The organism is Flavobacterium sp. MEB061, assembly GCF_000834715.1.
Taxonomy (GTDB): Bacteria; Bacteroidota; Bacteroidia; order Flavobacteriales; family Flavobacteriaceae; genus Flavobacterium; species Flavobacterium pectinovorum.
In genome coordinates this window covers 57672-115342 of sequence record NZ_JXQR01000005.1, presented here as the reverse complement: position 1 = coordinate 115342, position 57671 = coordinate 57672, and the positions used below count along the sequence as shown (strand labels likewise).

General features: G+C 34.1%; 57 protein-coding genes (2 of these 57 cut by a window edge). 7 read left to right on the top strand and 50 right to left on the bottom strand.

Annotated features, from left to right (window positions below; genetic code table 11):
* From RT99_RS02105 to RT99_RS02075, 7 genes are all read right to left on the bottom strand, one after another.
* Nucleotides 1-34: the start of a response regulator gene (locus RT99_RS02105; protein ID WP_042563076.1), read on the bottom strand. It extends 3650 nt beyond the left edge of the window; 34 of the gene's 3684 nt are visible here — the first part of the coding sequence; its start codon is at nucleotides 32-34; the stop codon falls past the left edge of the window.
* A gap of 92 nt (nucleotides 35-126) precedes the next feature.
* Nucleotides 127-915 (bottom strand): hypothetical protein, encoded by a 789-nt coding sequence (locus tag RT99_RS02100; protein WP_042563075.1) that lies wholly within the window; start codon nucleotides 913-915, stop codon nucleotides 127-129.
* A gap of 120 nt (nucleotides 916-1035) precedes the next feature.
* The gene (locus RT99_RS02095) at nucleotides 1036-2364 is read right to left on the bottom strand and encodes an aldehyde dehydrogenase (RefSeq protein WP_042563074.1); all 1329 of its coding nucleotides are present in this window, start codon (nucleotides 2362-2364) and stop codon (nucleotides 1036-1038) included.
* A 75-nt stretch (nucleotides 2365-2439) separates the two neighbouring features.
* Nucleotides 2440-3129 (bottom strand): RluA family pseudouridine synthase, encoded by a 690-nt coding sequence (locus RT99_RS02090; RefSeq protein ID WP_042563073.1) that lies wholly within the window; start codon nucleotides 3127-3129, stop codon nucleotides 2440-2442.
* Nucleotides 3130-3291: 162 nt separating this feature from the next.
* Nucleotides 3292-4110: a 3-methyl-2-oxobutanoate hydroxymethyltransferase gene (panB, locus tag RT99_RS02085; protein WP_042563072.1), complete on the bottom strand. Its 819-nt coding sequence runs from the start codon at nucleotides 4108-4110 to the stop codon at nucleotides 3292-3294.
* A 55-nt stretch (nucleotides 4111-4165) separates the two neighbouring features.
* Complete coding sequence (locus RT99_RS02080; protein WP_042563164.1) at nucleotides 4166-5365, bottom strand: SH3 domain-containing protein; 1200 nt, start codon at nucleotides 5363-5365, stop codon at nucleotides 4166-4168.
* Between the two features lie 113 nt (nucleotides 5366-5478).
* On the bottom strand, nucleotides 5479-6906 hold the full coding sequence (locus tag RT99_RS02075; RefSeq protein ID WP_042563071.1) for an L-serine ammonia-lyase: 1428 nt from the start codon (nucleotides 6904-6906) through the stop codon (nucleotides 5479-5481).
* Between the two features lie 321 nt (nucleotides 6907-7227).
* Between RT99_RS02075 and RT99_RS02070 the strand changes: the two genes are divergently transcribed.
* Genes RT99_RS02070 through RT99_RS02060 form a run of 3 tightly spaced genes read left to right on the top strand, consistent with a single transcriptional unit; the run spans nucleotide 7228 to nucleotide 10519 of the window.
* The gene (locus RT99_RS02070; protein WP_042563070.1) at nucleotides 7228-9375 is read left to right on the top strand and encodes a cation:proton antiporter; all 2148 of its coding nucleotides are present in this window, start codon (nucleotides 7228-7230) and stop codon (nucleotides 9373-9375) included.
* A gap of 19 nt (nucleotides 9376-9394) precedes the next feature.
* The gene (locus RT99_RS02065) at nucleotides 9395-10138 is read left to right on the top strand and encodes a DUF2625 domain-containing protein (protein WP_207384876.1); all 744 of its coding nucleotides are present in this window, start codon (nucleotides 9395-9397) and stop codon (nucleotides 10136-10138) included.
* Nucleotides 10139-10156: 18 nt separating this feature from the next.
* Nucleotides 10157-10519 carry a VOC family protein gene (locus RT99_RS02060; RefSeq protein ID WP_042563069.1) on the top strand — a complete coding sequence of 121 codons (363 nt, stop codon included), beginning with the start codon at nucleotides 10157-10159 and terminating at the stop codon, nucleotides 10517-10519.
* A gap of 113 nt (nucleotides 10520-10632) precedes the next feature.
* On the opposite strand, the gene RT99_RS02055 is transcribed toward RT99_RS02060, so the two are convergent.
* From RT99_RS02055 to truA, 28 genes are all read right to left on the bottom strand, one after another.
* Complete coding sequence (locus RT99_RS02055) at nucleotides 10633-11313, bottom strand: 2'-5' RNA ligase family protein (RefSeq protein ID WP_042563068.1); 681 nt, start codon at nucleotides 11311-11313, stop codon at nucleotides 10633-10635.
* A gap of 6 nt (nucleotides 11314-11319) precedes the next feature.
* Nucleotides 11320-11688, bottom strand: a complete 369-nt coding sequence (locus RT99_RS02050; protein WP_042563067.1) for an iron chaperone — start codon at nucleotides 11686-11688, stop codon at nucleotides 11320-11322.
* 89 nt (nucleotides 11689-11777) lie between these two features.
* A complete protein-coding gene (locus RT99_RS02045; protein ID WP_042563066.1) occupies nucleotides 11778-12245 on the bottom strand; it encodes an SRPBCC family protein in 468 nt (155 codons plus the stop codon).
* Nucleotides 12246-12370: 125 nt separating this feature from the next.
* On the bottom strand, nucleotides 12371-12952 hold the full coding sequence (locus RT99_RS02040) for a TIGR00730 family Rossman fold protein (RefSeq protein ID WP_042563065.1): 582 nt from the start codon (nucleotides 12950-12952) through the stop codon (nucleotides 12371-12373).
* A gap of 4 nt (nucleotides 12953-12956) precedes the next feature.
* Nucleotides 12957-13475, bottom strand: coding sequence for a GNAT family N-acetyltransferase (locus tag RT99_RS02035; RefSeq protein WP_042563064.1), 519 nt, complete (start codon nucleotides 13473-13475; stop codon nucleotides 12957-12959).
* Nucleotides 13476-13771: 296 nt separating this feature from the next.
* Nucleotides 13772-14896, bottom strand: coding sequence for a lactonase family protein (locus RT99_RS02030; protein WP_042563063.1), 1125 nt, complete (start codon nucleotides 14894-14896; stop codon nucleotides 13772-13774).
* A 144-nt stretch (nucleotides 14897-15040) separates the two neighbouring features.
* Nucleotides 15041-16138 (bottom strand): MBL fold metallo-hydrolase, encoded by a 1098-nt coding sequence (locus tag RT99_RS02020; RefSeq protein WP_042563061.1) that lies wholly within the window; start codon nucleotides 16136-16138, stop codon nucleotides 15041-15043.
* Nucleotides 16139-16143: 5 nt separating this feature from the next.
* The gene (locus tag RT99_RS02015; RefSeq protein ID WP_042563060.1) at nucleotides 16144-16566 is read right to left on the bottom strand and encodes a DUF1801 domain-containing protein; all 423 of its coding nucleotides are present in this window, start codon (nucleotides 16564-16566) and stop codon (nucleotides 16144-16146) included.
* A gap of 6 nt (nucleotides 16567-16572) precedes the next feature.
* On the bottom strand, nucleotides 16573-17619 hold the full coding sequence (locus tag RT99_RS02010; protein ID WP_042563059.1) for a serine hydrolase: 1047 nt from the start codon (nucleotides 17617-17619) through the stop codon (nucleotides 16573-16575).
* Between the two features lie 70 nt (nucleotides 17620-17689).
* On the bottom strand, nucleotides 17690-18058 hold the full coding sequence (locus RT99_RS02005) for a nuclear transport factor 2 family protein (RefSeq protein WP_042563058.1): 369 nt from the start codon (nucleotides 18056-18058) through the stop codon (nucleotides 17690-17692).
* An 84-nt stretch (nucleotides 18059-18142) separates the two neighbouring features.
* A complete protein-coding gene (locus RT99_RS02000; protein ID WP_042563057.1) occupies nucleotides 18143-18823 on the bottom strand; it encodes an aspartate/glutamate racemase family protein in 681 nt (226 codons plus the stop codon).
* A 263-nt stretch (nucleotides 18824-19086) separates the two neighbouring features.
* On the bottom strand, nucleotides 19087-19575 hold the full coding sequence (locus RT99_RS01995; protein WP_042563056.1) for an SRPBCC domain-containing protein: 489 nt from the start codon (nucleotides 19573-19575) through the stop codon (nucleotides 19087-19089).
* A gap of 351 nt (nucleotides 19576-19926) precedes the next feature.
* A complete protein-coding gene (locus RT99_RS01990) occupies nucleotides 19927-20265 on the bottom strand; it encodes a nuclear transport factor 2 family protein (protein WP_042563055.1) in 339 nt (112 codons plus the stop codon).
* Nucleotides 20266-20380: 115 nt separating this feature from the next.
* Nucleotides 20381-20977, bottom strand: coding sequence for an NAD(P)H-dependent oxidoreductase (locus RT99_RS01985; RefSeq protein WP_042563054.1), 597 nt, complete (start codon nucleotides 20975-20977; stop codon nucleotides 20381-20383).
* A 9-nt stretch (nucleotides 20978-20986) separates the two neighbouring features.
* A complete protein-coding gene (locus RT99_RS01980) occupies nucleotides 20987-21526 on the bottom strand; it encodes a GNAT family N-acetyltransferase (protein WP_042563053.1) in 540 nt (179 codons plus the stop codon).
* Between the two features lie 102 nt (nucleotides 21527-21628).
* On the bottom strand, nucleotides 21629-22129 hold the full coding sequence (locus RT99_RS01975; protein WP_042563052.1) for an SRPBCC domain-containing protein: 501 nt from the start codon (nucleotides 22127-22129) through the stop codon (nucleotides 21629-21631).
* On the bottom strand, nucleotides 22126-22446 hold the full coding sequence (locus RT99_RS01970) for a helix-turn-helix transcriptional regulator (RefSeq protein WP_042563051.1): 321 nt from the start codon (nucleotides 22444-22446) through the stop codon (nucleotides 22126-22128). The genes RT99_RS01975 and RT99_RS01970 overlap by 4 nt, the downstream gene beginning before the upstream one ends.
* Nucleotides 22447-22616: 170 nt before the next feature.
* Nucleotides 22617-23291 carry a carbonic anhydrase gene (locus RT99_RS01965; protein ID WP_052483508.1) on the bottom strand — a complete coding sequence of 225 codons (675 nt, stop codon included), beginning with the start codon at nucleotides 23289-23291 and terminating at the stop codon, nucleotides 22617-22619.
* A 230-nt stretch (nucleotides 23292-23521) separates the two neighbouring features.
* A complete protein-coding gene (locus tag RT99_RS01960; RefSeq protein WP_042563161.1) occupies nucleotides 23522-24166 on the bottom strand; it encodes a suppressor of fused domain protein in 645 nt (214 codons plus the stop codon).
* Between the two features lie 208 nt (nucleotides 24167-24374).
* A complete protein-coding gene (locus RT99_RS01955) occupies nucleotides 24375-24884 on the bottom strand; it encodes a YgcG family protein (protein WP_042563050.1) in 510 nt (169 codons plus the stop codon).
* 122 nt (nucleotides 24885-25006) lie between these two features.
* Nucleotides 25007-25915 (bottom strand): arginase family protein, encoded by a 909-nt coding sequence (locus RT99_RS01950; RefSeq protein WP_042563049.1) that lies wholly within the window; start codon nucleotides 25913-25915, stop codon nucleotides 25007-25009.
* A 91-nt stretch (nucleotides 25916-26006) separates the two neighbouring features.
* Nucleotides 26007-26396: a DUF1801 domain-containing protein gene (locus RT99_RS01945; protein ID WP_042563048.1), complete on the bottom strand. Its 390-nt coding sequence runs from the start codon at nucleotides 26394-26396 to the stop codon at nucleotides 26007-26009.
* Nucleotides 26397-26959: 563 nt separating this feature from the next.
* A complete protein-coding gene (locus RT99_RS01940) occupies nucleotides 26960-27709 on the bottom strand; it encodes a DUF2314 domain-containing protein (protein ID WP_042563047.1) in 750 nt (249 codons plus the stop codon).
* Nucleotides 27710-27864: 155 nt separating this feature from the next.
* Nucleotides 27865-29253, bottom strand: coding sequence for a dihydrolipoyl dehydrogenase (gene lpdA, locus RT99_RS01935; RefSeq protein WP_042563046.1), 1389 nt, complete (start codon nucleotides 29251-29253; stop codon nucleotides 27865-27867).
* A gap of 409 nt (nucleotides 29254-29662) precedes the next feature.
* Nucleotides 29663-30247, bottom strand: coding sequence for an NUMOD4 domain-containing protein (locus tag RT99_RS01930; RefSeq protein ID WP_042563045.1), 585 nt, complete (start codon nucleotides 30245-30247; stop codon nucleotides 29663-29665).
* Nucleotides 30248-30687: 440 nt separating this feature from the next.
* Nucleotides 30688-30987 (bottom strand): ubiquitin-like protein, encoded by a 300-nt coding sequence (locus RT99_RS01925; protein WP_242607160.1) that lies wholly within the window; start codon nucleotides 30985-30987, stop codon nucleotides 30688-30690.
* 178 nt (nucleotides 30988-31165) lie between these two features.
* Nucleotides 31166-32920: an ABC transporter ATP-binding protein gene (locus RT99_RS01920; RefSeq protein WP_042563044.1), complete on the bottom strand. Its 1755-nt coding sequence runs from the start codon at nucleotides 32918-32920 to the stop codon at nucleotides 31166-31168.
* A gap of 88 nt (nucleotides 32921-33008) precedes the next feature.
* On the bottom strand, nucleotides 33009-33743 hold the full coding sequence (gene truA / locus RT99_RS01915) for a tRNA pseudouridine(38-40) synthase TruA (RefSeq protein ID WP_042563043.1): 735 nt from the start codon (nucleotides 33741-33743) through the stop codon (nucleotides 33009-33011).
* 440 nt (nucleotides 33744-34183) lie between these two features.
* Between truA and RT99_RS01910 the strand changes: the two genes are divergently transcribed.
* Nucleotides 34184-36097 carry an SPFH domain-containing protein gene (locus RT99_RS01910; protein WP_042563042.1) on the top strand — a complete coding sequence of 638 codons (1914 nt, stop codon included), beginning with the start codon at nucleotides 34184-34186 and terminating at the stop codon, nucleotides 36095-36097.
* Nucleotides 36098-36367: 270 nt separating this feature from the next.
* Entirely contained in the window at nucleotides 36368-36862 is a 495-nt protein-coding gene (locus RT99_RS01905; protein ID WP_042563159.1) for a metallophosphoesterase, read from the top strand.
* A 30-nt stretch (nucleotides 36863-36892) separates the two neighbouring features.
* Here RT99_RS01905 and RT99_RS01900 read toward each other — a convergent pair whose 3' ends face one another.
* The 3 genes from RT99_RS01900 to RT99_RS01890 all read right to left on the bottom strand — a co-directional run bounded on the left by RT99_RS01900 (nucleotide 36893) and on the right by RT99_RS01890 (nucleotide 39093).
* Nucleotides 36893-37828: a sensor histidine kinase gene (locus RT99_RS01900; protein ID WP_042563041.1), complete on the bottom strand. Its 936-nt coding sequence runs from the start codon at nucleotides 37826-37828 to the stop codon at nucleotides 36893-36895.
* Between the two features lie 20 nt (nucleotides 37829-37848).
* Entirely contained in the window at nucleotides 37849-38511 is a 663-nt protein-coding gene (locus tag RT99_RS01895) for a response regulator transcription factor (RefSeq protein WP_042563040.1), read from the bottom strand.
* Nucleotides 38512-38676: 165 nt separating this feature from the next.
* The gene (locus RT99_RS01890) at nucleotides 38677-39093 is read right to left on the bottom strand and encodes a DUF4293 domain-containing protein (RefSeq protein WP_042563039.1); all 417 of its coding nucleotides are present in this window, start codon (nucleotides 39091-39093) and stop codon (nucleotides 38677-38679) included.
* Nucleotides 39094-39275: 182 nt separating this feature from the next.
* Between RT99_RS01890 and rho the strand changes: the two genes are divergently transcribed.
* Complete coding sequence (rho, locus tag RT99_RS01885; protein WP_042563038.1) at nucleotides 39276-41108, top strand: transcription termination factor Rho; 1833 nt, start codon at nucleotides 39276-39278, stop codon at nucleotides 41106-41108.
* A 282-nt stretch (nucleotides 41109-41390) separates the two neighbouring features.
* Here the strand turns inward: rho and RT99_RS01880 are convergent, their stop codons facing one another.
* From RT99_RS01880 to RT99_RS01865, 4 genes are all read right to left on the bottom strand, one after another.
* The gene (locus RT99_RS01880) at nucleotides 41391-42407 is read right to left on the bottom strand and encodes a M28 family peptidase (RefSeq protein ID WP_042563037.1); all 1017 of its coding nucleotides are present in this window, start codon (nucleotides 42405-42407) and stop codon (nucleotides 41391-41393) included.
* An 8-nt stretch (nucleotides 42408-42415) separates the two neighbouring features.
* Nucleotides 42416-43381 (bottom strand): DUF3667 domain-containing protein, encoded by a 966-nt coding sequence (locus tag RT99_RS01875; protein WP_042563036.1) that lies wholly within the window; start codon nucleotides 43379-43381, stop codon nucleotides 42416-42418.
* 148 nt (nucleotides 43382-43529) lie between these two features.
* Nucleotides 43530-44303 carry a dienelactone hydrolase family protein gene (locus RT99_RS01870; protein ID WP_042563035.1) on the bottom strand — a complete coding sequence of 258 codons (774 nt, stop codon included), beginning with the start codon at nucleotides 44301-44303 and terminating at the stop codon, nucleotides 43530-43532.
* A gap of 111 nt (nucleotides 44304-44414) precedes the next feature.
* Complete coding sequence (locus tag RT99_RS01865; RefSeq protein ID WP_042563034.1) at nucleotides 44415-44867, bottom strand: Lrp/AsnC family transcriptional regulator; 453 nt, start codon at nucleotides 44865-44867, stop codon at nucleotides 44415-44417.
* A gap of 201 nt (nucleotides 44868-45068) precedes the next feature.
* On the opposite strand from RT99_RS01865, the gene rocD reads away from it, so the two are divergent.
* A complete protein-coding gene (rocD, locus tag RT99_RS01860) occupies nucleotides 45069-46322 on the top strand; it encodes an ornithine--oxo-acid transaminase (protein WP_042563033.1) in 1254 nt (417 codons plus the stop codon).
* A gap of 275 nt (nucleotides 46323-46597) precedes the next feature.
* Here rocD and RT99_RS01855 read toward each other — a convergent pair whose 3' ends face one another.
* The 8 genes from RT99_RS01855 to RT99_RS01820 form a co-directional block, all read right to left on the bottom strand.
* Entirely contained in the window at nucleotides 46598-48238 is a 1641-nt protein-coding gene (locus RT99_RS01855; RefSeq protein WP_042563032.1) for an arylsulfatase, read from the bottom strand.
* A gap of 156 nt (nucleotides 48239-48394) precedes the next feature.
* Nucleotides 48395-49657 carry a YeiH family protein gene (locus RT99_RS01850; protein ID WP_042563031.1) on the bottom strand — a complete coding sequence of 421 codons (1263 nt, stop codon included), beginning with the start codon at nucleotides 49655-49657 and terminating at the stop codon, nucleotides 48395-48397.
* A gap of 110 nt (nucleotides 49658-49767) precedes the next feature.
* A complete protein-coding gene (locus tag RT99_RS01845; protein ID WP_042563030.1) occupies nucleotides 49768-51387 on the bottom strand; it encodes a sulfatase-like hydrolase/transferase in 1620 nt (539 codons plus the stop codon).
* A gap of 139 nt (nucleotides 51388-51526) precedes the next feature.
* Nucleotides 51527-52318 (bottom strand): rhodanese-like domain-containing protein, encoded by a 792-nt coding sequence (locus tag RT99_RS01840; protein WP_242607159.1) that lies wholly within the window; start codon nucleotides 52316-52318, stop codon nucleotides 51527-51529.
* 11 nt (nucleotides 52319-52329) lie between these two features.
* Nucleotides 52330-53403 carry a sterol desaturase family protein gene (locus RT99_RS01835; RefSeq protein WP_042563029.1) on the bottom strand — a complete coding sequence of 358 codons (1074 nt, stop codon included), beginning with the start codon at nucleotides 53401-53403 and terminating at the stop codon, nucleotides 52330-52332.
* Between the two features lie 409 nt (nucleotides 53404-53812).
* Entirely contained in the window at nucleotides 53813-55747 is a 1935-nt protein-coding gene (locus RT99_RS01830) for an arylsulfatase (protein WP_042563028.1), read from the bottom strand.
* A gap of 78 nt (nucleotides 55748-55825) precedes the next feature.
* Nucleotides 55826-57394, bottom strand: coding sequence for an arylsulfatase (locus RT99_RS01825; protein WP_042563027.1), 1569 nt, complete (start codon nucleotides 57392-57394; stop codon nucleotides 55826-55828).
* Nucleotides 57395-57419: 25 nt separating this feature from the next.
* A protein-coding gene (locus tag RT99_RS01820; protein ID WP_042563026.1) for a RagB/SusD family nutrient uptake outer membrane protein crosses the window boundary here: on the bottom strand, nucleotides 57420-57671 show its end. The gene runs 1227 nt beyond the window's last position; 252 of the gene's 1479 nt are visible here — the last part of the coding sequence; its start codon lies off the right edge, out of view; it ends in the stop codon at nucleotides 57420-57422.

Genomic DNA, 57671 nt, shown 5'->3' with positions numbered 1-57671 from the left:
TCGATGAGTTAAAAAAACTATAGTTTTCTACCATAGTATTTGGGGTATGTTTTAGTTTAGTAATAGCAATTTGGAATTTTCTGAAAAGAGTAGGTCAGGCTCTTTTTGTTCTCAGAATCTTCAGTTTTATTCTGAATCAGATCCAATTGAATCAATTGAATTCTCTTCTTCTATATTTAATATAGCGCTATATAAAGCGTATTTTACCGAATAAGTGATAGGAATTGTAAAGGCTACGCCAATACAACAGCCAATTAAACCAATGGCTGAGCCAACGCCGGCAACAAAAAGCAAAAGGATTATTGTAAATGGTTGTTTGCTAACGATAATAATGCTTGATTTTATGGCGTCTATAGCGTTTAAATCTCCAAAAATAATTAGAGGTATTGCTAATGAGGTAAATATAGTGATTGCCAGTGCAATAAAAGTATCAACAAGAATAATTCCAACCATATTAAAGAGAACGGAAATGAAACCACTTACTAGTGAAATTAATAATGTTGAGATAAAAAGCTGTCCAAAATGACGTGATGTGTAATAGGTAAAAACGGTAGAAAATTTAAATTCTTCATCTCTGTCTGCACAATATGCCATTTTTAAAAAACCAGCAGTAAACGGACTAAAAAGTGCTGCAAAAAAAGCAATTACTACGCTGTAAATAGCCAGTACAGATGTTGATGTTTGCTCGTTTTGAAGGTTTTTTAAAAATTCTTCATTAAAATGCTGAACTCCATACAATGAAACCAAAAGTCCTCCGCCAAGAAAAAACGCTAAAATCGAAAATACCAAAAGTATTAATCCCGCATAAAGCGCTATTTTTTTATAGTTTTCGAAAGCATGGTTAAAAACAGTAGAAAAGTCTAAGAAATAGCCATTATTTTTAATGTCTTCAATTTGATCAAGTGTAGATTTCATTTTTTTTTAAGTAGAATTGTTTTATATTCCAGTGGTATTTAATTATTGAAACGTAAATATAATATTTTTAATCAAATGCGTACGAAAATCTACAAAATAGTACGAAGATTGTTTTAGTGGTTATATCCAGTCTAATAAGCGTTTAATGGAAGCCAGTTTATCTTTGTAAGGTGCATAACGCATTGGTAAATCGATCCAATTGCCTTTTTTGACTACTCCTTTGTGATGCGTAAAAATGTCAAAACTCAATTGACCGTGGTAAGCGCCAATTCCGCTATGGCCAACACCGCCAAAAGGCAGTCTTTTATTAGAAAAGTGAACAACCGTATCATTGATACAACCGCCTCCAAAAGAATAAGTTGCAATTAATTTTTTGGTAAAAGATTTATTTTCGCTAAAAATATAAAATGCAAGAGGTTTCTCATAACGGCTCACAACATTTTTAATTTCGGTTTCTGTTTCGTAAGTTAGAATAGGTAAAATAGGACCGAAAATTTCTTCTTTCATAACCGGACTTTCCAATCCCGGTTCTTCAATAAGTGTTGGTGCGATATAAAGCTTATTAGCATCTGTTTCTCCTCCAAAAATTATTTTTTCAGATTTCAGCATATTAGCCAGTCGAAGCCAATTTTTAGTATTTATAATTCGGGCAAAATCCGGCGATTTTTCCATTTTTTTGCCATATGCTTTTGTAATTTCTTCCATCATAAAAGTGATGAAATTGATTTTCATATTTTTTTGAATCAAAATATAATCTGGTGCAATGCAAGTTTGACCGGCATTAATAAATTTTCCCCAGACAATTCTTTTTGCAGCTAATTTTAAATCGGCAGTTTCATCAATAATACACGGGTTTTTTCCGCCTAATTCGAGCGTCACCGGTGTCAGGTTTTCTGCAGCAGCTTTGGCAACGATTTTTCCAACAGCCACGCTTCCTGTAAAGAAAATATAATCCCAGCGTTTTGCCAATAAACTGTTTGCTTCTTCAACTCCTCCCTGAACGACATCAACATGTTTTACATGAAACGTTTTTTGGATAATTTTTGCAATTATAGAAGAAGTATTTGGGGTAAGTTCCGAAGGCTTTAAAATCACTCTGTTTCCTGCTGCAACAGCAGAAATTAAAGGGCATAATGCCAGTTGAAAAGGATAATTCCATGGTGCAATTACCAACACTTTTCCGTAAGGTTCTTTGTAAATATAATCTGTTGAAGGAAAGTTAAGGAGGGAAGGAAAAACACGTTTTGGTTTTGCCCATTTATGAATATTTTTGATCGTGTCTTTTAGTTCCGAAATGACATAATTAGTCTCTGTTAAAACAGCTTCAAATTCAGGCTTTTTAAAATCATCATATAAAGCTTTTACAATTAAATCTTCGCTTTTCTGAATGTTATATAATAATTTTTTGAGCGTTTCTTTTCGGTATCCGATATCATTTTTATAGTCCATTTTACGATCAGCTTGTTTTTTTGTCTATGCAAGTTAATCGATAAAAATTAAAAAATTAAGAAAATAATCATAAAATCATAATGCATTCCAAATGGTTTCGTCGGGAGTTGGTGCAACAATCGTAATATTTTCTTTTGAGACAGGATGTACAAAAACTAATTTTCTGGCATGAAGATGAATTCCGCCATCAGGATTACTTCGGTCAAAACCGTATTTTAAATCGCCTTTTATAGGAGAACCAATTGCCGACAATTGTGCACGAATTTGGTGGTGGCGACCTGTGTGAAGATTAATTTCCAGAGCTACATAATTTTGAAGTTCTTTAAAAACAGTGTAATCCAGGCTGGCGATTTTGCTATCGGGAACTTCTTTTAAATGTGCTTTTGAAGTATTATTTTTTTCGTTTCGTTTAAGATAATGGACCAATTTGGCAGTTGTTTCCAAAGGTTTATTCTTGACAACTGCCCAATAGGTTTTTTGTGTTTCGCGATTACTGAACAATTCGTTCATCCGCGTTAAAGCTTTACTGGTTCTGGCAAAAACCACGATTCCGGTTGTAGGTCGGTCCAAACGATGAATCACCCCCAGAAAAACGTCGCCAGGTTTATTGTATTTGTCTTTAATGTATTCTTTTACAACATCAGATAGAGGTTTGTCCCCCGTTTTATCACCTTGCACAATATCGCCTACGCGTTTGTTAACCACAATAATATGATTGTCTTCGTGCAGAATTTGGAGATTACTTTTGTTGGAAACGATTTTCATTATTAGACTTATGGGATTTTTAGATTTTAGATTTCTGATTTTAGATTGAAAAGTGAATAAAGAAAACTTTTGAACCTTTGTTACTTTGAGCCTTTGTACCTAAAAAAGTAACCTTAAAAAATCTTAGCAACTTAGAATCTCAGAACCTTAGCAACTTAAAAATTAATATTGTTCATTAGAATTAGGGAAATCACTAGATTTCACATCAGCAGCATATTGACCAATTGCTTTTGTCATTTCTTCGTAAAGATTTAGGTAACGACGTAAAAATCTTGGACTAAATTCGTTGTTCATTCCCAACATATCGTGAATAACCAAAACCTGTCCGTCTACGCCGCCTCCGGCACCAATTCCGATAACAGGAATCGAAATACTTTTAGCTACTTTTTCGGCTAAATCAGCAGGGATTTTTTCCAAAACAATACCAAAACAGCCAATTTTTTCAAGCAATTTAGCATCTTCGATTAGTTTTTCTGCTTCTTCGTCTTCTTTTGCACGAACGCTGTAAGTTCCGAATTTATAAATAGATTGTGGAGTTAAACCCAAGTGTCCCATAACGGGAATTCCTGCGTTTAATATTTTTTTGATCGATTCTTTAATTTCTTTTCCTCCTTCTAATTTTACTGCGTGACCACCGCTTTCTTTCATGATTCTGATGGCAGAACGCAAGGCTTCTTTAGGGTCAGACTGGTAACTTCCAAAAGGTAAATCAACTACAACCAAAGCTCTTTCGATAGCACGAACTACAGATGAAGCATGGTAAATCATTTGGTCTAAAGTAATTGGCAAAGTCGTTTCATGACCCGCCATAACATTTGAAGCTGAATCTCCAACCAAAATCACATCAACTCCGGCAGTATCAACGATTTTTGCCATTGTATAATCGTAGGCCGTTAGCATAGAGATTTTCTCTCCGTTGCTTTTCATTTCGATTAACGACTTTGTAGTGATTCTTTTATAATCTTTTTTTGCTACTGACATTTTATTTTTTATTTTTTTTGAAGATGTAAAAGTATTGAATAATTATAGATTGAAATCAGCAATAGAAGAATATTTCAATAAAAAAGAGCTTTCCGTCTTTGAATTCTATTCTAAATTCGCTGTCTTCAAATTGCAGGGAGTACGAATGTGGTGCTTTGATAGAAGCTGTTATATAAGTGCCGTATTTTTCGATAAATGCTTTTTCAGTTATTGTGTTATCTAAAACCGAATTGGCATTCAAAATCATTTTATTGTTTTCATTGATAAAAACCTTTACGATTTCAACTTTGTTTTGTTTTTCATCAACAGAAACTTCTAAATCCGGATAATAGTAAAACAAATCACTTAAATAAACACCACATTCATCGCCTATACTGGCTGTTTTTGCAGGTTTTCCAAAGGTTTTAACTAATTCTTTTTGAGTAAGAAACAAAGATTTTGTTTTAATACCTTTCAAAATAAATTCGGCTTTTTGTGTAAATGCAATAATTTGTTCCGGTAATTTATGTTTGTCTAATGCTTTGGCAATAGCCACATTTAGTTCTGTATCAGCAATTAGTTTAGGGTCGTTCAATTGTTTAACAACCTCAGAATATCTTTGGTACGCAGGAGCTAGTTTTGAATAATCGCTGTTCCAGGCAAGTTCTACAATTCGTTCGGCAACAGTTTTTCGTTCAGCAATCGCATCAGGATTCAGTTTGTCGAATTCTTTGATTAAGGTATTAAAATCAGGTCTTTTGCCAATGAATTTTCTCAGTGTAAATTTTGCATATTCAGGGTCGAAATTCCCACCAATATTCACCCATTCGTCTTGATTTTTAGGAAGATAATTTACCGGAACAGGATCTCCGGTAAACAAAATTTCTTTAATTTTTGAAGTTTTATCCGGAAGTGCCCTTGCTTTTAAACCCGCCACCAAAACAAAAAGATGATTTCCGCCATAATATTGATCGCCGCCTGCCAAAACCGGATTTTCGTTATCAACAGTTTTAATGTCGGCAGCATTTAATCGTGTTCCCACAAATTTTTCAGGAACATAACCTTCAGATAAATTATCGGCTTTTACTTTGTACCAGCCATTTTCATTTTTAGATAATAACTGAACTTCGGCACCATATTTAAAATAACCTAAAAATTCAGCAGAAGCACTTGCCGAAGTATACAATCGGGTATCTGAATTTAAAAAATAACGTTCCTGGGCTTGTAGTAAAATAGAGCAAAATAATAATGCTGCTATAAAGTGGTATTTTTTCATGTAGTATTTTTTGTCGCCACGAATTTCACGAATTATCACGAATATCTATTTACTTAACGAAAATTAAAAAAAATAATTCGAGATAATTCGTGAAATTCGTGGCAAACTTTTATTTAGCAATCAGCCATATTAACCGCAATTGCAAGTCCGCCTTCAGAGGTTTCTTTGTATTTTGAATTCATATCTTTTGCCGTTTGCCACATCGTATTGATTACTTTATCCAATGGAACTTTTGCATTTTTAGAATCGGTTTCTAAGGCCAATTCGGCAGCATTTATCGCTTTTATGGCGCCCATTGTATTTCTTTCAATACACGGAATTTGTACTAAACCACCAATTGGGTCACAGGTTAAACCAAGATGATGTTCCATTGCAATTTCGGCAGCCATTAAAACCTGAGCAGGAGTTCCGCCCATTAATTCACAAAGTGCCGCAGCAGCCATCGCTGACGAAACGCCAATTTCGGCCTGACAACCGCCCATTGCTGCAGAAATAGTAGCTCCTTTTTTAAAGATACTCCCAATTTCTCCGGCAACCATCAAAAATTGTTTGATTTCTTTTTCGCCGGCGTTATGGTTTTCAATCACCAGATAATACATTAAAACAGCCGGAATCACACCAGCGCTTCCGTTTGTAGGCGCTGTAACCACGCGGCCAAGCGAAGCATTTACTTCATTTACGGCAAGTGCAAAACAGCTTACCCATTTTAATATCTGGCGAAATTTCACTTCGGTTTTTCTGATTTCTTCCAGCCATGATTGCGGATCAGAATAATTTGATAATCCAATTAAATTCTGATGCATATCGAAAGCTCTTCTGCGCACATTTAATCCGCCCGGAAGAATTCCTCCTGTATGACAGCCAATGTACATACATTCGAGCATAGTGTGCCAAATACGTATTAATTCCGAATGAATTTCGGTTTCAGGACGCATTGATTTTTCGTTTTCATAAACAATTTCAGAAATCATTTTGTTTTCTGAAACCGTATAATTTAAAAGTTCAACTGCATTTTGAATCGGGAACGGAAAGGCACATTTTATTTCTTCTTTTATTTTGGCATTGGTACGTTCTTCTTTCACCACAAAACCACCTCCGATAGAATAAAAAGTAGATTCATATTCAGAATCATCGGCTTTGTAGGCCGTAAATTTTAAGCCATTGGCATGAAAAGGGAGAAAATCTTTATTGAAAACAATGTCTTGAAGAAAGTAAAACGGAATCGTAATCTGGTTTCCCAAAACGATTTCATTTTTGGTTTCGATCGATTTTATGATTCCCGCAATATCTTCAATGGGAATATATTCAGGATCCTGACCGCTTAAACCAAGCATAACTGCCAAATCTGTAGCGTGGCCTTTTCCGGTTAAGGAAAGCGAACCGTATAAATCGACTTTGACTCTGGTAGTTTGTTCTAAAATAGATTCGTCTTTTAACTCTTCTAAAAAACGTTCTGCGGCGCGCCACGGACCTAATGTATGGGAACTCGACGGACCAACGCCAATTTTAAGCATATCAAAAACAGAGATACATTCTTCCATTGTTCAATTTTTATTAAGACAAAGATAATTGAATAATGCAACGAACGAGAATATTTAATTGTTAATGTTGCGGTTTTGTTAAAAAAGATATTAAATTTTAATAATTTGGCAATGAAATAAATTTAATTGCTTAATATGCAGTTTTCGTAAAGAGTTCGAGGTTTTTTTAGGTATTTTTGTAATGAAACAATCACTAAAAAATCCGGTTTTTTTAACTTTTAAACAATCGGATAAATAATAACTTCTGATATGTTTTTTCAATTTTTAGAAGCTTTTTTTACAAAAAAAATTGAAATACCACAAAGAAGATAAAATCACATTATGATAGAATTTTTCAAGCATTTATTACAAGAATTCGAATTACCGCTTAACAATCCAGTATTAATTTTTTCGTTGATACTTTTCATTATTCTGCTGTCTCCAATTTTACTAAAAAAAATAAATATTCCCGGAATTATAGGTCTTATAATTTCTGGTGTAGTCATAGGTCCTCACGGGCTTAATATTCTTGCCAAAAGCTCGGCAGTTGATTTATTTTCAACCATCGGACTTTTGTATATCATGTTTATCGCGGGTCTTGAACTTGATATGAACGAGTTTAAAGCCAATCAAAATAAGAGTTTATTATTTGGATTTTTTACTTTTATTTTCCCTTTATCTATTGGTTTTCCTGTTTGTTATTATTTACTGCAATATGATTTTAATGCCAGTTTTTTAACGGCAAGTATGTTTGCCACGCACACTTTGGTAGCATATCCAATTGTGAGTAAAATGGGAATCTCAAAAAATCAGGCAGTTGCCATAACCGTTGGAGGAACAATTTTAACTGATACTGCTGTTTTGATTATTCTTGCCGTAATTATGGGAAGCGCCCAGGGAAATCTTAATCAGGCTTTCTGGATAAAATTAGGGGTTTCGCTGGCTATCTTTTCAGCCATTATGTTTTTGGTTATTCCGAGAATTGCAAAATGGTTTTTCAAGAAATTAGAAAGTGAAAAACATGCGCATTATATATTTGTACTTTCAGTCGTTTTCTTCGCCGCCTTTTTGGCCGAAGTAGCAGGAGTAGAGCCTATTATTGGTGCTTTCGTTGCCGGTTTGGCATTAAATCCGTTAATTCCGCATTCATCTGCATTGATGAACAGAATTGAGTTTATTGGGAATTCATTGTTTATTCCGTTTTTCCTGATTTCTGTGGGAATGCTGGTTGATATAAGTGTTATTTTGAGCGGACCAACCGCTTTAATTGTTGCCGGTACGTTGAGTGTTGTGGCTATTTTTGGAAAATGGTTTGCGGCCTTTTTTACCCAAATTGTTTTTAAATACACAAAGACAGAAAGACAGCTTATTTTCGGATTGAGCAGTGCGCACGCTGCAGCAACTCTGGCGGTAATTTTGGTAGGTTTTAAAGCGAAAATTTTAGATGAAAATATATTAAACGGAACTATTATTTTAATTCTGATAACGTGTATTGTGGCTTCTTTTGCTACAGAAAAAGCAGCTAAAAAAATTGCCATTTGTGAAGAAGAAGTTTCTCATGAAGATACCAACAGAGATAAGATTCTGGAAGAGCATATTTTGATTCCGCTGGCAAAAACTTCTGCAACAGCGAGTTTGTTGGATTTTGCACTTTTAATAAAAGATAAAAAATCTGCCAATCCGGTTACTTTGCTAACGATTGTTCCGAATAATGATCAGGCCGAAAAAAATATTTTAAGATATAGAAAAGCTGTTGATAAATTTGTAATTCAGGGTTCAGCATCTGAAGTAAAAATCAATACCATTGCCAGAATCGATCATAATCCGGCGAGTGGAATTGCGAGAACTTCAAAAGAAATCATGTCGGATATTGTGATTGTAGGCTGGCCGAGAAAAACAGGTTTCCTGGATAAAATTTTTGGAGAAAACGTAGATTCAATCATTAATAACGTAGACAAAAGCTTATTTATCTGCCGATTTGAAAAACCTTTTATTGAAGAAAAAAGATTGGTATTTATTTGCCCGCCTTTTTCAGAAAGAGGAGTTGGATTTCAGCTTTTACTTCAAAAAATCTGCCGATTATCACAGGAATTAAGTATTCCGATTGTGATTTATGCCGAATATAAAACCCATCAGTCTATTTTGCAGATTGCTGCTAATTTGAAACTTAGCGCAAAATTAGGATTCAAGAGTATTTTAGATTGGGAAGATTTTGAAGCCATTTCAGATGAAATTAAACCAACTGATTTAATTGCTTTTAATTTATCAAGAAAAGGTTCCGTTTCATACCAATCTATTTTTGATAAATTACCACAGAAATTCGAAAAATCATTTGAAGAAAATAACCTGATTTTGGTTTATCCGCAAGATGATAATAAAGTAACTTCTATGGATGCTTATGAAGATTTTACCGCTACGCCATTGACAAAAGGTCTTGAAGCTATTGAGCAGATTGGTAGAGGTTTGGGAAGTATTTTGAAGAAGGGATAATTTTTTTAGGATAGAATAAATGAAAAGAAAACTGCTGTTAATTTCGTTGATATTTATAACTTTTGTGACAACTGGACAAAATAAAATGAAAAAAGCTGAAGAACTTATAGATAAAAAAGATCCAGGCTGGGTAATTGTTGAAGGCTGGATTAAAACCGCCAAAAATAAGGTTGAGATTTTACCTGTTGATGAATTAAAAGCAAAAGAAGCATTATTTCATACTCAGGTTACAACTCGTTCTCCGATGGGAGCAATTGTTTTTATGACAGGAGGTATTCTAATTGATGATGGCTGGATTAGAATTTTAGGTTCAGGAAATTCAAGATTTACTCGAACACTTCCTGATTGGAATAAAGGAAAATCATTTAATGAGTTTGGTGAAACGCCACCTTTTTTATTAATTGCAGATGATGCAATTGGTGGTTTTTATCTATTGAATGGAGGTGGATTAGGAACCGATGTAGGTAAAATTTATTATTTTTCTCCTGATAATCTCGAATATGAACAACTTGATATTACGTATTCTGAATTTTTAGAATTTTGCTTTAATAATGATTTAGATAAATTTTATGAAGGTAACAGATGGAACGGATGGAGAGAAGAAGTTTCAAAATTAAAAGGTGATGAAGTTTTTAATTTTTACCCTTTTCTTTGGACAGCAGAAGGAAGCGACATTAATAAAAGTTCGAGAAAGATAATTTCAATTCAGGAACAATATGGTTTAAATTTAGATTTACGAAAACAACTTGGTTTCGAAAAGTAATTTTTAAAAACTACAAAAATGAATCACAAAATCAAATCAATACGGCCTTTTATCGGCGCTAAAGATTTCGAAATCTCAAGAAGTTTTTATCGTGATTTAGGTTTTGAAGAAACAGTTTTAGAAAGTAATTTTTCTGTTTTTAAAAGTGAAGAAATTGCTTTTTACCTTCAGGATTATTATACAAAAGACTGGATCGAAAACACGATGATTTTTCTTGAAGTTGATGATGTCGATCGTTATTATAAAGAACTTTTAGCCTTAAATCTTCCCGAAAAATATGAAGGTGTAAAACTTACTCCAATTCGTAATTTAGATTGGGGAAGAGAATGTTTTCTGCACGATCCGTCGGGTGTTTTATGGCATTTTGGAGAGTTTAAATAAAAATTTTGCCACGAAGGCGCAAAGGCACAAAGTTTTTTTTGACAATTTGAATTAGTGAAAATTAGTGAATTGCTTCGCCTGTTCGCTGTCGCTCGGGCCGTGGCGAAAAAAACTTATAAATTAAAATCGGCCAAATGAATTGTGTTATTTTCTCTCTGATACCAATCATTATAAACTAATTCTACTTTATCAACTGTAAATTCCCCAAAATTATAATCTCGGAATTTCTCTGCAACAGCAATTAATTTCTCCGGATTTTGAAGTTTTTCCTGAAAACGCATTACAGTCGAATGCGCGGTTGAAATTGCATAACGACTATCAATACTTTGCTGCAAAGTAGATTTTTTAAAATTCTCACGAAGTTTGTTTCGTAAATTATTCAAGCTTTCATCGGCAGGAAAACCCTGAATCATTAGCGCAGAAGGCGAAGCTGTTACGCCTCGAAATTCAATTTTAATTTTGCCTAAATTAATTAAACTTTCCTGTATGACTTTGATGTAATCCTCAATTGAAATTTTATCTAAAGTAAAACCTTCATAACACGAAATAATCGACATTAGCGTAATATGAATATCAGCATCAGGATAATAATATTGTCTGGGTTCAATTGCCTTTAATTCGTTTAAAAACAACTGAATATTGGTTTTGATTTTTTCGCTTGGGCGAATGAGTAACGTAATACCAAAACGAGAATCTGAGGGATTATTGATTTGAGAATCTAATTTATAATTTCCGGCTAAAATAGCTGCTGCAGATTTTTTATAAAGTTGATCGTAATGTTCGCTTAAATCCATTGAAAGTTATTTCTTTTTCGCTTTTTCCAGATTTTCTTTCACTCTGAATTTTACAATTTTGGCAATCAAATCAAACGGCATAGGTTTATCCAAAGGAAATTGGACAGAACCTTTTCCGGACTTGTATTTCGAAAGTTCTTCTTTAAATTCTTCATGACCACTTGGCAACGCATACAAGCCAATGTGATTTTTAAAAGCGGCAAAATAAACTACAATTCCGTTTTGCTCAAAAGCCGGCATCGAATAACTGATTTTTTCTTTAGCATCCGGCGCTGCTTTCTGAATTGTCTCTCTTATTTTCTCCAGAATTTCCTGAACCTCATTTGGAAATCCGCCTATATATTCGTCGATATTTTTGGGTTTCTTCGTATCCATTTTTATATTTTGTTGTTTTAGTTTCAAGTTTCAAGTTTCAGGTTCTGCGAGAACTTGAAACTTGAAACAAAATAAACTTGAAACTTTTTTTATGCCAGACCTTTCGGGAATCTGTCTAAAACAAGATTCAATAAAATATGGTGTTCTAAGTAAGCTTTTGCTCCGGCTAAAACCAAAGTGAAACCTTCGGTAGAATTTCGAACCTGATCGATTATTTTGTCCGTATCTCCTTTAAAACCAGAATTGGTGATGCTTACAAAAGTTTCATTTTCGTTTAATGGCGTAAAAACCCATTCAACTATAGTGCTTTCATCAGGATTTCCCCATTCGACCACAATTTTTTTATTTTCCTGCAAAACATGTGTAGTAACCATTAATGAAAAGCCATACATTTCCCATGTCCATTCTGTTTTTTCATCTTGTTTCAGTTTTCCTGAACCTTTTGTAAACCAAAATTTACTGGTGATTTCGGGATCAATAAAAGCCTGAAAAACTTCTGAAACAGGTTTTCTAATCAGCATTTCGGCTTTTGCGAATTTATTATTTTCTGTTTTCATCTTTTGGAAGTTAGATGTTATGTGTGAGAAGTTATATGTTAATGAGTAAAAGTTGAAATGTAAATATAAGGCTAATTGTTTAATTTTAAAAGCAAAGCAAATAACTCATAACTCAAAAATCATAACTACAACTCTTTTTTCTCAATCCATTTTCCAACAGTTGGTGCTGTATAATTTTTCATTTGATTTAATAAATCATCAATATTATCACTTACCAAAAGCATTTTTTGATTAACATCTTTCAATAAACCTTTTTCAACCATTGTTTGGGTTAATTCAATAAGAGAATCATAAAATCCGTTGATGTTTAAAATGGCGATTGGTTTTTTGTGTAAACCTAATTGTGCCCAGGTCAGCATTTCAAAAAGTTCCTCCAGAGTTCCAAAACCACCCGGAAGCGCAATAACGCCTTCGCATAAGTCGTTCATTTTGGTTTTTCTTTCGTGCATGCTATCAACAAAAATCAATTCGGTAAGACCCAAATGTGCTATTTCTTTAGATCTTAAGAAATCAGGAAGAACACCAATTGCTTCTCCGCCGGCATTTAAAACGCCATCGGCTACAGCGCCCATCAAGCCTACGTTTGCACCACCGTAAATTAATTTAATATTTTGTTTTGCCAGAGTTTGTCCGAGTAAAACGGCTTGTTCTTTATAAATTTCTTCGGTTCCAAAACTGGATCCGCAAAAAACAGTTATGCTTTTCATTTAATTATTTTTTTAATTCGTATTCATAATGGATTACATCAACTCCATTCATATTAAAATTGACTTCGTTTATTTTTTCGGCTCCAAGCTTTAAAACGGCTTTTTGCGAACGGAAATTTTGTTCTGCAACATGAAAAATCACCGAGTTTAAATGCTCAAAAGCATAATCGATCATTAATTTTTTTAAAGCTTTGTTATAAGGCCCGCCCCAAAATTTTCGGGTAATAAAAGTAAATCCAATTCCCACACTTTGTTTTTCGGTGTTGTAATCGTAAAATCGGGTTGTTCCCATAACTTCGTTGGTTACTTTATCTAAGATTAAAAAGGCACCGTTTGAGTTTATAGCGCCATCAAAAAAAGGTTTAAAAACTTCAATTTTATATCTGTCTTTTATAGGATATTGTTCCCAGATTAAAGGATCGGAAGCTGCTTTAAAAAGTTCTTCAAAATGATTTTCCTGCAGCGGAATTAATTTTATAATGTCGTTTTCTAAAACTTCTGGTTGTAAATAGAATGTTGTCATATTTTTTATTTTTTTGCCACGAATTGCACTAATTTGCTCTAATTAAAAGTTTTTTTACAAAGTTTGTCATTTCGACGAAAGGAGAAATCACATCCTGAAATCGACAAAGATTGGCGACATATTTTGTGGAGTTTCTTACGGAGACCCTTCCTTCGTCAGGATGACAAAATGGAGATAAAATCCGCCTTAATCCGTGTTTTCGCTTGCGAATCCGTGTCATCCGCGTGCAAAATTAAGCTATTGTAAACTTTTGTCGATACAGCAGGTTAGATTGCTTAGTTCCTCGCAATGACACATCAAATCCTTTTTATTTGCACACAGGAAACGTTCTCCATTTTAACTTCTTTACCCACTTTTTTAAGTAATCCTGTTATTGAATTTCTTTTAAAAACAATCACGTTTCCTGAAATAACATTTGTGGCGATCAGAAATTTTCCGTTTTCATCAATAGCAAAAATTCTGGGATGTTTTCCTAAAGTCGATTGATAACCAATGTTTGTTAAAAGTCCATTTTCATCAATAGAAAAAATAGCAATATTGTTTTCTTTACCGCGATTTGTGGCATACAGAAATTTTCCGTCTGGCGAAATATGAATATCAGAACTTTCAAAACCTTCTTTGATTTTATCAGGATGCGTGTTGATGCGCTGTATTTTTTGTAAAGTTCCGTTTTCATATTGATAAACGCTGATTGCGCCAGCTATTTCTTCAATACAATAACCAAATTTTTGATTTGGGTGAAAAGTAAAATGTCTTGGCCCGGCTTCTAAATCTGTTTTTGTAAACGGATTTTTGGTTTCGGTTAAAGGCTTTTTTTGGGTTTCATCAAAACCGTAACAACGAATTTTATCGGCACCTAAATCAGGTAAAAAGAGATAATCAAATTGCGGAGAAAACACAGCCGAATGCACGTGCGAACGGGTTTGTCTTTCTTTATGAACGCTTCCGTCGCTATATTGAAAATTCTGCGCAAGCGAATCGATTTTTCCATTTTCTAATAATAGATGAACCGAAACACTTCCTTCTGTATAATTGGCATTTACGAGCCATTTTCCATTTTTATGAACCGAAACATAAACCGGGTTTTCTCCGCCGCTTTTTTGTTTGTTTAAAAATGTCAGCGTTTTATTTTCAGCGTTAAATTCAAAACTGCTCACATTTCCATCGTTTGGCGTTTTCGTTTCCGTACAGGCGTAAACGTACTTTCCGTTTGGAGATACCGTTAAATATGATGGATTAATAACGTTTTTTGCTGCAGTTATCTTCGTCAGTTTTCCGTTTAAAGTATCTAATTGAAATACTTGTATCGATTCTGCTTCTTTGTTTTTGTTGTATGATCCCAGAAAAACGTAGGTGTTTTGAGAAAAAACATGAATTGCTGTGAGAAAGGATATTGCGAAAAAGAGAAATTTTAGTTTCATATTCTTTAATTATAATATTTGTTATTCTGTTTAAGAAAACTCCATCTTTGTCGGGTTATTTGTCAAGATTCCTTGTTCTTCAGAATGATAAAAATTGTGACAACTTTGCGTTTCAAGGGATTAAAAATCTGCAATCTAAAATTTTTAATTAACTCCCTTCCACCATTGTTTAAATTCCTGTTTTTCATTTTTCAATTCGACTTTTTCTCCAATCATTGGTGTAATTAACGGAATTGGATTTTCTGAATTGGCATTCAATTCTGTTACTTTTATAAGAGGTTCATCCCAAGGATGCAATGCTAATGCAAATTTTGACGAATGCACCGGAAATACTCTTTTTGCGTTCAGATCTTTCATGGCTTTTATTACGTCTTCAGGCAAATTATGAATGTATTTCCATGCTGGATTATATTGACCATTGTCGATAAGTGCAATGTCAAACGGGCCAAATTGTTCTCCAATTTGCTTAAAATGAGAATCGTAACCGCTGTCGCCGCCCAAATACATTTTAAAATCTTTGGTTTCTAAAACAAAAGAAGTCCAAAGTGTATTACAACGCTTAATGCTTCTGCCAGAAAAATGTCTTGACGGCGTTGTATATAGCGTTAGATTCTGATCTAATGTTATTTTTTCATGCCAGTCTTTTTCGATGATATTTTCGACAGGAAATTTCCAAAATTCAAAATGAGAACCAACGCCAAGTGCGGTGATTATTTTTTTAATTTTCGGTTTCAATTGCATGATGGTTTTATAATCTAAATGGTCATAATGATCGTGCGTTATCAACAAATAATCAATTTCCGGAATATCATCAACGGTGTAAATATCAGTTCCCTGAAACGCTTTTGTAGTGCCGTAAATAGGCGAGGCGTTGCCGCTGAAAACAGGATCAATTAAAAATCGTTTTCCTGAAAGCTGAATGTAATATGACGAATGCCCAAACCAAACCATAATATCCTGATCTAACGAGATTTCATGTAAATTGGTTTTTACAGAAGGAATAATATCAGTCGGAATTTTTCGGTCTACTTTTTTAAAGAAGAATTGCTTTAAAATATCAAAATAACCATAACCTTCGGCAAGTTCAGGCGTAAAAGAGTTATTTTCAAATTTTCCGTTTTTATATTGAGGTGACTTTTGTATTAGAGCCAGTCTTTCACCGGAAGGTCTTTTTCCAAACCTTGGATGTAATAAAAAATACATAACAACGGAAAGTAAAATAATTAGTAGCGTAATGACCATGATTTTTAATTTGAGGGGTATAATGTATTTAAGTTTTTAACCGAAAGTGAAATCATTTTTTTTAGAATTTCAGGATCAATATCTGCTAGTTTTTTAAAATAAACACAAGCTTTCGCTACTTTGTGTTTGCCAAAATTAGGAAGCAGTTCTTCTTTATTTTCATCTGTTAAACAGGCGTAAAAGGAAAAAGCATCTTTTCTTGGCGAAAATCCAACAAGCGGTGCATCGCCTTCATGTCCGCTGTCATATTTATAATGATAACTACCGAAACCAATAATACTTGGCCCCCATATTTTGGCGTCGAAACCCGTTTGTTTTTGCATTATTGTAATGAGTTCAAAAGAGTAGTTTCTTTTTGTATCATCTTCAACAGCGTTTATAAAATCGGTAACGCTGGTTTCTGTTTGTGTAGTTTTATTTTTTGCCATGACGTTTTATTTTTGACGCAATAAATCGCTTTTAAGTAATATGTTTTTGATCTTAAATTCAGAAGCATAAAACAAATCTGAACTTTCATTCATCTGGTTTTCCATAACGATCAGACTCACATCACTTTCCGGAAAATACAAATTTACAGAAGAAAATCCATCGCCAAGTCCCGTATGTCCAATATATTTTACAGATTCTTTTTCGATAATTCGAATGCTGTAACCGTAACCTTCTTTTTCTTTTCCGAAGAAATTATGTTGTGATTGTGCAGTCGGTTTTATGAGCAATTGATAGGATTCTGGTTTTAGAATTTTTCCTTTATGAAGATTATTGTTCCAGATTGCTAAATCGTTTACCGTCGAAATAATTCCATCTGCACCTAAATTTTCAGGTGTTATAAGTGTTTTTTTGACAGATTCGTATGTGTTTTTATTATTGATGTATCCAGTAGTCAGATTTTGAATTTTGTCTGGATTATAAGCAAAAGTATTCTTCATTTGAAGTTTTTTGAAAAGTGCATTGACCACTTCGCTGTAACTTTTATTCGAAGTATGCTCAACAATCTGACCAAGAAGACTGTAGCTTGTATTTCCGTAATGAAAATTAGTTCCGGGTTTAAATTCCAGAGGTTTATTGATATCCACAATTCCGTGTGTATGATTTAAAAGTTGATGAACCGTAACAGAATCTGCCCAGCTTTTGGTAAGTTCAGGAAGGTATTTTTTGATTGGATCCTGTAAATTAATTTTTCCTTTCTCAACTTCTAATAAAACCAAAACGGCAGCAATTAGTTTGCTGTTCGACATAATTTCGAATTGGCTGTTGATCGTTATAGGTTTTTTAGTTTCAAAATTAGTAAAACCATGTGCTTTATTGTACAACGTTTTTCCATTTTTAGAAATAAGAATTACACCATTAAACTTGGGGTCAGCAACTTTAATGAAACTGTCTATTTTAGTAGAATAATCATCTTTTTTTTGTGCAAACGAATTGCAGTTGGAAAGTAAAAAAGCGAAAAATAATAAAGATAAAATTCTGGAAATAGAGTTCATTTTGAAGTTAGGAGTTATTAATTATGAATTATGAGTTTTGAGTTAAATCTGTGTAAAAAAATAGAAAAAGCTAGAACATTCCGTTTTCGTTAATCGTTTCTTTTGGAATAGGCTGTCCTAAATCCCAAAGTTCGACTATTTTATCCGATTCAAATCTAAAAATATGAACAACCGCCGCGCCTAAATCTGATGAATTTTGTTTGACATGCGAATGTACCGCAACCAGATTTTCATCTCGTAAAATATGATGAATTGTAAAAATCTTATTTGGGTTTGTTCTGGCAGATTCTTCCATTGCCAGCATTAAAGTATCGGCATTGCCTTTGAAATAGGCGTTGTGATGTTTAAAATTTTTGCCAACATAAAGTCGGAATGCTTCGTGGGAATGCCCTTTTGCAGCGAGTTTTAAAAACTCCCGTGCAATATATTTCTTAGTCATGACTTGTCAATTTAAAAAGCTAACTAAGTTATGAAATTAACCTTTTTGAATTATAAAAAGAGGTAGATTTATTAGCCTCTTAATTTACGATATAATAAAGTTCACAATAGCTTCAGAATGTATTTTTGTAGTATCAAAAACAGGAACCGAAAAATGAGATTGGTCTATTAATAAAGGAATTTCGGTACAGCCCAGAATAACACCTTCTGCGCCACGAGCAATGAGTTCGTTGGCTATTTTAATATAGTTTTGTTTAGAATCAGGATTTATAATTCCTCTTCCTAATTCTTCTTTCAGAACATGTTGTATATAATCTCTCGTCTCTTGTTTTTCCGGTATAAGTACATTTAGGCCAAAGCTTTTTAGACGGTCTTTATAAAAATCCATTTCCATAGAAAATGAAGTTCCTAAAAGCCCAACTGTAGTAATTTTTTCTTTTGTTATAGCTTTTGCCGTTTCAGTTCCAATATGAATTAATGGTAATTTAATTTCTTTTTCAATTTGATCGGCATAGATGTGTGCTGTATTGGCACAAAGTACAATGGCATCAACACCGCTTTTTTGTAAACTTAAGCAGGCATTTAGTAAAAGTTCATACGAGTTTGCCCAGGTTTTTCCCTGAATATCGCCAAAATTCAAAGAATAAATCAGGCATTCTGCAAATTGCAATCCGCCCAGTTTTTTGTTTACGCCTTCATTTATTAATTTGTAATAATCAATTGTCGAAACCCAACTGATTCCGCCTACAAGTCCAACTTTTTTCATTTAGTAAAGTTATAGATCTTCAGGCTTGATTTTACCGATAGCAACGCCTAATTTTTAAATTCTTTTTGTTATTAGGTTTATAAAAAAACACAGAGTTCGCAAAGCTTTGTATTCATTTAGCTTTGCGAACTCTGTGTTTTCTAAAAATACTATTAGATAAAAACTTAGCGTTCTCTGCGGTAAAAATCATTAGTATATATAAAAAATATCATACTTCTCTACGACATTTAATGTTGATCTGATATTTTTTAGTTGGTTTATTATTAGATATTTGCACTCAGTTTTCTTTCATTCTCTGTTCGGGGTTTGTCTTTGCCATTTGGCTCGCCTTTTCCTGTAGTAATTAATTTTTTTAAACTATTCTGAATGTAATTTGTCCAGGAATCTCTGCAAATGTCAAAACATTCATAATCCGGAACCAAACCAAAATGGGTAAAACGAAGCTGTGTTTTACCGTCTTTTGCTGAAATTTCAAAAGTTGGTTTTGTATTCGTCCACTCCGTTTCATCTTCTGTAAACTTAAAATAATTATCTTCTATTAGCCAGACAATTTTCTGGTTCGGAATCACTTCAGTCAATTTGACTTTACAGCGATGAATATCTTCATAATGATAGTTAAATTCATCATTTTGTTTCGCTGCATTTCCCTCAATTTGTTCAGACCACCATCCGCGAACGTTGGTAACGGCATTAAAAACTTCTTCGGGAGATTGATCTACTATTATGCTTGTGGTAAAATCTTGTGCACTCATTTTGTGTAGTTTAGAAAGTTATATAACAAATATACTTTCTAAAAATCAATAACTTAGGGTTGTTATGAGACAAGTTAAAGGGCGATTTAAGACAGATTGTAATTTTAGATTTTAGAGTTCAGATTGTAGATTGTAGATTGTAGATTGTAGATTGTAGATTGTAGATTTTTGGAATTTGGAATTTAAATTTTGGAATTTAAATTTAATTTTTCAGGAGCAGAAATATCATTTTCATCAGAACCACTCGTCCCGCTGTCCGCTTTATCTTTTTCCTGCTAAAGAAGCAGGAAAAAGGATACCGCTCCCATCGGGGCTAGATTAGAGGTTTTGTTTTATAAGAAATAAAGTTTACTATCTTATAATATCCATTCTGCTTATTTTTTGACCTTCAATTTCAAAAATAACCACTTGCTCTTTTTTTTCATTGCTGCCACTTCTTCCTGAAACATATTCATGAACAATAGCTTTATTATTAAAAAAGATGGTTTTTATAATTTCAGCATTCAAATCAGGAGATTGTTCAAATAGTTTGATAAACATTTCTTCGCATTCTTTTTTGCTGTTTATAGCTAACGAATGATCTGAAAAATTGTAAATTTTGGTATTGTCTGCATATAAAGCTATCATGCTTTTTATATCTCTGTTGTTAAAAGCTAACATTTGCAGGTCGATGATTTCTTGTATTGTCATTTAAATATGATTTTAGATTTTAGAGTTCAGATTTAGATTGTCTAGTGTTTATCTCAATCTTATCATTTCGATCCCGAAGCTTCGGGATCGAAATGACAAAAAAAGATCTTTGCGGTTAAATCACAATTTGTTTAATTCTCTTCACAACATCTTCAATTTGCAAAAAATGTTTTTCCATAACTTTTTCCAATTCAAGAGTTCCGCCCAAAATTACCATTTCTTTGTTTTCGAATCTTTTTCCTAAACGATCGTCGAGCATTATTGTTTGCATACTTTGCGCCATATTTATTTCTTCAAGAAATTCATTTGGATGTCCGGCGGTACAAATCACAAGTCCAAGCGGAATTGCTTTCATTTTTTTTGAAGTTTCATTTTGTCCGTAAGCATATCCAACCGAGTATACGCGGTCGAACCAGCCTTTTAATTTTGCCGGACAATCGCTCCACCAAACCGGATATAGGAAAATAATACAATCTGCCTTTTCAATTTTATCCTGTTCTGCTAAAACATCAGCAGAAATGGGAAGATTGGTTTTTGCAAATCCTTCTCTTTCATATTCTTCTGCCGACATATCGCTTTGAAAATTCATAGCATATAAATCAGAAATTTGGAGATTCCAGTTTTGCTTGTTTATTTCCTTTTTCAGTTTTTGCAGAATCTGAAATGTATATGATTTTTCACTTGGATGGCTGTAAACAATTAGAATATTCATAGTTGATTTTCATTTGTTATTGTATTCTGATTTTAGCATGGCGTATTGAAATTCGCTTCCCCATTTTCCTTTAAAGAAAATATTTTCGACAAAATGACCTTCTTTTTTAAAACCTAAACTTTCCAGAAGTTGTATCGAAGCTTTATTTTCAGCATCTACAATTTCTACAACACGATGAAAATCTTCAATAGAAAAAAGAAAATCCAGAATCGTTTTCATCGTTTCTTTTGCATATCCTTTTTGTTGAAATTCATGGGAAATTGTAATTCCGATCTGAGCAATTCTAACATCATAATCGTCGAGTTTAATAGCGCAATCGCCAATTAATCTGTTAGTTTCGAGATCTTCTATTGCGTATTGAACCCATTCGCCGGCTTTGCCAAATTGCATATCTTTTTGAGAATCTATAAAATCTTTGCATTGCCCGATTGTCATGATGTCAAAACCTTGATATTTGGTAATTTCCGGATTTGATCGGTAGGAAAAGAAATCATTTAAATCTGAATCTTTTAAATTTCGAATACAGATTCTATTACTATTTAGATGCATTTGGTTTTAGATTAGTTATTAAAATAGCGCCTAATTTTGAATTCAAATTTAGGCGCTATTATTTAAAACGAAAATACAAATAAAAGTGATTGTTTTTCCTTGTTATTTTTTGGCTTCGAATATTTTATCCAACCCTTCCATTGCGATTGTAAATCCTTCTTTGAAGCCCATTTCGATGATTTTTTCTAAATCTGAAAGGTTTTCATGTTTGATAGCAATATTAACAAAGGTTGAGCCATTTTGCTCATCAAAACTTACATCCCAGTCAGAACGTGGAAAATCTACATTTAAATTACCTTCGCTATCGCAAAATGCATCCAGATATTTAAAATTTGTTTTAGACGTTATCGAAGTAAAATCTGCCAAAGCCCAATGCTCTTCACCTTCAGGTCCAACCATGGCATATAATCTTTGTCCGCCTTCTTTAAAATTCATTTTTTTAGTTCTGGATTTCCATGGGGCAGGAGCCCACCATTGATCCAGAATTTCAGGTTCTGTCCATGCAGACCAAACATCAGAAATTGGCGCATTAAATTCTCGTTTTACATTAACCGTGCTATTTTCCTTATCTACAGAAAAGTTCATTAAAAGATTTGATTTCATTTTTTTAAAGATTTTAGATTAATTAATACTTGATCTAATTGATTAAAACGGTTTTCCCAATGTTCTTTAAATTGTTCGAGCCATTTATCAATTTCTTTCATTTTGTCAATTTTTAATTGGTAATAAATTTCTCTTCCAGCTTTGTGCTGTTCTAATAATTCACATTCATTAAGAATTTTAATATGTTTAGAAACCGCCTGCCTCGTAGTGTCAAATTGTTCTGCAATTGCATTTGGAGTAAGAGCCTGACTAGTAACTAAAACTAAAATAGCTCTGCGTGTCGGGTCGGCAATGGCCTGGAATATATCTCGTTTCATGGAAAAGGAATTTAATTACGCAATCATTAGGTTGCAAATATAAGCAACCTTTTGGTTTCGAGAAAGTATTTTATAACTTTTTTCATTTTGATAAATAAAATAGCCGAAAAACTTAAATAAAGTAACACTATTATTTAGGTTTTTCGGCAGATTTATTAACGATGTACTTTTTACAATTGAGAAACTTTTCCCGTATGAACATCATATCGCATTGATACAATTTTAATATTATGTTCTTTTACAATTGGATTATCCTGTATCAATTTTGTCGAATGTTTGATATTGGCATCAATTGCTCCAAGATAATTAGTTGCCTTAGGTTTTGTTTTATCAGCCTCAATTTCTTCATTTTCCTGAGAAATAGTTTCTACAATATTATCAATGTGATTAAAGTGCTTTTTATATGCACCATCTTTGTCATTAATATAAGCCTTAATTGCTCCACATTCTGTATGACCTAATATAACAACCATTTTTGTGTCCAGATGTTCTATGGCATATTCAATACTGCCCATATCAATATCAGAAATTAGATTTCCTGCATTTCTTATAACAAATAAGTCTCCAATTCCCTGATCAAATACAATTTCTGGCGAAACTCTGCTGTCTGAACAAGTTACAACAACCGCAAATGGCTTTTGCCCATCTTGATTATCTAAAACAGATTGTTTGTTTTGATGTGGATGAATTGATTTTTCGTCTAAAAATCTTTGATTTCCCTGAGTTAATCTTTCTAAAGGTTCTAAATTTTTGTTACTTTCAATAGATTCAGTGTTTAGATCATTTTTCTTGCATCCTGCTATCGAAAGTACAAGAAAGGCCAGTGCTAAAATTTTTGTTTTCATTTTTTCTTTTGCTTTATAATTTGAAATACAATACTTGTTAAAATTTATTTAGCAAAGATAATTTTTATAATAAAGCCACAATATCTTTTGAATATTATTTAACTGTTTTTTCTAGTTAAATGTTTTTAATCTGAAGGATAATTTAATCTCAAATAACATAAGATGATTAAATAATATAAAAAAATCCTGTTTGTTTAACAAACAGGATTTGACTTATTTTAAGGATTGAATTACTTTCTGGTTAGATCAGTAATCAGTAAAGGATTGTTTTCTTTTAATTTGGCAACTAATTCTTCCACTTTTTCCGGATGTTCTTTTAAGTTTTCATATTCTGCAGAAGTTATTCCGACTATTTGTAAAAATGAAACCTCACCATGCGGTGTTTGCTTTTTTGGAATTTCAGGATCTGATACAAATAACAATGCAGTAATATCAGTTTCTGTATCTAGTCTTATAGGGCCATTTGCAGGCATATAATGATATTCTTCAAACCAATTACCACTGTCAAATACATATTTGGCAATATTTTGCAGCAACGCAATTACCCAGCTTGGATTTCCATTATCTTCTTCAAACGGCTTGAGCCTAAACGTAATTTCAAATCCCCATTTGCTAAACTCGCTGTCTAATTTTTCTTCGTTATAATATAATTCAGAGAAACCATAAGTTACAAAATGATAGTGATCAGTTTGTTTTTTGCTTTCATAAAAACTTACTCCGTCAAGCGGATGTTCTCCTCCAAGCATATAGCTGATTGCGGGAGCAAAATGTTTTGGTTCCTGACCAGGATAAAGAGTTTCAAATTCTTTATCTATTGATAACCACCCAACAGCGTCGTCATCTGAAAATTCTTTTTTGTACTCTTCTAATGTCATGCCTATCTGTTTTATCATTAATGAATGACAATATATAGTTTTTTGAAATAAAAAATATAATTTTTTATTTGATTTTACTGTGATTATTTTGTCATTTTTGAAATGTAAATTTTATCATATAAAGGATGGGATTCCTGAAATAATAGGTAAAAAAAATCCGACTTGCTCTCGCAAATCGGATTTGATATTTGATTAAAAGATTAGAATATTATTCCAGCTTTTTTATTAATTCACTTACAGCGCTTTCCAAACCTTTATAATAATCTCCTTTTTTAAATTCCGGTACGGCAAAACTGCTAATTATTTCTTTTGTCTGATCGTCACTTAGTTTGTAGCGTATAGAATCTTCTCCTAAAATTTGAATCTGTCTTAATTCTTTACTCAAAAGTATTAAAATTGTAGGCTGCATTTTTAAGCTACTGTTGAGGTATTTATCTAAATTTTGAGAATACTCATATAAATCTGTATAAGGTTTTATAGAAGAAGTAGTTACAATGATAAATTTATAAAGTCTCCTTTTCTCAAATGTTTTAAGAGTGGTGTTTAAAGCAGTTATTTGAGCTGGAGTTAATATTTTCTCAAAATCATTAACGTTATCGTATGATTTTGCAAAAATGTTTTGTGTTTCTGAACTCGATTGTGCTTCTTTTTTTGTTTGGGCAAAAAAGCTGGCGGGCAACAGCAATGCAATTGTAACAAGGAGTATTATTTTTTTCATCTTAGGCTAAGATTTAGATTTGGTGCCGCAAAATTACCACTTTATTGTTATAAAATATTCAGTAATTTTATACTAAAGCGTTAATATTTCAGATGAACAATTAATGGCAAACAAATTTGTATTTAGAATTGGTTTTTTTGAGACAAGTTGAAGGTATGTGTAATATTATCTACAAAATCTTTGGTGTATTTTCCGGTGGTATCTAAATCAGGATCCAGAATGGTTATTTCGAGTCCGCAAAGTTTTTTACTTTGAAATAAATAGGAGGTAAGTTCATTAAACTCATCATAAGTTAAACCATCCGGCGTGCGGCTGTCAACACAAGGCATGATAGTATCATTGAGAACATCCACATCTATATGAAGCCAAAAGCCATCCAGATTCTTGTTTTCAACTTCTGAAAGAAATGCTGCCGTACAATTTGAAATTCCTTTTTCTCGCAAATCTTTTAGGCTAATATAAGTTGCAGACGAATTTCGTATTTCATTTTCATATTCATCGTCATATTCTCGGTTGCCTACGCACCAAAGGTTTTCTTCTTTTATATAAGGTGATAAGTTTAAAATATTAGTTAGTTTTTCATGTCCGTTTCCTGTTACAATAGATGCGGCCATTCCGCCAACGCCACCGGTTTCTGATAAGGAAATATCCATAAAATCAGTATGTCCGTCAAGATAAAATAGAGCATAATTGCCTTTTTGTTTCAATGCAATTGCAGACCCTAAAAGAATGCTGCAATCACCGCCAAGTATAAAAGGAAATTTATTTCGGGTGAGTAGATTATTTACGAGATAAGCTTGTTCACGAGCGTATTCTATTAATGAATTTGCGTTTAGAATTTGCGTTTCAGAATCTTTTGTATTGTTATATTTTGGAGGATCGAGTCTAAGGGTATTTTCAGGATCGAGTATTTTATGCAAATTATGTCTTTGAAACCAATCTGGCAAACGTTTTACACCGGGTTCTTTTCCTGGGTGAGGTTCTTTTAAGCCTAAATTTGATGGGAATTCGACAATATATATTTCTCTCATAACTTTGCAATTTGGTTATAAAGTTATTAAAATATATGCTTTTGTATCGCTTGATTGAATTGAAATTCTAAATAAAAATGACAGGCTTTTTTTATTTTAGCCGTATCAAAACTCCTTTACGCTTGACTAAATTTTTATAATCCCATTGAATTTCTCTTGCTTTTTCGAGCCAGCGTTTTACATCTTCTTCAATAATTTGTTCCGATGAGGTATAGCGAAATTCTGCTGCTTTAAAAGAACCTTCGTTTGATAGTTTTTCTTCGTCAAAAGATTGACCACTCCAGAAAAGTAAACGAACAGAATCTTTTAATTTGCTGTATCCCACAATTGGATTTCCGTCAAGAAACCAAACCGGATGCGCATGCCAGATTTTGTTTTCGGCATCGGGTAAATTTTTATCGATAATATTTGCTAATTGATTGCAGATTTCCTTGTCTGAACTATTTTGCGAATTATTGTAATCCTGTATGGTTGTGTTCATGGTTAATTGATTCTGGTTTCTACTACCAATATGTAATCTCTCCGAGATATATGTTGAAGATTTTTTTTAAAATAATAAATTAATCAATTATAAATAATCAGTCATATATATTGAAGATTTGCCTGTTTAAAATAAAACAAAAAACAAAAAAATAATAAATCAATTTGAGATAATCGTTAGGATTTACATATTGGTAGCAAAATCATATTTCCATATATAATTATCCCGTAGGGATTACACCTTCTCAATATGTTGTTTATTTGATTAATTTACAGTTGTTTATGATTTTAATACACAAGCTAAAATAATCAAATTTTATTATAAAAAACAATTGAAAATAAATGTTTTATGAAAACGGGTTTGCGTGAGGGATAGCAACGAAAAGCCCACAGCCTGACGAAGGAAGTGCGAGGACTTGTAGTGAATAGCCCGACCCGGAGGGACACGCCATCATAAAGATTCTAAGATTCTGAATTACTAAGTTTGTAGATTCTGATATTTTTAGATTTCTTAATACGTTTTTAATAAAAAATCCGACTTGTTTCGCAAATCGGATTTTAAAGTTATGATAAAAGTGGAATTAAATGCTGCCAGTTGAGTTGCTTTGCAAAATCTAATGGGGTTTTGCCATGGATAGTTTTTGCATTAATATCGGCTCCGGACTCTATTAAAACTTCAACCGAAGTACTATTTCCTGCAATTGTTTCGCGGTGTAAAAAAGTATATCCCAGCTCATCTTTGCTGATTACTTCATTTGGATTATTTTTTATAAACTCTAAAAGACTTTCTTTCATGTTTATACTCATAGGGTGTTCTATTAGGTTTTCAGGTTTTTCCTTTTGCTCAAAAGCAACTAGAATGTCATCATAATCGCCAAAATCCATACCCCAGGCTTCATCATGTTCTGCTCTTTCGGTTTCACTCATTTCAGATCGCATGGCTTGTATCGTAAAACCTCCATATGTTTTTCCGCGGGTTGCAAATAACCAATCGCTAATTTGATTTATCGGAATTTCGACTTCATCTCCGTTCTCTACATTGGTTAGCTCATTGGGATCGTTGACTAAAATGCCGTATATTTTTTCGCCATCAAAGTTGATATCGTTAATCCACATGTGTTCGACTACAGTTTCATTATCTATTTCTTGTGTGAAGGCCAATTTTACGCAGGCAACATCAAGTCCCGGCACTATTCGGCGATATTCCCAAGAGAGTTCTCTCCAGAAATATTTAAAGGTTTCTTGTGCTTTTTTAAAGGCTTCGATCATTTTTGGGTTTTCTCCATCGGCAAAGAATACTGGTGTTTCTTCCATAATATAATTTAGAATTTTAGTTGTAAATCTATTTTAACTACAAGATAAAATAATTTGTATAAATGGTCTGGATTTTAACAATAAAAAATCCGACTTGTTTTCACAAATCGGATTTTTAAATTGAAAATTATATATAACCGTAAAACGGTTTAATATTACAAGTGAATTACTTCGCCGTAAGCATCTGCAACAGCTTCCATAACTGCCTCACTCATTGTAGGGTGAGGGTGAATAGATTTAAGGATTTCATGACCTGTAGTTTCCAGTTTACGAGCTACAACTGCCTCAGCAATCATATCTGTAACTCCGGCACCAATCATGTGACATCCTAACCATTCTCCGTATTTTGCATCGAAGATTACTTTTACAAATCCGTCTGCAGCACCAGCCGCTTTTGCTTTTCCTGAAGCTGAGAATGGGAATTTACCAATTTTTAATTCGTATCCTTTTTCTTTAGCTTGTTTTTCAGTCAAACCTACAGAAGCGATTTCAGGAGTTGCGTAAGTACAACCCGGTACGTTTCCGTAATCGATTGGGTCTACGTGTAAACCAGCAATTTTTTCTACACAGTTAATTCCTTCTGCAGAAGCTACGTGAGCCAAAGCCTGACCCGGAGTAACGTCTCCAATTGCGTAGTATCCTGGAATATTAGTTGCGTTGTAAGCGTTTACAAGGATTTTATCTCTGTCAACAGCGATTCCAACTTCTTCTAAACCAATATTTTCAATGTTTGTTTTGATTCCAACTGCCGAAAGTACGATATCAGCTTCAAGAATTTCTTCTCCTTTTGCTGTTTTTACAGTTGCTTTTACACCAGTTCCTGTAGTATCAATTTTCTCTACAGATGAATTCGTCATGATTTTTACACCAGCTTTTTTCATTGAACGCTCCATTTGTTTCGAAATGTCTTCGTCTTCAACTGGTACAATGTTTGGCATAAATTCTACAATAGTTACATCAGTTCCCATTGAGTTGTAAAAGTGAGCAAATTCAACTCCAATTGCTCCTGAACCTACAATAATCATAGATTTTGGCTGCGTTGGTAATGTCATTGCCTGACGGTAACCAATTACTTTTACACCGTCTTGTGGTAAGTTTGGTAACTCACGAGAGCGAGCTCCGGTTGCGATGATGATGTGATCAGCGCTATATTCAGTTACTTTATTGTCTTTATCTGTAACGTCAAGTTTTTTACCTGGTTTTAGTTTTCCGAAACCTTCGATAACGTCAATTTTATTTTTTTTCATCAAAAATTGAACTCCTTTACTCATTCCGTCAGCAACACTACGGCTACGTTGAACCACTGCAGGAAAATCTTTATCGAATTCAGAGACTTTTAATCCGTAATCAGAAGCGTGTTTTAAGTAATCAAAAACCTGAGCTGATTTTAATAATGCTTTTGTTGGGATACATCCCCAGTTTAAACATACACCACCAAGGCTTTCTTTTTCAACTACAGCTACTTTAAAGCCCAATTGTGAAGCTCTAATTGCTGTTACATATCCGCCAGGACCACTTCCTAAAACAATAACGTCGTATTTCATTTTTTTTGTTTTTAGTATTACTACCGAAAATGAAGTTTATAATTCCGAAACTCATTTTTCGATTTCTCTTGTTATTTGTGATTGCGAATTTAAGGATTTATTTTAAAATAGCCTTTAAATTTTATTTTTAGACATACTGATTTTGACCTTTTTCACAGAGAACGGTATAATTGTTAATTGTAAATTATGAATTATGAATTGAAAATCGAGATTGATAAGCTAAAACTCAAAGTATGTGTTTCCTGAAATAAACAAAGTCGAAGAGCTTTCGTATTGAAAAGCTCTTCGACTTTGTTTAGAGTGAAATCTTAAATCGATGTCAGGCTGAGCGGAGTCGAAGCCCTTGTAATTTGGAAAGCTCTTCGACTCCGCTCAGAGTGACAATTAATTAATAATTCACAATTAATAATTAAACCTTCACGTGTCCCCAATTTTCTCCACTCGCAATACGTCGTATTTGCATTTCGCTTACGCCGAATTGTTTTGCGATCATTTTAAGGCGTGTTTTTTGTTCTGGTCTGGCAAGTATTTTTTTAATTAACATCACTTTTGTGGTGGTTAATTTTCTTCCGTCGGCTTTTAGATTGTGTTCGATCAGGTTCTTTTTTGCCTGAATAACACGCGGACTTTTACGGCTGTGTGCCATCATTTCGGCTTTTGTTGCCCAGCGCAAATTTTTCACATCATCATTACTTCTGTTGTAATCAAGATGTAAAACATACGTTTGATCTTCTGATTGTTTTGGAATAAAATATTGAGCAACTAATTTGTATAAAAACAGGTACTTGTTGACAATTTTATCGTCTTTTTTAATCTTAAATCTAAAAGTTGGATAGCCATCGCTTAATCCTCCTTTTAAGATTCTTCCGTTTTCTATTTCGTCAGAAAAACTGATTAGACGTCCTCTGTTTGAAATGGCATATCGAAGTTGTAATGAGGCGTTTATTTCTATTTCTTTAAACTGTTCGTCTGGATAAAATCTGTTTTGTGGCATATTCTTTTACATTTGATTTATATATTCTCAAATATAAAAAAATCAAAAACCAATGCAGTTACATAATTTCCATCAGATATTACATTTATGATTCCTATAACGCTATTTTAACTTTTTTAAGAATTTTTTTAGCATTACAAATCCTAGTTTGCTACCGAGAATTGCGAATCATAAAGATTTTTGTAGGGACCATCGGGTTTATTGAGTAATTCCTGATATGTTTCTTGTTCAGTAATCAAGTTTTGATCCGGTTTTTAACTATGTTTAAAAATAATGGGTTTCAACTTTAAATTAAAAGTTAAACCCCATTATTTTTAAACTTACACTTTTAGAGTAATGTTTTTTGTTTTCTTTAGTGAATGTGAAACCGAATAATAAGTATATTAAAATCCAGTTTTAAAAAAGTATTTAACTACATCGTCACCTTTTTTTAGGAAAGATTAATTAGAATTAGGACATGGATTACTTATAACCATATGTATGGTACTTTCTTTTTGAATGTTATAATCACATAATGTCCTACCATCTTCAAGTTGTTTTCCTGCAAATATTAACCTTTGGCACTCGACCGGAATTCCTTCTTTCTCAAATACTTTTTGCTTAATGTTATCAATAGTATCTGAACATTCAGCCTCAATTGTTATGACCTTTCCAGTCAAAGTTTTTATGAAAATTTGCATGGAGAATGCATTAACCGAAAAGGCTAAAAATAAAACGGTAATAAGTAATTTTTTTCTCATGGTATTTTTTTTAAAATGATATTTATTCCTCAAACTTACTTATTTATTTGTAAGAAACAAATAGTATTGTTGAGTTATGTAAAATTCATTTTTCCATAAATATAATGAGTAATCGTATTTTTAGCATTTAAATGTTTGTACGATTTTGAGAGTTAAGAATATAGGTAATTTCGTCAGGCTAATTAGCCACTGAAAATTGCGAATCATAAAGATTTTTGTAGTAACCATCGGTTTTATTGAGTAATTCCTGATGTGTTCCCTGTTCTACAATTAATCCTTTATCCATTACCACAATTTTATCTGCGTTTACAATTGTAGCCAATCGGTGCGCGATAATGATAGAGGTTCTGCCTTTTGTAATCGTTTCTGTAGCACGCTGGATTAATTCTTCAGAATAGCTATCGATAGAAGAAGTAGCTTCATCCAAAATCAAAATACTTGGATTGCTCACATACGAACGTAAAAAAGCAATTAACTGACGTTGCCCGGATGAAAGCATAACACCACGCTCTTTTACATCAAAATCATAATTATCGGGCAAGCTCATAATGAAATCATGTACACCAATTTTTTTGGCTGCGTCCAGAACTTTTTCGCGCGTAATTTCCGGATTGTGTAAAGTAATATTATTGTATATAGTATCAGCAAATAAAAACACATCTTGTAGAACGACGGCAATTTGTTTTCGTAAAGAAGCCAGAGTATAATTCTCAATATTATGACCGTCAATAAAAATCGTTCCGCTGTTTATTTCGTAAAAGCGATTCAATAAATTAATAATTGTCGATTTTCCGGCTCCGGTCGAACCAACAATCGCAACTGTTTGTCCGGCAGCGACAGATAAATCAATACCTTTAATAACTTCTTCTTCGGGAATATAACTAAAACGAACTGCTGCAAATTCGATACTTCCATTAAAAATTGGCGCTTCAAGAGTACCTGTGTCCTGAATATGATCCTGTGTGTCAATAATATCAAAAACGCGATTGGCCGCAATCATTCCTAATTGCATCTCATTAAATTTATCCGCAATTTGACGTAAAGGGTTAAACAACATTCCAATGAACATTGTATAAGAAAATAAATCTCCGAAAGTTGTAAAATGATCTCCGTTTAAAATTTTAAATCCGCCATAAACCACAACCAATCCCAAAGTAATCGAAGAAATAATATCAGCAATAGGAAAAAATATCGAGTTGTATAAAATTGTTTTTATCCATGCAACACGATGTTTATTGTTTATTTCTTTGAAGTTTTCGGCTTCAATTTTTTCACGATTAAAAAGCTGAACGATTTTCATTCCCGTAACGCGTTCCTGTACAAATGAGTTCATGTTTGCGATTTGCGTACGAACTTCTTCAAAGGCAACCTGCATTTTGCGCTGAAAAATTCGGGTAATGTAAACCAGAATTGGCATTGCAATAACCACAATCCAGGTTAGTTCCCAATTCATGTAAAACATAAAAATCAAAACTACCAGCATTTTCATCAAATCACTTATAATCATGAAAAGTCCCTGACTGAAAATACGTGCAATCGATTCAATATCAGATACTGATCTGGTTACCAATTGTCCAACCGGAACCAAATCAAAATACTTCATTCTAAAACTTAAAATATGTTTGAAGAGTTTTGTTCGAATATCTTTTACAATATCCTGCCCCAGCCAGTTAGCCCAATACACAAAATAAAACTGAGAGAAAACTTCACATAAAAGGACAACGCCCATTAAAACAATATACATCAATAAACCTTGTTTATCCTGAGTTTTAATATAGCCGTCAACCGTTTGCTTTAATAAATAGGGGCGAAGTGCCGCAAAAATCGACAGTGAAATTGCAAAAATAATAACGCCGTAATAACGCCATTTATAAGGTTTTGTATATTTTAAAATCCGTTTGAATAATCCGGTATCAAATGCTTTTGCTTTCATTTTTTTTTGTTGCTTTAAGCTATAAGCTTTAGGCGGTAGGCTTTAATAAAGTGCTAAAAGCTTACTGCTTAAAGCCTATAGCCTACAGCTATAAATAATCGTAATCAATTTTGGTTAAATATAAACCATGTGCCGGAACTGAAAATCCAGCTTTTTCTCTGCTTTTACTGGCAATAATACTTTCGACATCAGACAAAGAAATTTTATGCAGACCAACATTTATTAAAGTTCCTACAATAGCGCGAACCATATTTCGTAAAAAACGATTGGCCGAAATCGTAAAAACCAGTTTGTTGTTTTCCTGTTTCCAATATGCCTCAAAAATCGTGCAATCAAAAGTATTTACATCTGTATTTACTTTAGAAAAACACTGAAAATCGGTATGATTTAGTAAAATCTTTGCAGCTTTATTCATCAAAGCTACATCTAATTTTTGGTTAAAATACCAACTCAATTCCTCCAAAAACGGATTTTTAACAGTATTGATATGATATTCATAGGTTCTTTTTCTGGCGTCAAATCGGCAATGCGCATCATCATGAACCAAAATAATATCAAAAAGGGCAATGTCTTTCGGTAAATAAGAATTGAGTTTATGTACCAAATTTTGAGTATCAATTGGAGCATCAAAATCAAAATGACCATACATTTCAGTTGCATGAACGCCAGTATCTGTTCTTCCGGCACCCATAATATTTATAGGAGCATTCAGCAAAACAGAAAAAGCCTTATTTAAAGTTTCCTGAACAGAAGAGGCATTCGGCTGAAATTGCCAGCCGTGATAATGTGTTCCGTTATAAGCAAATTGAATAAAATATCTCAAGGTAAAGGTTCAAAGGTTCTGAGGTGCAAAGGTACAAAGGATTTTTTTAAGTTGCTAAGAGACTAAGTTGCCAAGGTTCTAAGTTTTTTTCGTAGAGACGCACAGCAGTGCGTCTAACACAATGTATGAAAAGATATAAAAACTGCAACGGTTGGTCTAATGAAAAATATTAAAAATGACTCTTTGTAAAAACTCCAAAAGAGAAACTTAGAACCTTAGCACCTCAGAATCTTAGAACCTCCCCAAAAAACTGTTAACGTCCAAAATACCAATCATAGTTTACACAGCAAAAAATCGTGTCAGAAATTGACAATTCCAACGATTTAATTGAAAGTATTTTTTAACATTTATTTAAAAAATCTGCAAAAGTTAATTTTTAAAATATTTCATTTTAACAGGAAGTATTTCGCCTATGTTTGCATCCTAAATAATCAAAAACTATGAATGAAATTACTTCTTATTGGTGGATAATTTTAATCTTATTCTCCATTCTTTTTTACAAATTTATTTTACGTGTTTTCTTCGGAATGGTAATGGTTCCCGAGGATAAAATTGGTTTAGTTACCAAAAAATTCGTTTTGTTTGGTGCCGATAAATCGCTTCCGGATGGTCGTATCATTGCAACAAAAGGCGAAGCGGGTTATCAGGCAAAAACGCTTGCTCCAGGTTTATATTGGGGAATGTGGATCTGGCAGTATTCAATAGACATGACCGGATTTACGGTTATTCCTGAAGGTAAAATTGGATTGGTTTTGAGTAAAGACGGAAAGGAAATTCCAACTGGACGAATCTTAGCCCGAAAAGTAGATAGCGATAACTTTCAGGACGCTACTTATTTCTTAGACAATGGCGGACAAAAAGGACGTCAGACCGCTTTTATTACAACAGGTTCGTATCGTATTAATACATTTCTATTCGAAATTGTAATTGCAGATCAAATCAAGATTTACGAGAATATGATTGGTATCGTAACGGCACTTGACGGAGAACCGATTCCGCAAGGACAAATTGCAGGTAAATTTGTTGAGGGGCATAATAACTTTCAGGATTTTGACAAGTTTTTAGATACTGGTGGTAATCGTGGTTTACAGCCTCAGGTTATGTTAGCCGGATCTTACTATATTAATACGTGGGGAATTTTAATCGAACAAAACCCAATGACAGATGTGCCAATTGGGTATGTGGGAGTTGTGATTTCGTATATTGGAGAAGACGGACAAGATGTTACCGGAGATACTTTTAAACACGGAAATATCGTTTCAAAAGGACAACGCGGAGTTTGGATGGAGCCTCTTGGTCCCGGAAAATATGCGTTGAACAAATACACAACTAAATTAGAAGCAGTTCCAACAACAAACTTGGTTTTAAACTGGGCAAATGCAAGAAGCGAATCACACGATTTAGATAAAAATCTTTCTACGATTACCGTTCGTTCAAAAGATGGTTTCCCGTTTAATTTGGATGTGGCACAAATTATTCACGTTCCGGCAGCCGAAGCACCAAAAGTAATTGCCCGTTTTGGAAGTATGAACAACTTGGTTTCTCAGGTTTTAGAACCTACGATTGGTAACTATTTTAGAAACTCGGCTCAGGATAGCGATGTGATTTCGTTTTTGTCAACCAGAAAAGAGCGTCAGGAATCAGCTAAAAATCATATTAAATTAGTTCTTGACGAATACAATGTAAATGCTGTTGATACTTTGATTGGAGATATTGTTCCGCCAGATTCATTGATGAAAACGTTGACCGATAGAAAATTAGCCGAAGAAGAGCAAAAAACCTATCAAACACAAAGAATGGCACAGGAACAGCGTCAGGGAATGGAAAAAGAAACGGCTATTGCGGATATGCAAAAAGAAATTGTTCGTGCTTCGCAAAGTGTTGAAATTGCACAAAGAACTGCAGATGCAACTGTAAAGAAAGCAGAAGGAGACGCGACAAGTTTAAAATTAAATGTAAACGCAGAAGCGGAAGCCACAAAAATGCGTGCAAATGCAGAAGCCGAAGCTACAAAAGCAAGAGCGGGAGCACAGGCCGAGGCAACGAAACTGAACGCAAGTGCCGAAGCAGAAAGAATTTCAAAAACAGGTTTGGCCGAAGCCGAGAAAATTATGGCAATTGGTAAATCTACGGCAGAATCATACCAACTTCAGGTTAGTGCAATGGGGGGTGACAACTTTACAAGATATAAAGTTACCGAAGAGATTGGTAAAGGAAATATCAAAGTAATACCAGATGTTTTAATTTCAGGAAACGGTGGATCTGATGGTTCTATAAGTGGTTTGTTAGGATTAAAATTAATGGAAATGATGGACACCAAAGATTCGAAAGATGGTAAAAATCCGAAGAAATAGTAGTTATTGTAAAATGCAAATAGTATTTGACATTCAACAGACCTGACAGGTTTTTAAAACCTGTCAGGTTTAACATCAGGATAAATTCGATTATTCGTAGAGACGCACAGCAGTGCGTCTAACATCAAGTTTAAGAAATCCGATTTGCGAAAGCAAATCGGATTTTTTATGTTTATAATAAATGAAAATGATACAAAAGACGCACTGCAGTGCGCCTCTACAAAAAAACCTTTGTACCTTTGCAACTCTGAGCCTTTGCCCCTTAAAAAAATGAAAAAAATCCTCCTCCTTTCCGATACTCACAGTCATATTGACGATACTATTTTAAAATATGTGGCTCTGGCCGATGAAGTTTGGCACGCCGGAGATATTGGAGATTTGTATGTTACAGACACCATAAAAAAACTAAAACCATTACGTTGTGTTTATGGTAATATAGATGATGCAAAAGCAAGATTGGAATTTCCATTACACAATAGATTTTTATGTGAAAATGTTTCTGTCTGGATTACACATATTGGTGGTTATCCGGGGAAATATAATCCAGCTATCAGGGAAGAAATGACGGCAAATCCACCTAAATTATTCATTTGTGGACATTCACATATTTTAAAAGTGATGTTTGATAAAAAGAATAATTTATTGCACATGAATCCCGGTGCTGCAGGAAAAAGTGGATTTCACCAAATGCGAACCATGCTGCGATTCGTAATTGATGATGATAAAATAAAAGATCTTGAAATTATAGAAATAGGTAAGAAGTAAGAAGCTAGAAGAAAGAAGAAAGAAGTAAGGTTATGAAGTTGGTACTTTTATTTTTATTGAAGTTCCTGTGCTTTCATTCGCTCTGGAAATAATATTAAAACTACCCTTTAGTTTTTTAATTCTTGCTCTGATTCTGTTCAGTCCAAAACCTTCCTGATGGAGTTTTTCGGCATTAAAACCTTTCCCGTCATCATGAATAATAATAATCAACCGATTTTGTTTTTCGTGCAATGAGATTTGGGCATTTTTAGCAGCACTATGTTTTATAATGTTGCTAAATAATTCGCTTACAATAAAATATAATTTAATTTCAAATTTCTCATTGTATCTTTTTGTTGTAGGTACAGAACTTGTGAATTTAAACAGAAGACCAGAATTTGAATTTTTTTCACATAAATCCTCTAAGGCATAAACTAAGCCAAAACGAACCAAAAGAGTTGGGATTAAATCGTGTGACATGTCTCGTAAACGATCGTGAGCTTCTTCAAGAATGGTTTTTGCTTTAAGAAGTTCTTCTGATTTTATAGCATTTTGAACCGTAAAAGTATTTAAATGCAAACCAACTGAAGACAATAGAGAATTGATATTATCATGTAAAAACGATGCAATTTTCTTTCTTTCATTCTCTTGCCCGTCTATTCCGGCGTTGATAATGTTAAGCTGTATTTTTTGCTGAATATCTTTTTGTTTATTCTTTCGTTTTAATTTGTCATTCTGATAAACAAAATATAACAAAACCATTAACACTATAGTGAGTACAATGTAGAAACTCACTATTTTTTTATTTGTAGATTTTTCAAGTTCCAGAAACTGTTCTTTTTTCACTATTGAATTGTCAGAATTGATTTCCTTTTTAGGTTCCTTAGAACCATTTACTTTTGAAGATACATCATATTGATTAAATACCGAAGCACTGCTGAATGCGGATAAAAAAATAAATAAAATAAATATTCTAAAAGTAAACATAGATTATCAGTTAGTAAAGACTATGGATTTATTAAATTATTTTTAAGGGCATATTTTACCACTCCAATAACGTTTTTGGTTTTTAGCTTTTTCATTATATTCTTTCGATGGGTTTCGACTGTGTTGACACTAATGAATAACTCTTCGCTTATTTCTTTTGCGCTATATTCTAGAGATATTAAAGTGATAATTTCAATTTCTCGTTCGCTCAAAAACTGATTTTCACTAAAAGCAGGTTTGTTTAATTTAGGATTATTTTGAGTAAAATTAGTGAAGATTTTTTCCCTTATATGTTTGTCAAAATATTCTTCATCTTTATTTACAGCTTCGATTGCTTCGATAATGTTTTCTCCGGCACTTTTCTTAGTCAGATATCCTTTAGCGCCTAATTTCATTACTTCTTTTACGATTTTTAAATCATCATAACTCGAAAGAATAATTACTTTGCAGGGAAATCCTTTTTCATTAAACTCTTTTAAAACTTCGATTCCATCCTTTTTAGGCATACTAATGTCGAGTAATAAGATGTCGGTATTGTTTTTTATAACATCTTCATAAATAGACATTCCGTCTAATGAATTACCTACAACCTCAAAGTCAGAAACAGTGCGCAATAAATTAGTAAGTCCATCGATAAGTACTTGATGATCATCAGCAAGATGTATCCTTGTTTTATGTGTCATGATTGATTTGAATCTCAAAACATCAAATTTATGAAATTTATCTTACAAAATAGTTTTTAATTCTTTGTTTTTGAAAGTCTTATTAAAATTGAAGAAAATTTCAGGCACAAAAAAACCCGAATATAAAATTCGGGTTCTCTTCGCACATAAATAAAGTTTATAGGTTTACCTCAAACGATCTACAGATTTTACGAGATCTTCGTCTTTCTTGATGGCCTTATTAGCTAACACTAATAATACGATAGCAACAATAGGAAGAAACATCCCAATACCTTTCTCTGAAACAGCGTTAACTGTCTCTCCAGATAAATTTAGTGATCGGTATACAAATAATCCTAATAAAATTAAATTTAATATTATGTTCAGTCTGCCCATTACAAACTGATTTTGTCTTTTTTTGTATGAAATAATACTAATAATCGTAAGCATTGTGCTTAAACCTAATAAAATAGTATAAACTTGGTCCTGCATAAAATAAAATGCTTTTCCGGTATTTAATGTCCAAAGCGGAATAAAAAACATCAGCACTCCTGTTACTAAAAAGGTAAGAATTAAATATACGGTTTGAATTCGTTGTATCATGATCAATAATTGTTTTACAAAAATATATTTTCTTTTTTTAAAATACTATTGTATGATTAAATTTTATTCGTATTATTGCATCATAATACCGTAAGCACTTCATACTGCGGTCAATTGAAAACAATTATCTACCTATCTTTTTACAGTATTTCCTTTAAAATAATTAAATTCATAGAATATTCATGTTTGATATTTCTGCATTAAAAGAAATGAAGCTTTCTGAGCTTCAAGAAATAGCTAAGTTAGCTAAAACTATAAAGTTTAATGGTGTTAAAAAAGAGACTTTAATTAGTCAGATTTTAGCACATCAAGAAGCGACTGTAGCGCCGCCTGTATCTGCTGTTGCTGAAGCAGAAGTAGCTGATGACAAACCCAAAAGAGCCAGAATTGTTCCTGTAAAAAAAGCAGCAATTAGCAAAAACGCTCCTATTCTTGAATTTGATAAAGTAGAGGAAGCTCCTGAAAAGGTTAAGGCTCCTGCAATTTCAAAACAAAATCAAAAGGTTCAGGAAACTCCGGAAGTTGAAGAAACTGCTGAAAATGGAGAAGGAGAAGTAGAAAAAAAGGGACCAAAAATCGTAAAATTTAATAAATCAGCTTACGAGAAAAAAGTTGCTTTACAAAAGGAAAAAGAAGCTGTAAAAGAAGTAGGTTCTGAAGAAGCTGCCGAAAATGAAAATATTGATGCAGCTACTGTTGCTGAAAAAGCAGAAGGAATTACTCCGGTAAAAAAGATAAATCCGAATCAGCTTAAAAAGCAAAATCCTAACCAGAATCCGAATCCTAATCAAAACCCAAATCAGAATCAAAATGGGAATGGAAACGGAAATAACGGAAACCAGAATCAAAACCCAAATCATAAAAATAAAAAAAGTAATTTCAGGGATTCAGATTTTGAATTTGACGGAATTATTGAAAGTGAAGGTGTACTTGAAATGATGCCGGACGGATACGGATTCTTACGTTCATCAGATTATAATTATTTAGCCTCTCCGGATGATATTTATTTATCGACTTCACAAATTAGATTATTCGGTCTTAAAACCGGAGATACTGTAAAAGGAGTAGTTCGTCCTCCTAAAGAAGGCGAGAAATTTTTCCCTCTTGTTCGTGTACTGAAAATCAATGGTCACGATCCGCAGGTAGTTCGCGACAGAGTTTCTTTCGAACACCTGACACCAGTTTTTCCTTCAGAAAAATTCAAATTAGCCGAAAAAGGCAGTTCAGTTTCAACCCGTATTATAGATTTATTTTCTCCAATAGGAAAAGGACAGCGTGGTATGATAGTCGCACAACCGAAAACCGGTAAAACAATGTTGTTAAAAGACATTGCCAATGCGATTGCAGCCAATCATCCTGAAGTTTATCTAATCGTACTTTTGATTGATGAGCGTCCTGAGGAGGTTACAGATATGCAAAGAAGTGTTCGTGGTGAAGTTATCGCGTCAACTTTTGACAGAGAACCGCAAGAACACGTAAAAATTGCCAACATTGTACTTGAAAAAGCAAAACGTTTGGTAGAATGCGGACACGATGTAGTGATTCTTTTAGATTCGATTACACGTTTGGCAAGAGCTTATAATACAGTTCAGCCGGCTTCTGGTAAAGTTTTAAGTGGAGGTGTGGATGCCAATGCATTACAAAAACCAAAACGTTTCTTTGGAGCTGCAAGAAATGTAGAAAACGGTGGTTCGTTAAGTATCATCGCAACTGCATTAACTGAAACAGGTTCTAAAATGGATGAGGTGATCTTCGAAGAATTTAAAGGTACCGGTAACATGGAGCTTCAATTAGATCGTAAAATCGCTAACAAACGTATTTTCCCTGCCATCGATCTTACATCTTCAAGCACACGTCGCGACGATTTATTATTAGACGAAAAAACATTACAAAGAATGTGGATCATGCGTAAATATCTATCAGATATGAACCCTGTAGAATCTATGGATTTTGTAAACGAACGCTTCAAGAAAACGAAGAATAATGAAGAGTTTTTGATTTCTATGAATGATTAGGAGGAAGGTTCTAAGTTACTGAGGGACTAAGGTTCTGAGGTTTCTTTTTTGGAATCTATAAATATAAAAAAAGGGATGAGTTTTTAAAACTCATCCCTTTTTGTTTTGCTTTATGTTCAACGTTTGTGTCATTTCGACGGAGGAGAGATCACATAAAGTGAAGACATACAGTACGTCGCTCTCCGGATGTGATTTCTCCTCCGTCGAAATGACAAAGCTAGACTTTAGTCTATAAAAAACTTAGAACCTTAGCATCTCAGAATCTTAGCGACTTTAAAAAAACTATTTCTTATCCACTACCGGTCTGTTTTCTCTATTTGCCAATTCCCAGGCAACAACAAACGCTAATTGTGTTCTTTTGGTTAAAGCGTCGTATTCAATTTTTTCTGGTTCGTCACCTTTTCCGTGGTAATCTTCGTGAACTCCGTTAAAGAAGAAAACTGCCGGAATACCATGTTTTGCAAAGTTGTAATGATCAGAACGCTCGTAGAAATGATTTGGATCTTTAGGATCATTAAATTTAAAATCTAAATCAACTTTAGTAAATTTTTCATTTTGGGCAACTACAATATTATGTAAGTCTGTTGATAATCTGTCGGCACCAATTACGTAAACATAATTATTTGTATTTGCATGCTCAACATCGCGACGGCCAATCATATCAATGTTAATGTCTGTAATAGTGTTGGCGATTGGAAACAATGGATTTTCAGAATAGTAACGAGAACCGTGCAAACCGTGTTCTTCACCCGTTACATGCAGGAATAAAATAGAACGTTTTGGTCCGTGTCCGTCTTTTTTTGCTTTTGCAAATGCCTTTGCCATTTCCATTACGGCAACAGTTCCGGAACCGTCATCATCGGCACCGTTATAAACTTCGCCATCTTTAATTCCAACGTGGTCATAATGAGCTGAAATCACTAAAACTTCATCCGGTTTTTCAGAACCTTCAATATAAGCCCAGATATTTTCAGAATCAGGTAAATTCTCATTGCGTCGTGCATTTAAAAAGGCTGCAGGAACTGGTTGATAATAATCTTTTGCACCTTTAGGAAACGAAATATTATTTTTTTTGTATTGCTCGATCATGTAAAGTCCCGCTTTTTTCTGGCCTTTTGAACCAGTTTCACGACCTTCCATTTCATCAGAAGCAACCACGTATAACATCTTTTTTAAATCTTTTTGGGTAATAGCTTTCACGTATTTGGTTGGGTCTGAGTTATCTTTCGATACAACAGACTGCGCATTTTTACATGAAAATGCTGAGGCAATCAATAATAGAATTACAATTTTTTTCATTGCGGGGTTTAGTGTAAATTAATGAATATGTAAAAAACATAAAAAGTTAGTAAAAATACAATAAAAAAGAAGTTTATAAAGAATAAGAATACACTTTTAATAAAAGAGACAATTCTGCTTTCGCCATAAAAACGGTGATGTGCCGGATAAAAATAATAAGACATCCAAAGGATACCCGCAAAATTTGTAATATCGGCTATAAAGCCAAAACCACTTCCGAGCAAATCAGTAATCTTCTGAATAATAAAGAGTATGAGAAATATCAAAAGCAAAAATGAAAAATAATGCAGCGTAAATATCCCATGATCAAAGTAATACCATTTCTTTTTATTGTGAAAAATCCATAAAAAGAAAGCAAAGAAAGGCATTATGATAAATAATATTTTAGGAATATTATGTACGAATGATTCGATGAATTTTTCTATAATTTCCCCCTTAGTATTTTTTTCAGTAACGTGTATTACTTTTTCGTAAAGCCAATATTCAAAATCAGTATATTTTTCACTTGGTTTTCCATATTTCTGAATCGAGTCGATTTCTTTCATCGTCCTCAATTTGAAATGTGTATTTTGCTGAAAATTCTTAATTCCTTTTTTATCCTGTTTGATAAGGTTTGTGGTAATATCTTTTTCACTTTTTTGCAGGTTCTCCGTTACGTGAGAAGGAAACAATGCAATCATTAAAAACGTAATAAAACTGATAAAAATATAAAGACGAACCGGCGCCAGGTAAGACAACCTTTTTCCCGAAAGATATTCTTTCGTTAAAGTCGCGGGTTTAAAAAGTAAATTTCGAATCGTTTTCCAAAAGGCATTTTCATAATGTGTCAAATCTTCAAAGAAATGAATAAATAAATGATGAAACGTCTTTCGGCTGTCTGTGTTTTCCTGTCCGCAATTGGGACAAAATCTTTGTTCGACAACGTGCCTGCAATTCAGGCAGGTTTTGTCTTTTCTAATAGGACTGTGTGACATTGGTAATTTGGTTGGTTTTTGGTTTTGGTTTTAGTTTTTTTTTGCCCGCGGATGATGCGGATTAAACGGATTTTACGCTGGTTTTTTTCCTGTAAGTAAATAATTATCTGCGTAAAATCCGTTTAATCCGCGTCATCCGCGTGCCATTTTATTTTTTCAGCACTTCATTCAAAAACAGCTGTAAATGCTCAAAAGATCTTTTTGCGGCAACAGCATTATAAGCAGCACCTTTTGAATTGTCATTTCCGGCCTCTGGATTTGTAAACGAATGCACAGAATTTGCATAATAAATCATTTGCCAATCGGCTTTTGAATCACGCATTTCCTGTTGAAAAGCTGTAATTTCTTCTTTCGAAACAAAAGGATCATCAGCACCATGACAAACTAAGACTTTCGTCGTAATTGGTTCAACGGCACGCGCTGCATCTTTACCTAAACCACCATGAAATGAAGCAACACCTTTTAAATTCAAATGTCCGCGGGCGGCTTCAAGAACTCCTGTTCCGCCAAAGCAATATCCAATAGCGACAATATTATCTGCATTTGCTCCGGATTTGATTAATTCCTGCAAAGCCGCATTGATTCTTTTTTGATAATCAGCAAAATTTGTTTTGTAATAACCCGCTTGTTTTCCAGCTTCGGCTGTATTAGTTGGATAATTTCCTTCGCCATAAATATCAGCGATAAAAACATGATAGCCTAGTTTTGATAATTCTTCGGCAATTCCTTTAGATGCATTGTCGATTCCCAGCCATGCCGGTAAAAGCAAAATACCTGGATTGTTACTGCTTTTTTTGGCAGATTTTATAAATAAACCGTTTAATGTTTGTTTTCCTTCTGAATATTTTACTGGTTTTAACTGTGCATTTATAGTGTTAGCAGACAGTATAATAGATAAAATTAGAATAGTGGTATTTTTCATGATCTTACAATTTTAAAACAAATATCAGAAATAAAATGCTACAAAAAAACCTCAGAAGAATTTTCTTTTGAGGTTTGTATTTTTGAAATTAAATGAAGGAATTATTATATTTTATAAAGAAATATTCCTTTTAAAAGCACATCCTAATTCTATCATAGAATCCGTTTTGGCAATTCCGGGAATATTATCGATTTTTTCATATAATATTTTACGCATGTGTTCGTGGTTTTTTGCGGTAATTTTTAAATAAAGCGTAAACGAACCCGTTACAAAATAGCATTCTGTAATTTCCGGAATTTCTTTTAAAGCCTCAATAATACGTTCAGAATCAGAATCTTTATTGAGAGTAATTCCCGTAAACGAAGCCCAGTCGTATCCGATTTGTTTTTCGTTTAAAATAGGTTTGATGCCGGTAATTATGCCTTGTTCAAATAAACGGTTAATGCGCTGATGCACCATTGTATTCGAGATTTTTAAATTAGTAGCAATAGTCGAATACGCAATTCTTCCATCTTTCTCTAATTCTTTGATAATTTTTACGTCAAACTCATCTAAAATATCCATGCATCTATTTTTTTCGTTCTAATTTATTGTAAAGATAAAAATAAGTCTGATTAGATGTTTATTTCTGAATATTAAAATGACTTTTTTATTGATTAAATTAAGTGATTTTGATTTTATATAGGTGATTATGAGTTAATATTTGTGTTTTATTCGTTGTAAATAAATAATTTTTATATTTTTGTTTCAATAAAAAGAAATATTATGGCACATACACAAGAAATTCTTTCGTCTAAATCGGAAGTTTTAATCGAAAAAGAGAATAAATACGGAGCTCATAATTACCATCCGCTTCCGGTAGTTTTAGAAAGAGGAGAAGGTGTATATGTCTGGGATGTTGACGGCAAAAAATACTATGATTTTCTTTCGGCTTATTCTGCAGTAAATCAAGGACATTGTCATCCTAAAATTGTACAAGCAATGGTCGATCAGGCACAAAAGCTGACCTTGACTTCGAGAGCTTTTTACAATGATAAATTAGGAAACTACGAAGAATTTGTAACCAATTATTTTGGTTTTGATAAAGTTTTACCAATGAATACAGGTGCTGAAGCGGTTGAAACAGCTTTGAAACTATGTAGAAAATGGGCATACGAAGTAAAAGGAATTCACGAAAATCAAGCTCAGATTATTGTTTGTGAAAATAATTTTCACGGAAGAACAACGACTATTATTTCCTTTTCGAATGATGAAAGTGCCCGTAAAAACTTCGGACCTTTTACAGATGGATTTATAAAAATTGAATATGATAATCTTGAAGCTCTTGAAAAAGCTTTGGAATCATCAAAAAATATTGCCGGATTTTTAGTAGAACCAATTCAGGGTGAAGCCGGAGTTTATGTTCCTTCTGAAGGATATTTGGCGAAAGCAAAAGCACTTTGTGAAAAACATAATGTATTGTTTATTGCAGATGAGGTTCAAACGGGAATTGCCCGTACCGGAAAGTTATTGGCCGTACATCACGAAAATGTACAGCCGGATATTCTGATTTTAGGAAAAGCAATTTCTGGCGGAGTTTATCCGGTTTCGGCAGTTTTGGCGAATAATGAAATCATGAATGTGATCAAACCGGGTCAGCATGGTTCTACTTTTGGAGGGAATCCTGTTGCAGCAGCCGTTGCAATCGCAGCTCTTGAAGTGGTAAAAGAAGAAAAACTAGCCGAAAACGCAGAACGTTTAGGAATCATTTTAAGAAAAGGATTAAACGAAATTGCAGAACGTAATGATTTAATTACCCTTGTTCGCGGTAAAGGTCTATTAAACGCAATTGTAATTAATTGCAGTGAAGATTCTGATTTGGCTTGGGAAATCTGCCTAAGATTCAGAGACAACGGATTATTGGCAAAACCAACTCACGGAAATAAAATTAGATTAGCACCGCCATTGGTGATGACAGAAACTCAAATTGCAGAATGTCTTGAAATAATCGAGAAATCTTTGAATGATTTTAGAGATTAAATAATCAATTGAAAAGTATTTTTTAAACACATAGAAACATAGCTTATTGGTGTGTTAAAAGGCGTTTCACTTGCATTAACAAACATAGCTACTATGTGTGAGAAACTAGTTTCTTTAAAATTAATCTTTTCAATGTGAAGTAAAATCTATGTTTCTATGTGTTTAATTAAATTACACTTTACATATTAATTCAGCTTACTTTATTACATAAAAAAGCGATTGTTCTATGACAATCGCTTTTTGTTTATAACTACTTAAAATATCAAAAAAAGTAATTATTTCTTTAGAGCCGCACCGCCTGGCATTTGCTCAGGTTTAGCGTTGAATTTGCTATATTCTACAACGCCTGTTTGGTTTGCCCAATCAAAATATTTGGCAGAAAGCTGGTTTACAACTGCAAGATTTTGTTTGGCAACATTGGTCGTTTCACCTCTGTCAGTTTCAATATTATAAAGCTCCCATTCATACGAAGGATAAGTCGAAACTAATTTCCATTTCCCGTCACGAACGGCTCTGTTTCCAGCTCTTTCCCAAAATAATGGTGCGCCTCTATCAACCTGCGAAACATTATCAAATAAAACAGGTAATAAACTCTTTCCAGCCAAAGGATTTGTGATCGCACCATTATATTTTTTTGGATATTCAATTCCGGCCAATTCGTAAAAAGTAGGAGCAAGGTCAATAATATGTCCGGTTCCTTTATCGATACGATTTGATTTTATCTTTGATGGAAACCAAGCAATAAACGGCGAACTAAATCCGCCTTCGTGCATATTGTTTTTATATTGCTGAAGCGGTGTATTAGATAAATAAGCCCAGTTTTGTTCCTGATAATCAAATGATCCTGAAGTTCCAACAGGTCCTTCGTTTCGAACCAAACCTCTTCCAAGCGGATTGTAAGTATTAAAACCGCCCTGCGCTCCATTATCTGAAATGAAAATAATCAAGGTGTTTTTATCTTTTTTCAACGCTTTTATTTTATCCAGAACTTTACCAACGTTTTGATCCATATTGTCGACCATTGCGGCGTAAACTTCCATTTTTGCTTTCCAGAATTGCTTTTCGTCATACGTTAATTTATTCCATTCCGGAACTTCGGGATCTCTTGCAGAAATGGTTTGGTCGGCTGGTAAAATCCCGTTTTCTTTTAATTTCTGAATTCTTTTTTCTCTTAAAGCATCCCAGCCTTCATCAAACTTCCCTCTGTATTTTGCGATATCAACCGGTTTTGCCTGCAACGGCCAGTGCGGTGCGGTAAAAGCGAGATATAAAAAGAAAGGTTTGTTTTCTTTGTTTTGTTCCTCCAGAAAAGTAACCGCATTATTTCCAATTTCATCTGTAAAATAATACGAGTCATCTTTTGGATGCAGTTCTTCATTATTACGAATCAGTTTTACTGGATAAGGTGTTTTCCCAAAAGGCAAAGGTTTAGTATCAAAATAATTAGAGGCACCTTTTAAAATGCCGTAAAATTTATCGAAACCTCTTTGATTCGGCCATTGCGCCTGATCTTCAGAACCTACGTGCCATTTTCCAGATAAAATGGTACTATATCCGCCAGAGCGAAAAACTTCTCCCAAAGTCAAAGATTCTTTGTTTAAATATCCCTGATAGGCCGGCAATCCTAAATTGACATCAAAAAATCCAACTCCGGCTTTATGTTGATATTGTCCGGTTAATAAAGAAGCTCTCGTTGGCGCACAAATCGAGTTATTGTAAAATTCGCGCAGTCGCAAACCTTCGTGAGCTAATTTATCGAGATTAGGTGTCTTAATTTCGGAGCCGTAATTTCCCAAATCAGAATAACCCATATCGTCGACCATAATTAAAATGATGTTTGGTTTGGAGTTATTTTGAGAATGAATTGAAAAGCTGAAAGCCAATAAAAGGTTTAGTGTAATAAGTGTTTTTTTCATTATAATGGATATTTTTAATTTCTTGAAATCGTTACGTTTACTTTGCGTTTCAAGGGATTAAAATCCCTTGCTATAAAATAAATCATTCCTCCGGAATTTTATAAAGAGTTCCGGAGGAACGGATCATATTGTAGGGATAGATTTTAATCTGTCCTTCTATTTACCAAACAGCAAAAAAGCAATAATCAGCGTAATAATCACATTGAATAATTGCGCGATTAAAAAAGCATACAAAGGTTTTTTGCTATTGTTGCCGAGTAAATCTTTAAAGTTTGTTTCGAGTCCAATACTTGTAAAAGCTAATGCAAACCAAATGCCTTGCAGGTTTTTTAAACTGTCTTTTACTTCATCACGAACTTCCGGAGTAATTAAAAAAGAAAAAACCAGTGAAGCGACAATGAAGCCAATAACAAATTTCGGAAAACGTTCCCAGATAACGCCCAAAGTTGGTTTTGATGCCACAGCTTCATCTGATTTATTATGTGTATAAGTCCAATAAACGGAAATTGCAAAAGCGGCTAATCCTAATAAAACATTTTGGGAGAATTTTACAATCGTACTAATTTTCAGCGCCGTCTCACCAACCAAAGTTCCGGAAGCGACAACTGCGCCTGAGGTATCAATGCTTCCACCAAGCCACGCGCCTGTAACTTCTTCAGGAAAATTAAAATATCGGGCAATTATTGGCATAAAAATCATCATGGGAATTGCCGTTACCAAAACCATAGAAATTACGTAAGACAGTTTTTTTGAATCGCCTTTAATCGCGCCCGAAGTGGCAATAGCAGCAGAAACACCGCAGATAGAAACCGCACTCGAAATCATCATGGTTAGTTCATCATCGACTTTTAATTTTCGGCAAAGCCAAAAAGCAAAATACCAAACGGATAATACCACGACCAAAGCCTGAATTAATCCTAAAGAACCCGCTTTTAGAATATCTGAAAAAATAACACTTGTTCCCAATAAAACCAATCCGATTTTTACAAATACTTCTGTTGAAAGTGCAGATCGAAACCATTCGGGAAGTTTGAAAAAGTTGCCTATCAGTAATCCGATAATTAAACTGAAAATAACGGCTTCTAAATTGAGCGCTTTTATTTCTGAATTTCCTGCCAGAATAAGTGCAATGACAGTTAGAATATAAACTATCGGAAAAACAAATAGAAAATATTTTACAGATTTTCCGATTAGAAAAGCACCTAACGTTCCAATAATTAACAGATAAATAAATTGCGTTATTATGAGTTGCAAATTAGAGAAAGCGAAAACAGCATTGCTTAATTCGACTCCGTTTGACCATTTGAAAACCGGAACTTCGGGGAGAAAAACAAAAAGAGAAATCCCGATGATTAAAAATCCGAGAATAACGACTGTCCAGTCTTCGTGAAGGTTAAATTGTTTTGAGGTAGTTGACATTTTATGTTTATTTCCTGCAAGGTTTTTAAAACCTTGTAGGTATAGTTATTAATATAGCGAGTGAATTAGACCTGCAAGGTTTTGAAAACCTTGCAGGACTTCTGTAACTTTTACAAATCCACAAAGTATTTTTGTTTACCAAAGTCAAATTCATAATAGGTTAAATTGGGCCACAAAGGTTTTACAAGACCTTTTTCCCAGTTTTGCAAAGCAGCGTGAAGCTCTTTTACTTTTGCCGGATTTTTTTGAGCCAAATCTGTCGTTTCAGACTTATCGTTTGCCAGATTATAAAGCCATTCTTCGTGCGTTTTTCCGCTGATGATTAATTTCCAGTCACCACTTCGTATCGCTTTTGCATCGCCGGAACGCCAGTATAAATTTTTGTGTGCTTCTGTATTATTGTTAACTGTCGAGATCAAATCAACACCATCGTAAACCCTGTCTTTTGGCAAACCGGAATGCGTAACAGCAGCAATTGTGCTAAAAATATCCAGTGAACTTACAGGAGTTTTATAAACCGTATGCGGTTTGATTTTTCCCTTCCACGAAAGTGCAAACGGAACATTTATTCCGCCTTCAAAATGCGAAAATTTACCACCTTTTAAAGGGGCGTTTGTTGTGGCGAAAGTATAATCGGCACCACCGTTATCACTCGCAAAAATGATTAAGGTATTTTCTTCCAGGCCTTCTTTTTTTACTTTGGCAACGATTCTTCCAATAGCGTCATCAAGCGCGCTGATCATGGCAAAATAAACGCGTTTGTTTTCGTCTTTTACATTCGGAAAACGATCGTAATATTTTTTTCGAACCTGAAAAGGCGTATGTGGCGCATTAAACGGAACATAAAGTAAAAAAGGTTTGGTTTTGTTTTTATCGATAAAAGCTTCGGCTTCGTCGGCAAATGTTTCTGTTAAATAAGCTTTGTCTTTTATGATGGTAGTATCGCGACGAATTTGCCCGATTCCAACACGGCCATTTCCCCAAATCATTTTATCTGTAAAATCTTTGTGATGATGGTTGACAATATCCGGATTATCATCTTCGGGCGTGTAAAGCGAAAACGCCTGATAAAACCCGTAATGGTAATCGAAACCTCTGTCCAGCGGGAAAAACCCTTTGTTGTGTCCCAAATGCCATTTCCCGATTATGGCTGTGGCGTATCCTTGTTTTTTGGCTAAATCAGCAAACGTAATTTCAGATTGAGGCAAACCCTGAGTAGCAATCGAAGCTTCATTTGGGTATTCTATTTTTTGATTTAATCGCCAGCTATTCGTATTAATCAAATATTTGAAAGCATAATATTCCAGGTTATTTTTTGGGTATCGGTCTCCCGGCTGATATTCATGTCCAAAACGTTCCTGATAACGACCCGTCAACAAACCCGCACGCGAAGGCGAGCAAATCGAAGACGAAACATAACCATCTGTAAAAGTCACGCCAGAAGCCGCCAAAGAATCAATTTGTGGCGTTGGTGTCGATTTTCCTCCGTATAATGAAATATCATATTTGCCTAAATCGTCAGCAAGGAGAATGATAATATTAGGTTTCTTTTCTGATGATTTTGATGTGTCTTTTTGTGCCAGAAATTCCTTTTTTCCTTCGACTAATTTTTTATCAGGTTCTATTAATTTTCCGTTTGTATTAATAGGCCAGAATAAAAATAGTACCGCAATAAAAAGGACGAGAAGAATTGGAATAAGGATTTTTTTTATTCTTTTGAATGATGCCATGTTTTTTGATTTTAATCTCTATCGTTTCCTGCAAGGTTTTCAAAACCTTGTAGGTATATTTTAAGTATGAAACACTTCAAATTTTTGAGCGTAATTTAAACCTACAAGGTTTTGAATACCTTGCAGGAGGTTGAAAACATTAGTTTTGTGCCAAAGCCACATCAACATCACTTTTAAGATTTCCTAAACCATCTTTTTTGAAAATGATTTTTCCATTTTGATATAAAATTAAAGTAGGGAAGACCTTTACGGTTTTTAAATCGGCAATAACCTGCGGACTTTCTTCCAATTCAATTTCGATAATTTTGAGTTTTTCGCCATATTGAGACCTGATGTCTTCTAAAATAGGTTTTACGGTTTTGCAGGTGGCGCAATATTTGGAACCAATATCTACCAAAACATATTGGTTATAAGCAAGGATTTTTTTGTATTCGGCTATTGATAATTTGCTTTTTAAATTACTGTAAAAAGGTTTTCCGCCGCCAATCCAGCTTGCGATTCCGCCTTCGAGAATATAGACTTCATTGAAACCTCTTTTTGCTAAATCGGTAGATAAAAGCCCGCTTCTGTAGGCAGCAATCGAATAGATAAATACGGGTTGCGATGGATTTAAAGCTGCAACATGCTTTTCGTAATCTTCAGATTTTAGGTTGAAATTTACTGCACCTTCTATATGATTTAAGGCAAATTCGTCGCTTCCTCTGGCATCAACAATCTGTGGATTTTTTTGACTTTTAATTTTCGAATAAAAAGCATCCAGCAATATATTGGCACTGTTTCCTTGCGAAAAACCTGCAATTGTAAAAAGCAGCATAAACGTTATGATGCTGTTTTTGAGTGTTTTATTTTTCATGAATTTTGGTTTTTGCATAAGTTTGGCAGTGTATTCAGGATTATTTTCGAATACACTGCCAATTCTTATTTGATTCATTTTTTCTGGTTTTATACCTGAGCAGGCTCGTCGTAATAAACCGGACTTGGTGCCAGATTTTCTTCTGCTTTTGGTTTTAACGGAACTGCCAGAACGCCTTCTGCCAAAGCACTTCCTTCTTTTTTAGATTTGAATATTGGCCACAAAAACTGCGCGTACCATTCTTCTTGTTTGTATGATTTCATTCCGTATGATTTTGGGAATTTACGTGTAATTAAACCCGTTCCGAAGATCATATCCCAGATAAAAAACATGTTTCCGAAGTTGCCTTTAAAATGTCCAACACCGTCTCCGCTTGTATCTGCGTGATGTGCGTGGTGCGTTGCCGGAGTCGAAATCAAACGTTCTAAAACCCATGCAATTGGATGTAAAACTTTGTATTTATAAAATGGTTTGTCCCATGCAATACTTGAGTGTGCGCCCAAAGTGATGAAACTTTTAATCACCAAAACAAAAAGAGCCGGTAAACCTAAACCTAAATAGGTTAAAGTGGCTGTCAAATAAATTTGAGAAAAGAAAACCGTATAAATGAAGTTTTGTCTCGAAGCCATCGCCATTCCCATATATGGAGCCGAATGGTGCGTTCTGTGGAAACGCCATAAAAACGGAACCTGATGGTGAAGTCTGTGGTACCAATATTGCGTTAAATCATCGGCAATAGCAATAAGGAAAAAACCTCCCCAAAACGGAACCCATGATAGTGTATTAGCTAAATTTGGAATTAAATATGGCAAAGCCGTTAAGCTAAAAAATGCAATAATAGGAGGCAGGATTAATTTTGGGGCCAGAAAACTTACAATATCAATTTTGCGTTCTTCACCCGTCCATTGATCGTCGTATAAACCAGCGCCAAATTCTATTGCTCCCAAAACCAGCATGAAAACAGTTAATCCCCATGTGCGTATATTTTGAAAAGCAGGTTTTGCAAATTCTAAAAATGATGGTATCGTAACATGAGATTCTGCTACAAGTCCGTTGCTTAATTTAAAGTAAAGGAAAATTGCCACAACCGGCAATGAATATATCAAAAGACTAATACTCAAATCTCTTGTCAATTTACTGTTTGAATTTTGTGTTGCTGCCATGATTTTTTATTTTAAAAATTGATTTATTAAGGTTAAACCTCCGGCCAGAATCGCCAGCGGAACTAAAAATAAAATTATACCCACGATAATTTTTTTTCCGATAATTTCATAATCTACTCGTTTCATTATCTTGTGTTTTGTGTTATTATTTATTTGATTTGAATCTCAAACTTTATATTTGAAATTCAGTGGATTAGCTTGTGTGACAAAAATAAAAAATAAATTCTTTTAACTCTATGGATTTAGTAGAATTTATTGATTATTTTTTTGAAATTTTGTTATATTATTTTTTTACTTAATCCTGCAAGGTTTTCAAAACCTTGTAGGTATGATTTGAGAAGGACAATCGTAAGGGATATGATTTAAACCTACAAGGTTTTGAAAACCTCGCAGGTTAAGTTGGTCAATTTTAATTAGTAGTACCAGCCGGTTTGTTGGCCTGACGAATTAACTCCTGAAGATTTTTGCCTTTATCAGTTCCGTTATTGTGAATTCTTCTGCTAAAAACATCCTGCCAGTCAATTAGCGGGTAAAGATTGTTTTCTTTTGCCTGCTCTTCAAACAATTGTTTTAGTTCAGCCAGTTTTTCAGGATTTTTTTTCGCAAGATTATTGCGCTCGTTAAAATCTTCGTTTAAGTTGTACAATTCCCAAACATCAGCATCAAAATTGCTTGGTGCCGGTTTTTCGTTTTTACCTAAATTATTTTTCAAAGCAAAAGAATCCGGAAGATGTGCCGCAGCCGCTTTCCATCCATCTTTGTAAATCGCTCTGTTTCCAAAAATGTAATAGTATTGTACTTTGTGAAGTGATTCTGCTTTTGCATCATTTAAAGAAGCATAAAAAGTAGAACCCTGAATTTTATCCTGTTTGATTTCGCGAATCGTTTCCGGCGCTTTAATTCCAACAATCTCCAATGTTGTTGGCAATAAATCTGTTACGTGGCTGTATTGATTTCTGATGCCGCCTTTTTCTTTAATTCCTTTTGGATAATAAACAATCAACGGATTACGTGTTCCACCTTCAGAATGTGCATCTTGTTTCCAGTTTTTGAAAGGTGAATTTGTAGCCTGCGCCCAACCTAAAGGGAAATTGGTATTCAAACCTTTTGCAGTTCCGATTTCGCCAATATTATTTAAATTATCCTGAAGATTTTTCTCGTCAGATACACCACCGGCAAAAAGATTTTGGTTGATTACGCCTTGCGTTGTCCCTTCTTTACTCGCTCCGTTATCGCCAATCGCAACAAAGATCAAAGTATTTTCAAGCTGATTGGTTTCTTTTAAATAATTAACAACTCTTCCAATTTCATAATCGGTATAGGTAAGATATCCGGCGTAAACTTCCATAAAACGAGCGTACACTTTTTTCTGATCCGGTGTTAATTTTTTCCAGTCAGCAATCAACGGGTTACGTTCGGGTAAAACGGCATTGGCTGGAATTACGCCCAATTTCTTTTGGTTTGCCAATACTTTTTCGCGGTAAGCATCCCAGCCATCATCAAATTTTCCTTTGTACGGATCACTCCATTTTTCTTCCACCTGATGAGGTGCATGAACCGCTCCCGGCGCATAGTACAAAAAGAAAGGTTTGTTTGGCGCGGCTTTATGTTGGTTTTTAATGTACGTAATCGCTTTATCTGTAATTTGTTCTGTTAAGTGTCTTCCGTCAGGAACAATATGGGTGTTATCTTCTACTAAATCAGGTTTGTACTGATCTGTTTGTGATCCTAAGAAACCAAAAAAGTGTTCAAAACCTTTTCCTGTTGGCCATCTGTCAAACGGACCCGCGTCTGAAGCTTCTTCATCTGGCGTTAAACCGTATTTACCAACGGCAAAAGTGTTGTACCCTTTATCGCGTAAAATCTCTGCGATTGTTCCTTTATCAGATGGAATTCTGCCATCCCAACCCGGAAAACCTGCGGATAAAACCGTGTGAGAGAAACCGCTAACGTGCACTCTTCCAGAATTTCTTCCGGTTAATAAAGCGGCGCGGGTAGGAGCACAAATAGCTGTTGTATGGAAATTGGTGTAGCGCAAACCGTTGTTAGCCAGTTCATCAAATGTTGGCGTCTGGATCAAACCTCCAAAAGAACTTGAAGCTCCAAAACCAACATCATCCAATAATATCCAGACTACGTTTGGTGCACCTTTTGGCGCTGTAACCGGATCAGGCCAATATTCTTTAGAATCGGCTGTGGTTTTTCCAATTGTACCTTTAAATTCCTGATCGGGATTTGATTGTGCAAATCCTTGTACCGCTCCTAATTGTGTTACAAGAAGGGCAGTAATCAAAAGCCCTTTTTTAGGATTTTTGATTGTGCTGTTATGATTAATTTTTTTCATTTTAAATAGTTTTATGGTTGATTAAGTAATAATTTTAGTTGTTTAAACTTATAATCATGTAATCTGTATTTTACTATACTATTTTATTTTATTCCAATCTTCGACACCTACTTTTGCTGACCATTGCTGATGTAATTCAATCAGATTCTGTAGCAATTTTGGCTCTGATTTTGCAAGGTTTTTTGTTTCTGTCCTGTCATTTGCAAGATTGTACAATTCCCACGGCTGATTGTTTTCGGCTACGGCTTTCCAATCACCTTTCCTTACTGCTTTGCTGCCTTCATGTTCCCAAAACAAAGCTTCATGTGTCTTAGATTGTTGTCCTTCAAATTCTTTTTTTAAACTAATGCCTTCTAAGGGCGTAAGTTTTTTTTCCTGAAAAGAATCGGGATATTGAAAACCCGCGTACTCCAGAAAAGTTGGAAAAATATCAATCAAATGGCTTACCCTGTTGCTTATTGTGCCTGCCTTAATATGCTTTGGGTAATAAGCAATAAAAGGAGATGCTATACCGCCTTCGTGAGTGTTCTTTTTAAATAATTGAAAAGGTGTGTTGCTCACATTTCCCCACGGGCTTTCGTAACTATCAATCGACGCAACCGAACCCGGTGTTCCATTTTTTTGAGTTACGTAATTCCAATTTTTTACATCATCGGCACTTCCGCCATTATCCGAAAGAAAAAGAATAAGGGTATTATCTTCTTCTCCCAAAGACTTCACTTTTTGCAGGATTTCTCCAATTCCGGCATCCATTCGGTCAATCATAGCAGCGTAAATTGCCATTCTTGTATCCCATTTGTCTTTTTCTTCGGCAGTTAGTTTTTCCCAATCCGGCACTTTTTCAAAACGATTTGATAAGTCCCAATTTTTATCAATGATGCCTTGTTCTTTTAATTTTTTAAAACGGCTTGCTCTCAATTTATCCCAGCCTTCTAAGTATTTACCTTTGTATTTTGCAATATCTTCGGGCAATGCCTGAATGGGCCAGTGCGGAGCATTATAAGCAACATAAAGAAAAAAAGGCTTTTGCTGATTTCGCTGTTTTTCTAAAGAATTAATAGCAAAATTGGTAATTTCCTGAGTCAGATAAGTAGAAGTATCCTTGCGGATAATTTCCTGATCTCCTTTTAAAAAAGTAACTTTCCTACCGTCGTTATACAAAGGTTCTGAGTTGAAATAACTGCTTCCATTATTTTGTAAAGTAAAAGAATCATCAAACCCCCGATTCACCGCCCAGGCTGATGGTACTAAACCAACGTGCCATTTTCCGGAAACAATTGTGTTGTATCCTGCCTGTTTGAGTGCTTGCCCAATCGTAATGCAATGCTCGTTTAAATAGCCCTGATAGGCAGGAAACCCTTTGTCCTGAACCATATCGCCAACTCCTGCCTGATGCGAATACAGGCCTGTGAGCAATGAAGCGCGGGAAGGACAGCAACGCCCAGCATTGTAAAACTGATTTAGAATAAGCCCGTTTGTAGCGAGTTTATCCAGGTTTGGCGTTTTAATTTCTGAGCCAAAAGCACCAATATCTGAGAAACCTAAATCATCTGCCAAAATGACGATGATGTTAGGTTGCTTTTTCTGTGCAAACAGCTGAAATTGTACAACAACCAATAGGGCAAGTAGGAACAGTTTTTTAATCATTTTATTTACTTGTGTAAGCCTTTTGTTAATTTCCGTAACCCGGATTTTGTGGCAATCCAACAGGATCGATATTTCTTTCGCTTTGCGGAATCGGGTATAAATTATTTTTTTCTGAAACCGAGTTTTTAGCTGTTACTTTTTTTACTTCGGTAACCAAAGTTCCCCAGCGAACTAAATCAAACCATCTTTGTCCTTCCTGAACAAATTCTTTTTTGCGTTCTTCCTGAATTGCCGCTCTAAAAGTATCCTGGGTCAAGCCCGATAAATCAACTGTTGG

Excerpts from the sequence above, each read along its gene's own strand:
- RT99_RS02100 (WP_042563075.1), bottom strand. The coding sequence starts at position 915 with ATGAAATCTACACTTGATCAAATTGAAGACATTAAAAATAATGGCTAT.
- RT99_RS02095 (WP_042563074.1), bottom strand. The coding sequence starts at position 2,364 with ATGGACTATAAAAATGATATCGGATACCGAAAAGAAACGCTCAAAAAA.
- RT99_RS02090 (WP_042563073.1), bottom strand. The coding sequence starts at position 3,129 with ATGAAAATCGTTTCCAACAAAAGTAATCTCCAAATTCTGCACGAAGAC.
- panB (WP_042563072.1), bottom strand. The coding sequence starts at position 4,110 with ATGTCAGTAGCAAAAAAAGATTATAAAAGAATCACTACAAAGTCGTTA.
- RT99_RS02080 (WP_042563164.1), bottom strand. The coding sequence starts at position 5,365 with ATGAAAAAATACCACTTTATAGCAGCATTATTATTTTGCTCTATTTTA.
- RT99_RS02075 (WP_042563071.1), bottom strand. The coding sequence starts at position 6,906 with ATGGAAGAATGTATCTCTGTTTTTGATATGCTTAAAATTGGCGTTGGT.
- RT99_RS02070 (WP_042563070.1), top strand. The coding sequence starts at position 7,228 with ATGATAGAATTTTTCAAGCATTTATTACAAGAATTCGAATTACCGCTT.
- RT99_RS02065 (WP_207384876.1), top strand. The coding sequence starts at position 9,395 with ATGAAAAGAAAACTGCTGTTAATTTCGTTGATATTTATAACTTTTGTG.
- RT99_RS02060 (WP_042563069.1), top strand. The coding sequence starts at position 10,157 with ATGAATCACAAAATCAAATCAATACGGCCTTTTATCGGCGCTAAAGAT.
- RT99_RS02055 (WP_042563068.1), bottom strand. The coding sequence starts at position 11,313 with ATGGATTTAAGCGAACATTACGATCAACTTTATAAAAAATCTGCAGCA.
- RT99_RS02050 (WP_042563067.1), bottom strand. The coding sequence starts at position 11,688 with ATGGATACGAAGAAACCCAAAAATATCGACGAATATATAGGCGGATTT.
- RT99_RS02045 (WP_042563066.1), bottom strand. The coding sequence starts at position 12,245 with ATGAAAACAGAAAATAATAAATTCGCAAAAGCCGAAATGCTGATTAGA.
- RT99_RS02040 (WP_042563065.1), bottom strand. The coding sequence starts at position 12,952 with ATGAAAAGCATAACTGTTTTTTGCGGATCCAGTTTTGGAACCGAAGAA.
- RT99_RS02035 (WP_042563064.1), bottom strand. The coding sequence starts at position 13,475 with ATGACAACATTCTATTTACAACCAGAAGTTTTAGAAAACGACATTATA.
- RT99_RS02030 (WP_042563063.1), bottom strand. The coding sequence starts at position 14,896 with ATGAAACTAAAATTTCTCTTTTTCGCAATATCCTTTCTCACAGCAATT.
- RT99_RS02020 (WP_042563061.1), bottom strand. The coding sequence starts at position 16,138 with ATGGTCATTACGCTACTAATTATTTTACTTTCCGTTGTTATGTATTTT.
- RT99_RS02015 (WP_042563060.1), bottom strand. The coding sequence starts at position 16,566 with ATGGCAAAAAATAAAACTACACAAACAGAAACCAGCGTTACCGATTTT.
- RT99_RS02010 (WP_042563059.1), bottom strand. The coding sequence starts at position 17,619 with ATGAACTCTATTTCCAGAATTTTATCTTTATTATTTTTCGCTTTTTTA.
- RT99_RS02005 (WP_042563058.1), bottom strand. The coding sequence starts at position 18,058 with ATGACTAAGAAATATATTGCACGGGAGTTTTTAAAACTCGCTGCAAAA.
- RT99_RS02000 (WP_042563057.1), bottom strand. The coding sequence starts at position 18,823 with ATGAAAAAAGTTGGACTTGTAGGCGGAATCAGTTGGGTTTCGACAATT.
- RT99_RS01995 (WP_042563056.1), bottom strand. The coding sequence starts at position 19,575 with ATGAGTGCACAAGATTTTACCACAAGCATAATAGTAGATCAATCTCCC.
- RT99_RS01990 (WP_042563055.1), bottom strand. The coding sequence starts at position 20,265 with ATGACAATACAAGAAATCATCGACCTGCAAATGTTAGCTTTTAACAAC.
- RT99_RS01985 (WP_042563054.1), bottom strand. The coding sequence starts at position 20,977 with ATGAATATTCTAATTGTTTACAGCCATCCAAGTGAAAAATCATATACA.
- RT99_RS01980 (WP_042563053.1), bottom strand. The coding sequence starts at position 21,526 with ATGCATCTAAATAGTAATAGAATCTGTATTCGAAATTTAAAAGATTCA.
- RT99_RS01975 (WP_042563052.1), bottom strand. The coding sequence starts at position 22,129 with ATGAAATCAAATCTTTTAATGAACTTTTCTGTAGATAAGGAAAATAGC.
- RT99_RS01970 (WP_042563051.1), bottom strand. The coding sequence starts at position 22,446 with ATGAAACGAGATATATTCCAGGCCATTGCCGACCCGACACGCAGAGCT.
- RT99_RS01965 (WP_052483508.1), bottom strand. The coding sequence starts at position 23,291 with ATGAAAACAAAAATTTTAGCACTGGCCTTTCTTGTACTTTCGATAGCA.
- RT99_RS01960 (WP_042563161.1), bottom strand. The coding sequence starts at position 24,166 with ATGACATTAGAAGAGTACAAAAAAGAATTTTCAGATGACGACGCTGTT.
- RT99_RS01955 (WP_042563050.1), bottom strand. The coding sequence starts at position 24,884 with ATGAAAAAAATAATACTCCTTGTTACAATTGCATTGCTGTTGCCCGCC.
- RT99_RS01950 (WP_042563049.1), bottom strand. The coding sequence starts at position 25,915 with ATGAGAGAAATATATATTGTCGAATTCCCATCAAATTTAGGCTTAAAA.
- RT99_RS01945 (WP_042563048.1), bottom strand. The coding sequence starts at position 26,396 with ATGAACACAACCATACAGGATTACAATAATTCGCAAAATAGTTCAGAC.
- RT99_RS01940 (WP_042563047.1), bottom strand. The coding sequence starts at position 27,709 with ATGGAAGAAACACCAGTATTCTTTGCCGATGGAGAAAACCCAAAAATG.
- lpdA (WP_042563046.1), bottom strand. The coding sequence starts at position 29,253 with ATGAAATACGACGTTATTGTTTTAGGAAGTGGTCCTGGCGGATATGTA.
- RT99_RS01930 (WP_042563045.1), bottom strand. The coding sequence starts at position 30,247 with ATGCCACAAAACAGATTTTATCCAGACGAACAGTTTAAAGAAATAGAA.
- RT99_RS01925 (WP_242607160.1), bottom strand. The coding sequence starts at position 30,987 with ATGAGAAAAAAATTACTTATTACCGTTTTATTTTTAGCCTTTTCGGTT.
- RT99_RS01920 (WP_042563044.1), bottom strand. The coding sequence starts at position 32,920 with ATGAAAGCAAAAGCATTTGATACCGGATTATTCAAACGGATTTTAAAA.
- RT99_RS01910 (WP_042563042.1), top strand. The coding sequence starts at position 34,184 with ATGAATGAAATTACTTCTTATTGGTGGATAATTTTAATCTTATTCTCC.
- RT99_RS01905 (WP_042563159.1), top strand. The coding sequence starts at position 36,368 with ATGAAAAAAATCCTCCTCCTTTCCGATACTCACAGTCATATTGACGAT.
- RT99_RS01900 (WP_042563041.1), bottom strand. The coding sequence starts at position 37,828 with ATGTTTACTTTTAGAATATTTATTTTATTTATTTTTTTATCCGCATTC.
- RT99_RS01895 (WP_042563040.1), bottom strand. The coding sequence starts at position 38,511 with ATGACACATAAAACAAGGATACATCTTGCTGATGATCATCAAGTACTT.
- RT99_RS01890 (WP_042563039.1), bottom strand. The coding sequence starts at position 39,093 with ATGATACAACGAATTCAAACCGTATATTTAATTCTTACCTTTTTAGTA.
- rho (WP_042563038.1), top strand. The coding sequence starts at position 39,276 with ATGTTTGATATTTCTGCATTAAAAGAAATGAAGCTTTCTGAGCTTCAA.
- RT99_RS01880 (WP_042563037.1), bottom strand. The coding sequence starts at position 42,407 with ATGAAAAAAATTGTAATTCTATTATTGATTGCCTCAGCATTTTCATGT.
- RT99_RS01875 (WP_042563036.1), bottom strand. The coding sequence starts at position 43,381 with ATGTCACACAGTCCTATTAGAAAAGACAAAACCTGCCTGAATTGCAGG.
- RT99_RS01870 (WP_042563035.1), bottom strand. The coding sequence starts at position 44,303 with ATGAAAAATACCACTATTCTAATTTTATCTATTATACTGTCTGCTAAC.
- RT99_RS01865 (WP_042563034.1), bottom strand. The coding sequence starts at position 44,867 with ATGGATATTTTAGATGAGTTTGACGTAAAAATTATCAAAGAATTAGAG.
- rocD (WP_042563033.1), top strand. The coding sequence starts at position 45,069 with ATGGCACATACACAAGAAATTCTTTCGTCTAAATCGGAAGTTTTAATC.
- RT99_RS01855 (WP_042563032.1), bottom strand. The coding sequence starts at position 48,238 with ATGAAAAAAACACTTATTACACTAAACCTTTTATTGGCTTTCAGCTTT.
- RT99_RS01850 (WP_042563031.1), bottom strand. The coding sequence starts at position 49,657 with ATGTCAACTACCTCAAAACAATTTAACCTTCACGAAGACTGGACAGTC.
- RT99_RS01845 (WP_042563030.1), bottom strand. The coding sequence starts at position 51,387 with ATGGCATCATTCAAAAGAATAAAAAAAATCCTTATTCCAATTCTTCTC.
- RT99_RS01840 (WP_242607159.1), bottom strand. The coding sequence starts at position 52,318 with ATGAATCAAATAAGAATTGGCAGTGTATTCGAAAATAATCCTGAATAC.
- RT99_RS01835 (WP_042563029.1), bottom strand. The coding sequence starts at position 53,403 with ATGGCAGCAACACAAAATTCAAACAGTAAATTGACAAGAGATTTGAGT.
- RT99_RS01830 (WP_042563028.1), bottom strand. The coding sequence starts at position 55,747 with ATGAAAAAAATTAATCATAACAGCACAATCAAAAATCCTAAAAAAGGG.
- RT99_RS01825 (WP_042563027.1), bottom strand. The coding sequence starts at position 57,394 with ATGATTAAAAAACTGTTCCTACTTGCCCTATTGGTTGTTGTACAATTT.